A 57,671-nucleotide genomic window follows, 5' to 3' on the forward strand; every position below is an offset into this window, starting at 1 on the left:
GGCGGCCATGGCGAGAGGGAAACGCCCGGATCCATTCCGAACCCGGAAGCTAAGCCTCTCAGCGCCGATGGTACTGCCCCGGAGACGGGGTGGGAGAGTAGGACGCCGCCGGACAACCATTCAGGAACGGGGGTCGGAGCCATTGGCTCCGGCCCCCGTTTCGCGTGTCCGGCACACCATTCCGGTGCTCGAACGAGTGCCGCCCTTGCGACCGAGGTACTGACGACGACATGACTGCTCCTCGACGAGGCTCCGCCGGACGTGGCCGGCCCGACGGCCAGGACCCGCGCGGCGGTGCACGCTCGCGGCGGGACGACCGGGCGGGTGGCTCCTCCGGCAGGGGTGCGACCGGTCAGCGGGGGTCCGGCTCCGGCCGACAGAGCGCCCAGGGCCGCCGTGACGGTGCCGCCTCCGGTGAGCGCAGCGGTCGACCGCCGGCCGGTGGCCGCCGGATCGGAGGCCAGCAGGAGCCGCGCGCCGGTGGCGCCCGTGGTGACGCGGGGTGGCAGGACCGCCGTCCGGTCGCCGGTGGACGGTCGGAGGGTTCGTGGCGGGACCGTCGTCCTGCCGGCGACCGGGCCGAGCGCTCCTGGCAGGACCGCCGTCCCGGTGCGGATCGCAGCGAGCGGCCCGGTCAGGACCGCCGTCCGGGTGGGGATCGCACCGAGCGGACGTGGCAGGACCGCCGTCCCGGCGGTGACCGCCCGCAGCGGTCCTGGCAGGACCGGCGTCCCGGTGCCGACCGCACCGAGGGCTCCTGGCGTGATCGCCGGACCGGTGGCGGCGACCGGCCGGAGGGCGCGTGGCGGGACCGCCGCCCGTCCGGGGACCGTCCCGGCGGCGACCGTGGCCGGGACGGCCGCGGAGCCGGCCCCCAGGGCGGCGCCCGCTCCTGGGAGGACCGCCGCTCCGCCCGCCCGGCGGACCGGAGCGAGCGCCCTGCCGGCCGGGACCGGGACCAGGCCGCCGGCCGCCCGTCGGGTGCGGGACGTCCCGACCGCTCGGGTGGGGGCAACTGGCGCGAGCGCCGGCCGAGCGAGGACCGTCGCAGCCGCCCCGGTGGGCCGGCCCGGGTGGACCGCACGCCCCCGGCGCCCGCCGGCCCCCTGCTGCCCGACTGGGCCGACCCGCGAGACCTCGACCCCGCCGTCCGCGCCGGCCTCCGGGGGCTCGACTTCCGCAACGCCGAGACGGTCGCGCGGCACCTGGTGGTCGCCGGCACGCTCGTCGACGAGGACCCCGAGCAGGCGCTCGCGCACGCCCGGGCGGCGCGCGACCGGGCGTCCCGGATCGCCCTGGTGCGGGAGGCCGTGGGTGTCGCCGCCTACCACGCCGGTGACTACGCCGAGGCCTCGCGTGAGCTCCGCGCCTACCGGCGGATGAGCGGCGACCAGGGCTACCGGGCCGTGCTGGCCGACTGCGAGCGGGCGCAGGGACGTCCCGAGGTGGCGCTGCGGCTGGTCCGCGAGGCGCTGGCCGAACAGCCCGACCGCGACGAGACCGTGGAGCTGCGACTCGTCGAGGCGGGCGCCCGTCAGGACCTCGGTGAGGAGCCGGCGGCCCGGCTGGTGCTCGAGGGGGCGCTCGGCGGACGGCCCCGGCCCGACGGCGTGGACTGGGAGGACGAGCCCACCCGCCGGCTGGCCGTCGCCTACGCCGACCTCCTCACCGCCACCGACGACCCGGCCGCCGACGCCTGGCAGGAGGCCGTGGCCGCTGCCGCGCCCGAGGAGGACGACGTCGCGTTCGGCGAGGAGGAGCTGCCGGAGGTCCCCGACGTCGATCCGGCCGCGGACGACGACGCCGTGGCGGCGGACGGGGACGACGCCGACGCGGGGGACGACGAGCTGGACTTCGACGCGGACGTGGAGCGCGAGGTGGCCGAGCTGCTCGGTGAGGTCGAGCCGCCCGCCGAGGACGAGCCGGGGCACTGACCACCGACGATCGAGTCCCCGTCGTCCACACGGCGGCCGCCGGTCCACAGGCGCCCCGGGGCGCCTCCCGGGCGTCCGCGGCCGGGTGAGGCTGCCGCCATGAGCGTGGCAGTCATCGACCGGAACGACGTGGTGCTCCGCGGGCGGCTCTCGGCCCCCGCGGAGCTCAAGGCCCTCCCCAGCGGGGACACCCTGGTCACCTTCCGCCTGGTGGTGCGCCGCCCCGAGACCCGGGCCCGCGGGCAGTCGGTCGACGTGCTGACCTGCGTCACCTACGACCGCGCGCTGCAGCGGCGGGTGGCGGTCTGGGAGGCCGGGGACGTCGTCGAGGTCGAGGGCGCACTGCAGCGGCGGTTCTGGCGCACGCCGGGCGGCACGGCCTCGGTGTGCGAGGTCAACTGCCGGCGCGGTCGCAAGGTGCCGCGGAGCGGTGCCGGGGGGACGGTGCGGACGGCGTGACCGGCGGCGGGCCGGGCCGGCGCCGTCGGTCAGTCCCCGTGGGGGCGCAGGACCAGCCCGGTCCGCGGCTTGGGCACGAACAGCGTCGACTTGCGCGGCATCCGGGCGCCCGCCCGCGCCACCGCGGCGACGTCCGTGGGGGAGGGCGGCCGCAGCAGCAGCGCCACCCCGTGGCGCCGGTCGGCCAGACCCAGCGCCTCGGGGACGTCGTGGGCGACGAGCACCGACCCGGGGTCGTCGGGCCGGCCCCACAGGTGCCCGATCAGCCCGGTGGTGGCCAGCACGACGTCGAGTCCGCGCCAGGCCGGCGGCGCCTCGGCCGGCACGGTCGCCCGGACCTCGGCCGACGGCTCGGACAGGCGCAGCAGCCGGCGGCCGTCGCTGAGCAGGAACAGACCCCCGGCCGAGGCGTGCGCCCGCCGGACGGCGACCTCGAGGTCGTCGGGGTCAGGGCCGGCGGGGACCTCGGTGACGGTGAAGCCGCGGGCGGCGGCCTCCGCGGCCACGTCGAGGGAGAGGTCGGGCACGACGCGGTGGATCGCCTCGACCCGCAGCCCGCCGGCGCCCATCGGCGTCAGCAGCGCGAGCACCCGGCAGTCGCCGTCGGGACGGGCCCGGTGCAGCGCGCGTGCCGCGGCGAAGCGGTGGTGGCCGTCGGCGATCACCGCCCCGGTGCGGGCGAGGGCCCCGGACAGGCGGCGCAGCACCTCCCGGTCGGCGACCCGCCACAGGCGGTGCCGGACGCCGTCGGGATCGGTGACGTCCATCGTGGGCGGGCCGCCCGGCGCCGCCTGCGTCAGCGCGGCGACCTCCGGCTCCGGGTCGTGGGCCAGGACGATCGGCTCGAGGTCGGTGGCCGTGGCCGCGAGCAGCGCCCGGCGGCCCTCGACGGCGGCCGGGAAGGTGTCCTCGTGCGGCAGCACCGCGCGGCCACCCGCGGCGGCGACCGCGACCGCTCCCAGCCAGCCGACCGTGGCCGCGCCCTCGACCGGCTGCATCTCGTACAGCCACAGGGCCGCCTCGCCGTCCCGGACCAGCACCCCGGCGTCCTCCCACTCGCGCAGCGTGCGGGCCGCGCGGGCCGCGGTGCCCTCGCCGGTGCTGCCGCCGCAGGGGCCGGTGGCCCCGGCCGTGCCGGGTCCGGACGTGCCGCCGGGCAGGATGAGGCGGACGATGTTGTGCGGATCGGCGGCGGCCAGCCGCTCGCGGCCGTCCGGCGTCACCAGGTCGTAGGCTGGCGAGCTCACTCGGGCCAGGTGCCCGGGGTCGTGTCGCCGGTAGGTCAGGGCCCGGAACGGACGGACGTCCAGTCCCGCCACAGCGTGGGGCAGAGGGCCCGCCGACGACGAGTGCACGACGGGATCGTAGGAGCCGTCGGCCACGCACCGCCGCGGCAGCCGGGTCCCCGGTCCCTGCCGGGCCTCGCACCGGCCGGCGCGCACGCGAGCGGCAGGAGCGGGAGGACAGCGGTGTCGACAGCAGGCTCACCGGAGGACGACCTCCCGGGCGGGGGTGTGCCCGGGGGCGGGGTCTACGAGTGGTACCGGCGCGGCCTGGACCTGCTCAGCGGCGGCGACCCGGCGGCCGCGGCGACCCTGCTCGCCCGGGCGGCGGAGGCCGAGCCCGGCTCGCGCAGCATCCTCGAGGCGCTGGCCCGCGCGCAGTACGACGCCGGGCGCTACCGGGACGCCCTCGACAGCTTCGCCGAGCTCGCGGCGGTCAACCCCACCGACGACTACGCCCAGTTCGGCCTCGGCATGGCCGCCAGCCGCGCCGGCGAGCTGGGCCTGGCCGCCGAGCACCTCGCGCTGGCGGTCGCCATGCGCCCGGACCAGGCGCACTACGCCCGCGCCCTGCGCGGGGTGCGGGCGCGGCGGGCGTCGGGAGGGGGAACGGCGTGAGCGACCCGTCCGCGCGGCCGGCTCTCGCGGCCGGCAGCCCCCGGCCGCCGGCCGAGGTGCACGACGTCGCGCTGCTGGACCTCGACGGCGTCGTCTACGTCGGGCCGGACGCGGTGCCCGGCGTGCCGCAGGCCCTCGCCACCGCCCGCGAGCGGGGGATGCGGCTGGGCTTCGTCACCAACAACGCCGCCCGACCGCCGGAGGAGGTGGCCCGGCACCTGACCGACCTCGGCGTACCGGCGAGCGCGGACGAGGTCATCACCAGCTCCCAGGCGGCGGCGTCGGTCGTGGCCGGGATGCTCGGGCCGGGCGCGCGGGTGCTGCCCGTCGGCGGTCCCGGTGTCGCGGCGGCGCTGCGGGCGGCCGGGCTCACCGTCGTCGAGCGCGCCGAGGACGAGCCGGCCGCGGTGGTGCAGGGCTACGGCCGCGAGGTGGGCTGGGCGCAGCTGGCCGAGGCGGTGGTCGCCGTCCGCAACGGCGCCCGCCACGTGGCCACCAACGCCGACGCGACCATCCCCTCGCCGCGGGGTCCACTGCCCGGCAACGGGGCGATGGTCGGCGTGGTCCGCGACGTCACCGGCCGCGAGCCGCTGGTCACCGGCAAGCCGGACCCCGCCATGCACGCCGAGTGCGTCCGCCGCACCGGGGCGGAGCGCCCCCTGGTGGTCGGCGACCGGCTGGACACCGACGTCGAGGGCAGCCACCGGGCCGGCGCGGCCAGCCTGCTCGTCCTCAGCGGGGTCACCGTCCCCGCCACCCTGCTGGCCGCCGGCCCGCTGCACCGTCCCGACCTGCTGGCCGCCGACGCCGGCGGGCTGCTGGTGCCGCACCCGCCGGTCACCGCCGAGGACGGCGGGTGGCGCTGCGGAGGCTGGCTGGCCACCGCGGACGGCGACGGCCTGCTGGAGCTGCGCGTCGGGGAGGGCGCCGGCGACGGCCTGGACGGGCTCCGCGCCCTGTGCCTCGCCGCCTGGACGGGAACGCCCGGGGGCGGGCCGGCCAGGGTGCTCGCCGCGGACGGGGAGGCGCGCCGCGCGCTCACCGCGTGGGGGCTGGCGGAGCGGTGAGACAGCGCGCCGGCACGAGCGGCCGGGCGAGCCGACGGGGTGTCCGCAGTGTCCTCGGGCGGCCCGCGCCGTCGTCCCCGGCCGGTACCCTCGCGGGCCAGGGGCGCCGCACCGCGCCGCCCCGTGCCCGCCGTCCGGCGACCCCGTCCCCCCTCCCGTCCGAGAGGTCAGCGCCATGACCGAGCCGACCCGGCCGCGACCGGTCCCCGGCCCGCCGCGGCCCGGTCCCGCGGGCGTCCCGGCCCGGCCCGTCCCCGCGGGGCCGGTCGTCGACGCGACGGACGCCGACCAGGGCACCGACGTGCCCGAGCAGCCGGGGACACGGTTCGCCGACCTGGCGCAGCGCCCGGTGGGGGAGCACGTCGCCGTCTTCGAGGCCGAGCACGACCGGCTGAAGCGCGAGCTCGGCACGATCGACCAGCTCTGATGCCGCGCCGCAGCCGACTCGACGCCGAGCTGGTCCGCCGGGGCCTGGCCCGCTCCCGCGAGCACGCCGTCGAGCTGATCACCGAGGGGCGGGTCGCCGTCGCCGGGCGCGCCGCCACCAAGCCGGCCACCGGCGTGGAGGCCGGCACGCCCGTCGTCGTCCGCACCGACCCCGACGAGCACCGCTGGGTCTCCCGCGGCGCGCACAAGCTGATCGGCGCCCTGGACGCCTTCGCCGTGCCGGTCGAGGGCCGCCGCGCCCTGGACGCCGGCGCCTCCACCGGGGGCTTCACCGAGGTGCTGCTGAGCCGGGGTGCCCGCGAGGTGGTCGCCGTCGACGTCGGCTACGGCGAGCTGGCCTGGTCGCTGCGCACCGACGACCGGGTGCGGGTGCACGAGCGCACCAACGTCCGCACGCTGACGCCGCAGCAGATCGACGGCCCGGCCGACCTGGTGGTCGCCGACCTGTCGTTCATCTCGCTGCGGCTGGTGCTGCCCGCGCTCACCGCCTGCGCGACCGACGACGCCGACCTGCTGCCCATGGTCAAGCCGCAGTTCGAGGTCGGTCGCGAGCGGCTGGGCTCGGGCGGGGTGGTCCGGGACCCGGCGGCGCGCGCGGCGGCCGTGCTCGAGGTCGCCGAGGCCGCGGCCGCGCTGGGCTGGGGCACCGCCGGCGTGGTCGCCAGCCCGCTGCCCGGCCCGGCCGGCAACGTCGAGTTCTTCCTGCGGCTGCGCCGCGACGCCGGCGCGCCGGCCGAGGAGGACGTGCGCCGCGCCGTCGCGGAGGGACCACGGTGACGCGGGGGACCGGCCGGGCGGGCACGCCCGTCCGGGGGGACGCTGGGGACCGGCGGCGGACACCGCGGCACAGGGCACAGGCGGGCAGAGCAGCCCGGATCGAGGAGGACCGATGAGCGAGGCCGGCCAGGGCGGATGGCGCCCGGGAGGCGGGCGGCACGTGCTGCTGGCCGTGCACACCGGGCGGCAGGACATCACCGAGCTGGCCCGCAGCTCCGCCGCGCGGCTGGCACGCGCCGGCATCACCGTGCGCGTGCTCGACGACGAGGCCGAGGCGCTCGGCATCGAGGGCGCCGAGGTGGTCCCCGCCGACGCCGAGGCCGCCCGCGGCGCCGAGATCGTCATGGTCTTCGGCGGCGACGGCACCTTCCTGCGCGCCGCCGAGCTCGCCCGCTACAGCCACGCCGCGCTCATGGGCGTCAACCTCGGCCGCGTCGGCTTCCTCGCCGAGACCGAGCCGGAGGCGGTCGAGGAGACGCTGACGGCGATCGAGCAGTGCGCGTACGCGGTCGAGAAGCGGCTGGCCATCGAGGTCGACGTGCTCGACGCCGCCGGCAACGTCGTCGCCGGGACGTGGGGGCTCAACGAGGTGTCGGTGGAGAAGGCCGAGCGCTCGCGGGTGCTCGACGTGGTGGTCTCCATCGACGGGCGGCCGCTGACCAGCTTCGGCTGCGACGGCGTCCTGTTCGCCACCCCCACCGGCTCCACCGCCTACGCGTTCTCCGCCGGCGGCCCGGTGGTGTGGCCCGACGTCGAGGCGATGCTGCTGGTCCCCAGCAACGCGCACGCGCTGTTCTCCCGGCCGCTGGTCACCTCGCCCGACGCCGTGCTCTCGGTCGCGGTCCCGCCCGACGGCAACCGCGCCCGGGTCTCGGCCGACGGCCGGCGTGCGTTCGACGTCCCCGACGGCGGCCGCGTCGACGTGCGGCGCGCGGCCCGGCCGGTGCGCATCGCGCGGGTGCACACGACGACGTTCGGGGACCGGCTGGTCGCCAAGTTCGGGCTGCCGGTGCGCGGCTTCCGCGAGGTCCGCCGGCACGACCCCGGCCACGAGCTGCGGTCCTCACGGAACGTCCTCGCCCGCGACGTCGTGTCCTACCCGGGCAACGGCGACGGGGGCGTCCGGGAGGAGGTGCGCGGTGGCGCCGCGGACCCCGACGCGTGAGCGCACCGGCCGCGCGCGCACCGCGCCCGCCGCCGACCCCGCCGTCCCGGCCGACACCGACGGCGGCCGCCCGCCCGCCCGCCGCGAGGACGCTGCACCGCGCACCGCGCACGGCCTCGGCCGGCTGACCGAGCTGCGCATCCGCGGCCTGGGCGCCATCGACGACGTCACCCTCGAGCTCGGCCGCGGCCTCACCGTGGTCACCGGTGAGACCGGCGCCGGCAAGACGATGGTCGTCACCGGCCTGACCCTGCTGTTCGGCGGCCGCGCCGACCCCGGCCGGGTGCGCGCCACCGGGCGGGCCGGCGTCGAGGGCCGGCTCGAGCTGCCGCCGGACTCCCCGGTGTGGGAGCGGGCCGCCGACGCCGGCGCCGAGCCCGACGACGACGGCAGCCTGATCCTCGCCCGCACGGTCAACGCCGAGGGCCGCTCGCGGGCGCACCTGGGCGGGCGCAGCGTGCCGGTCGGCGTCGTCTCCGAGCTCGCCGAGGGCCTGCTGGCCGTGCACGGGCAGAGCGACCAGCTGCGGCTGTCCCGCCCGGCCGAGCAGCGGCACGCCCTCGACCGCTACGCCGGCCCGGCGCACCTGCAGCTGCTGGAGACCTACCGCGCCGCCTACGCGCGGTGGCGGGAGCTCGCCGCCGACCTCGACCGCCGCCGCGGCCAGGCCCGCGAGCTGGCCCAGGCCGCCGAGGTGCTGCGGCACGGCCTGGACGAGATCGAGGCGCTGGCGCCCGAGCCGGGCGAGGACGAGGCGCTCGACGCGCAGGCCAAGCGGCTGGGCGACGCCGACGCGCTGCGCGCCGCGGTCGACGAGGCGCGCACGGCGCTGGTCGGCGACGTCACCGGCGACCTCGGCGCCGAGGGGCTGCCGCAGGACGCCACCGCGGCGCTGGCCACCGCCGAGCGCGCGCTGGCCGGCACCGACGACCCCGCGCTGGTCCTGCTCGCCCGCGACCTCGCCGACGCCGTCGCGGTCGTGTCCGACGTGAGCGTGCAGCTGGCCGGCTACGTCGCCGACCTCGACGCCGACCCCGCCCGGCTGGCCGAGGTGCTCGACCGGCGCGCGGCGATCACCGCGGTGGTGCGCAAGTACGCCGACCCGGGCGAGGGGCTGGCCGGCGTCCTGCGCTGGGCCGAGGACGCGCGCGCCAAGCTCGACGCGCTCGACGTCTCCGACGAGGCCCTCGAGGCGCTGGAGGCCGCCCGCGACACCGCCCGCGCCGAGGTCGACGACCTCGCCGCCCGGGTGTCGGCCGGCCGCCGCGCCGCCGCCGACGGGTTCGCCGCCGAGGTGGGCCGGGAGCTCGCGGGCCTGGCGATGAAGAGCGCGCGGGTCTCCTTCTCGATCGACAGCCACCCCGACCAGCCGGGGCCCGACGGCGTCGACGAGGTCGCGCTGCTCATGGCCGCCCACCCCGGCGCCCCGCCACGGCCGGTGCACCGCGGCGCCTCCGGCGGTGAGCTGTCCCGGGTGATGCTCGCGATCGAGGTGGTCTTCGCCGGCGCCGACCCGGTGCCGGTGATGGTGTTCGACGAGGTCGACGCCGGCGTCGGCGGGCAGGCGGCCGGGGAGATCGGGCGGCGGCTGGCCCGGCTGGCCCGCGACCACCAGGTCGTCGTCGTCACCCACCTCGCGCAGGTGGCCGCCTTCGCCGACACCCACCTCGTGGTGGACAAGTCCCCGGACACCGCCGCGGGTGTCACCGCCACCGACATCCGGGCCGTCGACGGCGAGGACCGGGTGCGGGAGCTGGCGCGCATGCTCTCGGGCCTCGCCGACAGCGAGACCGGGCAGGCGCACGCCCGCGAGCTGCTCGCCGTCGCCGCCGCGGCGCGCACCGCGTAGGAGCCCGGCCGGTCGTACACGACCGGGTGGTGGGACGCAGGAGTGTCGATCGCGTGACGGGGGTAGGCGGGACCCGTGCGCGCCGACGTCCCGCTCCCGTCACCCCTCGCCGCGGCCTGCCCCGCCCGGACCGCCGGGGGTGACCGGTGAGCTGCTTCAGCTCCGCCGACGAGTCGGCGCACTACGGCTTCTCGGTCTGCATGCTGCTGCAGCAGTACCGCGAGCAGCTGGGGTGGGAGACCGCGCCGCTGGTCGAGCTGGGCACCGGTGACGCCTCGGCGATCGCCGACGTCGTGCAGGGCCTGCCCGGCCTGCGCGTCCGCAGCTACGACATCAGCGAGGACTCGGTGCGGAAGGCGCGGGCCAACATCGCCGAGCGCGGGGTCGCCGACCGCTACACCGTCGAGCTCGGCGACTTCTTCGACCAGGCCGACGCCGCCGGCGGCGAGCCGGTGACCACCGCGATCGCCAACCCGCCCTACATCCCGGCGCCCGACCGCGACATCCTCATGCCCGAGCTGTGGGGCGGCGTCCGCGGCAACGACCTCACCCTTCAGCTGCTCAAGGCCGGCTACGACCACGTGGTCACCGCGGTCGCCAGCTACGCCGATCCGGTCACCACCGTCAGCACCGCCGCCGACCTCGGCTACCGGGTGGTCAACTTCCTCGCCATGGGCCTGGACTACGGGCCCTACAGCAGCGAGCCGAAGGTGCGCGAGCAGATCCGCCGGATCGTCGCGGAGGGCCGCGGATGGGCCGGCGACGACGAGTACATGGTCGCCGTCGCGCTGTTCACGAAGGACCCGGACATCCCCGGCGACCGCGCCGACCAGCTACTGCGGGCGCTGCAGCTGCCGGCCTGAGCCGGGCGCTCAGCCCAGCGGCACGCACAGCGCCGTCGGGTGCCCGCCCGCGGGGCGCCGCCGTCCGCGGCGGTGAGCTCGACGGTCGCGGCGAGCCCTCGGCCGGCGCGGTCAGCGGCGCTTCGCGTAGCCCGCCAGGCCGAACTGCAGCAGCGACAGCCCGCGGCGGCCGGCGGTGCGCAGCTCCTCGGCCAGCTCGGGGCCGGTGACGCCGGCCAGCACCCGGTCGCGGGCCAGCTCCAGCAGCCGCCCGTAGAGCGCGGTGACCGCCGCGGCGGTGAGCTCGGGTTCGACCGCGCCGTCGCCGGCGCCGGTCTCCGCGCGGATCTGCGCCGCCAGCGCCGCGGTGAGCTCGCCGAGGATCTCCCGCTCGCGGGCCTGCAGCGTCCGCGAGCCCCGGACGACCTGGGCCATCGCGGCCACGCCCTCGGCGGCCTCGGGCGTGCCGAGCATGGACATCGCCCGGACGACGAACGTCCCCGCCGCCGCGGCCACCGACTCCCCGGCCGGGCGGGTGGCGACGGCGTCGAGCAGCGCGGCCCGCATCGGCGGGTCGGCGGCGAGGACCAGCCCCTCCTTGACCGGGAAGTGGTTGAAGACCGTCTTCTCCACCACGCCCGCGCGCTGGGCGATCTCCACGACGCTCACCGCGTCGAAGCCGCGCTCGGCGAACAGCTCGGCGGCGGCGTCGACGATCCGGTCGTGGGTCTCCCGCCGCCGGCGCTCCCGCACGCCCGAGCCGCGCCGCTCCCGCCGCCGGGCGGCCCGACGCTCCCCGGCCGGCGCGTCCCCGGGCCGCCCGGCGGGGGCGGGCGGCGGGCCGGGCACGGGGACCGGTGCGGGCGCCGGGCCCCCGGGCACAGCGCGGATGTGCGGGGGAGCCGTCGTCTCCGGCCCTTCCTCCGCGGCCCCGGGACGGGTCGCCGGGATGCTGGCAGCAGGAGCCCCACGTGTCACAGCGGGCAACGCTAGACAGCGCCGCTGGGAGATGGAGCGGTGCTGGTGGGACGTGCGTGCCGGGCGTGTCGCGTCGGCCGTGGTGTCGGACACCCTGCGTGACCAGGCCGTTGCAGTTGCGCGTCGGAGGAGAACCGCCGACGGCGTGCGTGGGACCATCGGCCAATGCGCATCGGCACCCTGCGACGGAGCCGGGCCCAGGAGGCGGCACCCGGGGTGAGCGGCACCGTCCGGCTGGACCGTCGCACGAAGAACCTCACCAAGCGCCTGCGGCCCGGCGACATCGCCGTCATCGACCACGTGGACATCGACCGGGTCAGCGCCGACTCCCTCGTCGCCGCCCGGGTCGGCGCCGTCGTCAACGCCGCGCCCAGCATCTCCGGGCGCTACCCGAACCTCGGCCCGGAGATCATCACCGCGGCCGGCATCCCCCTCGTCGACGGCGTCGGCAAGGACGTGTTCGCCGCGCTCAAGGAGGGCGCGCAGGTCCGCGTCGAGGGCGACACGCTCTACGGCCCCGACGGCACGGCCGTCGCGAAGGGCACCGAGCAGACGCCGGAGACCGTCGCGACCGCGATGGCCGAGGCCAAGGCCGGGCTGTCCACGCAGTTGGAGGCGTTCGCCACCAACACGATGGAGTACATGAAGCGCGAGCGCGCGCTGCTGCTCGACGGCGTCGGCGTGCCCGACGTGCAGACGGCCATCGAGGGCCGGCACGTGCTCGTCGTCGTCCGCGGCTACGACTACAAGGAGGACCTGCAGGCGCTGCGGTCCTACATCCGGGACTACCGGCCGGTCCTCATCGGCGTCGACGGCGGCGCGGACGCGCTCATCGAGGCCGGCTACTCGCCGGACATGATCATCGGCGACATGGACTCGGTCAGCGACCACGTCCTCAAGAGCGGCGCCGAGGTCGTCGTGCACGCCTACGTCGACGGCCGCGCCCCCGGCCTCAAGCGGGTGCAGGACCTCGGCGTCGACGCGATCACCTTCCCGGCCGCGGCGACCAGCGAGGACATCGCGATGCTGCTGGCCGACGAGAAGGGCGCCAAGCTCATCGTCGCCGTCGGCACGCACGCCACGCTGGTGGAGTTCCTCGACAAGGGGCGCGGCGGCATGGCCTCGACCTTCCTCACCCGGCTGCGGCTGGGCGGCAAGCTGGTCGACGCCAAGGGCGTGAGCCGGCTCTACCGCAGCCGCATCTCGACCGCCGCGCTGGTCGTGCTCGTGCTCGCCGCGCTGGTCGCCATCGTCGCCGCCCTGGCCGTCACCACCGCCGGGCGGATCTACTTCGACCTGCTGGTCGACCAGTGGGACAGCTTCGTGTTCTGGTTGGAGAACCTCTTCTCGTGATCGACTTCCGGTACCACCTGGTCTCCCTGATCGCGGTGTTCCTCGCGATCGCCCTGGGGCTGGTGATCGGCGCGACCCAGCTGTCGGGCCCGCTGCTGGACAACCTGCAGGGCCAGGTCACCTCGCTGCAGGACGACAAGCGCGCGCTGGAGGACACCACCCAGGACCTGCAGACGCAGGTCGACAGCAGCCAGGCCTTCGAGTCCGCCGTCGCCCCGGCCCTGGTGCAGGGCGCGCTGACCGGCCGCAGCGTGCTGCTGGTGCAGGCCTCCGAGGAGGTCACCACCGACACCGTCGAGGAGGTCACCGCGCTGGTCACCGAGGCCGGCGGGACGATCTCCGGGCAGGTCTCGCTGGCGCCGGAGTACAGCGACCCGGCCAGCGAGGCGGGCCTGCAGAGCTACGTGACCGGCCCCGGCCGCCCGGCCGGCGTCGTGCTGCCCGAGACCGACGACACGGGCCAGCTGGTCGGCGCGCTGCTCGCCCAGGTCCTCATGGTCCCGGCCGACGGCACCCCGGCCCCCGACACCGCCGCGGTGTCCACCGTGCTGGCCGGGCTGTCGGCGCTGGAGGTCCTCTCCCAGGACTCCGCGTCGGTCACCCCGGCCGACTTCGCCGTGGTGCTCACCGCCGGGGCGCCGACCGGCGAGGACGCCGCCGACCGCAACGACGTGCTGCTGGACCTGGTCACCGCCCTCGACGCCGAGGGCTCGGGCGCGGTCGTGGCCGGCGACGCCGACTCGGCGGGGGAGACCGGCCTGGTGGGCGTCGTGCGCGCCGACCCCGCGGTCTCCGCGGCGGTCTCCTCGGTGGACAACGTGACCAGCCCCTCGGGCCAGATCAGCACCGTGCTGGCGCTGGGCCGCGAGCGCGAGGGCACCTCCGGCAAGTACGGCACCGGGGAGGACACCCAGCCGGTCCCGCCGGTGCCCGCCACCACCCCGTGACCGGCCGCCGGCTCCCGCGCCGCACGACCGGCCGCCGGTTCCTGCTCGCCGCCGCCGGCGCGGCCGCCGCCCGGGCGGGTCTCGCCGCCGCGGCCGCGCTCGACGCCCGCCCCGTCGGCGCCCCGTGGCGGCGCACCAACTACGCCGGGCGGCCGGTGACCCTGCTCGGCGGGCCGGCGCTGGCCGCGGCCGCCACCGCCGGCGCCGTGCTCGGCGCCCCGGCCGGCACCCGCGCCGCCGCCGCCGTCGCCGGGGCGGTGTCCGGGCTGGTCGGCGGCTACGACGACCTCGCCGGTGCCCGCCCCGAGCAGGCGCGGGACAAGGGCCTCGCCGGGCACCTCGCCGCGCTGCGGGCCGGCCGGGTGTCGGCCGGCGCGGTCAAGGTCGCCGGGATCGGCGCGGCCGCCGCGGTCGCGGCGCTGCTCTCGGCAGGCGGGCATGGGGCCCGAGGCAGGCGGGGGATCGCCGACGCCGTCCTCACCACCGGCCTGGTCGCCGGCACCGCCAACCTGGTCAACCTGCTCGACCTGCGCCCCGGCCGCGCGGCCAAGGCCGGCGCGCTCGCCGCCGCGGCGGGCCTGCGCGGCCCGGCCGGCGGCCTGGCCGCCGGTCCGCTCGGCGCGGCGCTGGCGGTGCTGCCCGCCGACCTCGGCGAGCGGGTGATGCTCGGCGACGCCGGCGCCAACGCCCTCGGCGCGGTGCTCGGCCTCCGGGCCGCCGCCGTCCCCTCGCGCCCGGCGCGCGCGGGCCTGCTGGCCGCGGTCACCGCGCTCACCCTCGCCAGCGAGCGGGTCAGCTTCACCCGGGTCATCGAGGCCACGCCGGGCCTGCGGGAGCTCGACCGGCTCGGCCGCCGCCCGGCGTGAGCGCCGGACCGGCGGTGCGCCCGCCCGGCCGCCGCGTCGCACAGGGGGTCGCCGGCGCCGCCGCGCTGATCGCCGTCCTCACCGTGCTGGCCCGCCTCGCCGGCTTCGGGCGCACGCTGGTCTTCACCAACGCCGTCGGCGCGGACAGCACCGGCGACACCTACACCGCGGCCAACGCCGTCCCGAACATCGTCTTCGAGGTGGTGGCGGGCGGGGCGCTGGCCTCCCTCGTCGTGCCGATGCTGGCCGCCGGCATCGCCGCCGGGGACCGCGAGCAGGTCCGCCGGACCGCCTCGGCGCTGCTGGGCTGGACGCTGCTGGTGCTCGCGCCGCTGGCCGCGCTGCTCGCCGTCCTCGCGCACCCGGTCGCCGAGCTGCTGCTCGGCGGCGGCACGCCCGCCGAGGTCGACCTGGCCGCCCGCTTCCTCGTCGTGTTCGCGCCGCAGGTGGTGCTCTACGGCCTCGCCGTCGTCGCCACCGGCGTGCTGCAGGCCCACCGCCGCTTCGCCTGGCCGGCCCTGGCGCCGCTGCTGTCCAGCGTCGTCGTCGCCGCCGCGTACGCCGCCTTCGCGTGGACGGGCGGCGGCCGGGAGGTCCGGGACCTGACGACGACGGGCGAGCTGGTCCTCGGCGTCGGGACGACGCTCGGCGTGCTGGCCCTGGCGCTGGCGGTGCTGCTGCCGGTGCGGGGGCTGCACCTGGGGCTGCGGCCCGCGCTGCGGTTCCCGGTGGGCGCGGCGCCTCAGGTGCGCCGGCTGGCGGTCGCCGGGGTGCTCACCCTCGCCGGGCAGCAGCTGGTGGCCGCGGTCGCCATCCGGCTGGCCGGCGACGGGCCCGACGGCACCCAGGTCGCCTACACCGCCGGGCTCACGCTGTTCCTCGTGCCGTGGGCGGCGGTCGCGGTGCCGCTGGCCACCTCCGCCTACCCGCTCATGGCCGAGCGCGCCGCGGTCGGGGACCTGCCCGGCTACCGCCGCGCGCTGGCGCCGGTCACCGCGCTGGTCGTGGCCGCCAGCGCCGGGGCCGCCGCGGTGCTGGCCGCCGTCGCCGGGCCGATGGCGCGGGTGTTCCTCGTCGACGGGGAGGCCGACCGGGTCGCCGCGCTGCGCGACGCCGTCGTCGCCTTCGCCCCGGGCCTGGTCGGCTACGGCCTGGTCGCCGTCCTCACCCGGGCGCTCTACGCCCGCGGGCTGTGGCGGGCGCCGACGGCGTGCGTGCTCGGCGGGTGGCTGCTCGCCGTGGCCGCCGACGTCGTCCTGTCCACCGCGCTGCCGGTCGCGGACCGGGCGCTGGCGCTGGCCGCCGGGCACAGCGCCGGGGTGACCGCCGCGGGCCTCGGCCTGCTCGTCGTCACGGCGCGGACGGCCGGGCCCACGGGGCTGGCCGGGCTGGCCCGCCTGGGGCTGCCGGCGCTGCTCGCCGCCGGGGCGGGCGCGGCCGCGGGCCTCGCGGTCGCCCGCGCACTGGGCGCCGACCCGGTGCCCGGCGGCTCGCTGCTCGCGACGGCGGGGGCGGGGCTGCTGGCGGCGGCGACCGTGACCGCGGTGGCGGCGGCGGTCATGATGGGGACGGCGCGCCGCCCCCTGACCGCGGCGGCGCGCGCGCTGCGGACGCCCGGGGGGACGGAGGTGCACGGTGGCTGAGGCCCGACCGCTGGCCGGCCGCCGGGTGGCCGAGGTGCTCGCCACCAGCACCGGCGGCGTCGGCACCCACCTGCGCTCGGTGCTGCCCGCGCTGGCCGGCGCGGGCGCCGGGGTCACCGTCTGCGGGCCCGCGGCCACCGACGCGCTGTTCGGCTTCTCCGCCGCGGCCGGCTTCACCCCGGTGGAGATCTCCGCCGGGCTCGACCCGCTCGCCGACACCCGCGCGGTGCTCGCGCTGCGCCGCGCCGCCGCCGGGGCCGACCTCGTGCACGCCCACGGGCTGCGGGCCGGCCTGGTCGCCGCCGCCGCGGTGCGCGGCGGCACCCGCCGCCCGCTGGTGGTCACCCTGCACAACGCGCTGCCCGAGCGCTCCGGCCCGCTCCGCCGGGTGCTGGCCGCCGCCGAACGGGCCACCGTCCGCGCCGCCGACGTCGTGCTGGCCGCCTCCGGCGACCTCGCCGACAACGCCCGCCGCCTCGGCGCCCGCGACGTCCGGGTGGCGCCGGTGTCGGCGCCGGCGCTGCCGCCGGCCCGCCGGTCCCGCGACGAGGTCCGCGCCGGCCTGGGGCTGGCCGACGGCCGCCCGCTGGTGCTCGCCGTCGGGCGGCTGCACCCCCAGAAGGGCTACGACGTCCTCCTCGACGCCGCCGCGACCCTGGCCCGTGGCGCGGCCGGTGACCGCGCGCCGCTGGTCGCGATCGCCGGTGACGGGCCGCTGGAGGCCGAGCTGTCCGCCCGGATCGCCGCGCAGCGGCTGCCGGTGACCCTGCTCGGCCGCCGCGACGACGTCGCCGACCTGCTGGCCGCCGCCGACCTGGTCGTGCTGCCCTCCCGCTGGGAGGCGCGCTCGCTCACCGCCCAGGAGGCGCTGCGGGCCGGCACGCCGCTGGTCGCCACCCGCACCGGCGGGCTGCCGGAGCTGCTCGGCGACGGCGCGCTGCTCGTGCCCCCCGGCGACGCCGCCGCGCTGGCCGGCGCGGTCGCCGACCTGCTGGCCGACCCCGCCCGCGCCGCCGCGCTGGCCGAGGTCGGGCGGGCGCGGGCGGCGGGCTGGCCGGACGAGGCCGCCACCGCCCGCACCCTGGTCGCCGTCTACCGCGAGCTGCTGGGGCCCCCGCGGTGAGGCGCGCCGCCGTCCTGCTGTCCGTGCTGCTGGCGCTGCTCGCCCTCGGGCTGCCCGGATCGGCGGCGGCGGACGACGGCCGGCGCGCCGACCGGGTGCTCGTCGTCGGCGTGCCCGGGCTGGTGTGGGACGACGTCGACCCCGGGCGGACGCCGGCCCTGTGGGAGCTGGCCGACACCTCGCCGGTCGGGGCGGTGTCGGTGCGCGCGGCCCGCTCCACCACCTGCCTGCTCGACGGCTGGGCCACCCTCGGCGCGGGCAACCGGGCCCGCTTCCCGGCGCCGGACGAGATGCTGCCGATGGTCCCGCTGCCCACCGTGCCGCTGCCGGGGGAGACACCGGACGCCCCCGGCGGGTCCGGCGCGGCCCCCTCGCAGGAGCCGGTGCCGGCCGGGCCGCCGGCCAGCCCCGAGCTGTCGCACTGCGGGCTGCAGGAGCGGCTGGCGGAGGCGGGGCTGGCCGATCCGCTCAGCGCCGTCCGCGCGGTCGCCGAGGACGACGCCAGCGCCCGCTTCGGCGCCGAGCCGGGGGCCCTCGGCGCCGCGGTCGGCTGCGCGACGGTCGTCGGCCGGGCGGCGGCGCTGGCCGTGGCCGCGCCCGGGGTCGGGCTGACCCGCGAGGACGCGCTGCCGGCCGACCCGGCGGCGCTGGCCGCGCTGCTGGAGCCCTGCCCGCTCACGCTGGTCTCCCTCGACGGCCTGGTCGACGCCGGCGTCCCCGCGCCCGAGGGCAGCGAGACCGGCACCGACCCGGTCTCCCGCGAGGCCGCGCTGGCCGCCGTCGACGAGCAGGTGGCCCGGCTGCGCGCCGCCGTGGACACGCTGCCCGGCGAGACGCTGCTGCTGGTGCAGGGCGTCTCGGAGGTCAACGACGGCCGCCCGCAGCTGCACGTGGGCATCGCCTCGGGTCCCGGGTTCCCCGGACCGGGGTGGCTGACGTCGGCCAGCACCGGCCGGGCGCCGTTCACCCAGCTCATCGACGTCGCCCCGACCGTGCTGCGCGCGCTGGACCTCGAGCAGCCGGCGTCGGTCAACGGCCAGCCGCTCACCGTGGCCGGGGGCCGTCCGGCCACCGCGGAGGCGGTCGCGGAGCTGGAGCGGGCCAACACCGCCGCGGTCACCCACCACCGCAGCACCGGCACGTTCTTCACGGCGCTGGTGGCGGTGCAGGCCGCCGTCGTCGTCCTCGGCGTGCTCGTGCTCGGCCTCACCCGCGGCGCGCGGCCGCGCGCCCGGCTGCGGCCGGTGCTGGAGCTCGCGGCCCTGGCGGCCGCGGCGCTGCCGGTGGCCACCTACCTGGCCGGGCTGCTGCCCTGGGAGCGCGCCGGCTCGCCGCGGTGGGCGCTGGCCGGGGCGCTGCTGGTGGCCGACGCCGCGGTGGTCGCGGTCGCCGTCCTGGGGCCGTGGCGCCGCCGCCGGGGCGGGCCGCCGCTGGCCGTCCTCGCGGTCACCGTCGGCACGCTGGTCGCCGACGTGCTCACCGGCTCGTCGCTGGAGCTGGACGGGCTGCTCGGCTACGACGCGATCGTCGCCGGGCGGTTCACCGGCTACGGCAACCTCACCTCCGGCCTGCTGGCGGCGGCCGCGCTGGTCGGCACCGCCGTCGTCGCCACCGCGGCGGGCCGCCGCGCCGGGCGGGACGACGGCGGGCGGCGGGCGCGGCGGGTCACCGGCGCCGTCGTCCTGGGCGCCGGGCTGGCCACCGTGGTGCTGGTCGGCGCGCCGGGGCTCGGCCGCGACTTCGGCGGCGTGCTCGCGGTGCTGCCCGGCTTCCTGCTGCTGGCGATGCTGCTCACCGGCGTGCGCGTGACCGCGGTGCGGCTGGCCGCGGTGCTCGGCGCCGGGGTGGTCGCCGTCGGCACGCTGGCGTTCCTGGACTGGCTGCGGCCGGCCGCCGAGCGCAGCCACCTCGGCCGGTTCGTCGAGCAGCTGCTCACCGGCGAGGCGTGGACGGTGGTGAGCCGCAAGGCCTCGGCCAACGTCGGCATCCTGCTCGGCAGCGCGCTGGCCTGGATGCTGCCGGTGGCGCTCGTGGCCGCCGTCTGGCTGGTGCGCGGCCGCCGGCCCGCGCTGCTGCGCGGTCCCGGCCTGCTCCGCGACGGCGGCTCGGGCCTGCGCCCGGCCGACGCGGCCGTGCTGCGCGCCGGGCTGGTCGCCGCGGCGCTGAGCCTGGCCCTGGGCGCCGCGGTCAACGACTCCGGCGTCGCGCTGCCCGCGACCGCCGCCGCGCTGCTCGTGCCGCTGCTGGTGACGCTGGCCACGACGGCGCCGGGCCGGCGGGGCGTGCCCGCGGACAGCCGGGACGAGGACCCGGACCGTGTTACGGTGGGTTCCCGTGGGTCGACCTGGAATGCGTGATCGCGGGCTCCTCCACAACTCCCAGCCGACGAAGTTCGTCTTCGTCACCGGTGGAGTTGTCTCCTCTCTCGGCAAGGGCCTGACGGCCAGTTCCCTCGGCGCTCTGCTGTCCGCCCGCGGCCTGCGGGTGACCATGCAGAAGCTGGACCCGTACCTCAACGTGGACCCCGGGACGATGAACCCGTTCCAGCACGGCGAGGTCTTCGTCACCGAGGACGGCGCCGAGACCGACCTCGACGTCGGCCACTACGAGCGGTTCCTCGACACCGACCTCGGCCGGCGCTCGAACGTCACCACGGGGCAGGTCTACTCCGACGTGATCGCCAAGGAGCGGCGCGGGGAGTACCTCGGTGACACCGTGCAGGTCATCCCGCACATCACCAACGAGATCAAGTCCCGCATCCTCGCCGCCGCGGAGTCCGGCACCGAGGACGACGAGGGCGTGGACGTCGTCATCACCGAGATCGGCGGCACCGTCGGCGACATCGAGTCGCTGCCCTTCCTCGAGGCCGCCCGGCAGGTGCGCCACGAGATCGGCCGGGACAACTGCTTCTTCCTGCACATCTCGCTGGTGCCCTACATCGCGCCGTCGGGCGAGCTGAAGACCAAGCCGACGCAGCACTCGGTCGCCGCGCTGCGCAACATCGGCATCCAGCCCGACGCGGTGGTCTGCCGCGCCGACCGCGAGATCGGCACCGGCCTCAAGCGCAAGATCAGCCTGATGTGCGACGTCGACGCCGAGGGCGTGATCTCCTGCCCCGACGCGCCGTCGATCTACGACATCCCCAAGGTGCTGCACCGCGAGGGCCTGGACGCCTACGTCGTCCGCCGGCTGGGCCTGCCCTTCCGCGACGTCGACTGGACCGTGTGGGGCGACCTGCTCGAGCGGGTGCACCGCCCGAAGCAGACGGTGACGATCGCGCTGGTCGGCAAGTACGTCGACCTGCCCGACGCCTACCTGTCGGTCAGCGAGGCGCTGCGCGCGGGCGGGTTCGCCCACCGCGCCCGGGTGCAGATCCGCTGGGTGCCCTCCGACGACTGCCAGACCCCCGAGGGGGCGGCGGCCGCGCTGTCCGACGTCGACGGCGTGTGCATCCCCGGCGGGTTCGGCGTCCGCGGCATCGAGGGCAAGCTCGGCGCGATCCGCTACACCCGCACCAACGGCATCCCGACCCTGGGGCTGTGCCTGGGCCTGCAGTGCATGGTCATCGAGTACGCCCGCAACGTGGCCGGGCTCGAGCAGGCCAACTCCGCCGAGTTCGACCCCGACACCCCCGACGCGGTCATCGCCACCATGGCCAGCCAGGTCGACGTCATCGCCGGCGAGCGCGGGCTGGGCGGCACCATGCGGCTGGGCAGCTACCCGGCGCACCTGCTCAAGGGCTCGCAGGCCGCGGCCGCCTACGGCTCGACCGAGATCACCGAGCGGCACCGGCACCGCTACGAGGTGGCCAACGCCTACCGCGACCGGCTCTCCGACGCCGGCCTGGTGTTCAGCGGCACCTCGCCCGACGGCCTGCTGGTCGAGTTCGCCGAGCTGCCGCGCGAGGTGCACCCGTTCTTCGTCGGCACCCAGGCCCACCCGGAGCTCAAGAGCCGCCCCACCCGCCCGCACCCGCTGTTCGCGGCGTTCGTCGACGCGGCCATCGACCGCGCCGAGTCCGCCCGGCTGCCGGTGCCGGTGGAGGCCGAGGCGGAGAAGGTCGGGATCTGAGGTGACCGAGCCGGCCGCCGACGGCGACTACCGCGTCCTCGACAGCGAGACGGTCTACGAGGGGCGGGTCATCTCGCTGGTCAAGGACACCGTCGCCATGCCCGGCGGCGGCGACAGCGTGCGCGAGGTGGTCCGCCACCCGGGCGCGGTCGCCGTCGTCGCGCTGGGCGACGACGGGCAGGTCGTGCTGCTCCGGCAGTACCGGCACCCGGTCGGCGGCTACCTGTGGGAGCTGCCCGCCGGCCTGCGCGACGCCGACGGCGAGCCGCCGCTGGAGACCGCGAAGCGGGAGCTGGCCGAGGAGGTGCGCATGGCCGCCGAGCGGTGGTCGCTGCTCACCACCAGCTTCAGCACCCCGGGCTTCTGCGACGAGCTGGTGCTGGTCTACCTCGCCGAGGGCCTGTCCGACGTCGACCGGCCCGAGGGCTTCACCGTGGAGCACGAGGAGCTCGACATGACCGTCGAGCGGGTGCCGCTGGACGACGCCGTGCAGTGGGTGTTCGACGGGCGGATCCGCAACGCCGCCGCCGTCATCGGCCTGCTCGCCGCCGCCCAGCACCGCGCCGCCGGCCCACGCCTGCGCCCCGTCGACGCCACCTGACGGACCCTCTCGCCCCCACCGCTCGCGCGCTCGCGGCGGGACCCTGCAAGGGGGCCGTCACGCGATGACGACGGGGCTGGACCAGCCGACCTGCTCGTACTCGGTGACCTGCGTGCCGGCGTCGAGGACGAGCTCCTCGAGCCAGAAGACGTAGGGGACGCCGCTGGTCAGCCCGCCGATGCCCGCGGTCACCTCGCCGCAGTCGCCACGCTGCCCGACGGTCACCTGCGGCGGCGCCGGCTGCGGGCCGGGGACCAGCTGCTGGCCGACCGCCGTCACCCGGTAGCCCTGCACCGACTCCCGGCCGTCGGCCTGCCAGCTCACCGTCGCCGACCCCACCCCCGGGACGACGCCCGGCGGCACCTGGCGCAGGCCGCCGTAGCCGCCGCACTGCGCGGGCGGCGGCGTGGTCTGCAGCGGCTCGCCGCGCGGGACCAGCGGGCTCGGCACCTCGACGTGCAGCCGGCGCGGCACCGGCAGCGCGAGCACCGGGGCGTCGACCACCGGCCCGGGCGCCGCCGCGACCGGCTGCGGCGCGTCGGCCACGCGGGCGGGCTCCGGGCCGTCGGCGGCGCCCGCGTCGCGGAACGGCGCCCAGGACGCGGTCACCTGCGCGGCGAGGTCCGTGGCCGGTGCCGACAGCACGACCAGCCCCACCGCCGCCACGGCGGCCACCCGCCCGGCGATCCCGCCGGCTGACGGGCCCCGCCGCCGTCTCGCTCGTCCCACGGTCACCTCCCGGCTCGGGAGGTGACATCGGCACCGGTGGCCGCGTCCTCAACCCGAGAGCGGCGGCGCGGTGGCGCCGGAGCCCGCCGCGTCCGGGACGGGCAGCCGCAGCCCCAGCCGCCCGGCCTCCAGCGCGGCCAGCGCCCGCACCGCGGCGGGGTCGCCGGCCCGCCAGGCCGCGCCGGTCCCCGGCGGCAGCGCGGCCAGCCGGGGGAGCGGGGCGGTGGCGACGGCGCGGGCGGCGAGCAGGTGCAGGTCCGGGTCGAGGCCGCCGACCAGCCGCTCCACCGCCGTCGCCTCCTGCACCCAGCGCAGCCGCCACGGCAGCCAGCGCAGCAGCAGCCAGCCCACCGGCAGCACCACGAGGACGACGGCGAGGAGCAGCGCGAGCGTGCCGACGGCGTCCTGCGCCGCCTGCCCGGCGCCCCGCACGGAGCCCGCGGCGTCGCCGAGCGCGTCGAACGGGGAGGACAGCTCGTCGCCGACCACCGGCACGTCCTGCGCGGCGTCGGCGGCCGCGCCCATGCTGTCGGCGACCGACGTCCCGAGGTCCTCCACCGCCCGGCCGGGCGCCGCCAGCGCCAGCACCGCCCCGTGCACCGCGCGCGCCACCAGCACCCACAGCACGGCCCAAGCCAGCAGTCCGGCGTCGGCCGCCACCTGGCGCAGGCGGGCGTCGGGTCGGGCGGCGTACAGGCGCATCAGCGGGTCCTCCCGGGGGTTCGGCGACGCGTTCCGGCCCCCGCCATCGTCGGCGCTGCGCGCGGTCCCGGCAGCGCGGGAGCGGCCAGGCTCTAGGGTCCGGAGTGAGCTCCCTCACCCGGAGCGGACGGCAGGCGCGGGCCGACGACCTCGGCCCGGTCGAACATCCAGGAGTGGTCATGCGCGTCGGGGTGCCCCGCGAGGTCAAGAACAGGGAGTACCGGGTGGCGTTGACCCCGGCCGGGGTCACGGAGCTGACCCGGGCCGGGCACACGGTGCTCGTCGAGCAGGGCGCGGGGGAGGGCAGCTCCATCCCCGACGCCGACTACACCGCCGCCGGCGCGCGGATCGTCGCGAGCGCCGACGACGTGTGGGCCGACGCCGACCTGCTGCTCAAGGTCAAGGAGCCCGTCGAGGAGGAGTACGGGCGGCTGCGCGCCGGGCAGACGCTGTTCACCTACCTCCACCTGGCCGCCTCGCGGGCGTGCACCGAGGCGCTGGTCGCCTCCGGCACCACCGCGATCGCCTACGAGACCGTGCAGACGGCCGGCGGCGCGCTGCCGCTGCTCGCGCCGATGAGCGAGGTCGCCGGGCGGATGGCGCCGCAGGTCGGCGCGCACAGCCTCGAGCGCGCGCACGGCGGCCGCGGGGTCCTGCTCGGCGGGGTGTCGGGCGTCTACGCGGCCAAGGTCGTCGTCATCGGCGCCGGGGTGTCGGGCATGAACGCCGCGACCATCGCCCTGGGCATGCAAGCCGAGGTCGTCGTCCTCGACCGCGACGTCGACAAGCTGCGCGCAGCCGACCGGGTCTACCGCGGCCACCTGCAGACGGTGACCTCCAACGCCTACGAGGTCGAGCGCGCCGTCCTCGACGCCGACCTGGTGATCGGCGCGGTGCTGGTCCCCGGCGCCAAGGCGCCCACGCTGGTGAGCAACGAGCTGGTCAGCCGGATGAAGCCGGGGTCGGTGCTCGTCGACATCGCCGTCGACCAGGGCGGGTGCTTCGAGGACTCCCGTCCCACGACACACGACGACCCGACCTTCCGGGTGCACGAGTCGGTGTTCTACTGCGTGGCGAACATGCCCGGCGCCGTCCCGAACACCTCCACGCACGCGCTCACCAACGTGACGCTGCCCTACGTCATGGCCCTGGCCGAGCAGGGGACGCGGGCGGCCGTCGCCGCGGACCCGGCGCTGGCGCACGGCGTCAACGTCGTCGCCGGGCAGGTGACCCTGTCCGAGGTGGCCGAGGCGCACGGGATGACCGCCGTGCCCTGGGAGGAGGTCCTGTCCTGACGACAGCGACGGGAGCGCCGCAGCGGGGGGCGAGCGAGGAGCGGACCGGCGCGCGGGGCCTGGCCGGGGGACGGGGCCCGACGACGACGCCGGGTGCCGGTCCCGACGTCGAGCGCGTGGTCGGCGGCTACCTCGACCACCTCGCCGTCGAGCGCGGCCTGGCCGCCAACACCATCGCCTCCTACCGGCGCGACCTGCGCCGGTACGCGCGGTTCCTCGCCGACGCCGGGGTGCGGGGCCTCGGGGAGGTCGCGGAGAGCGACGTCTCCGGGTTCCTCGCGGCGCTGCGGGCCGGCGACGACGAGCACCCGCCGCTGTCGGCCACCTCGGCCGCGCGCGCCGTCGTCGCCGTCCGCGGGCTGCACCGCTTCGCGCTGCTCGACGGGCTGGTGCCCGGCGACGTCGCCGCGGAGGTCCGGCCGCCCGCGCCGGCGCGGCGGCTGCCCAAGGCCATCCCGGTCGAGGCGGTGGTGACGCTGATCGAGGCCGCGGGGTCGGTGGAGGGCCCGCGCGGGCTGCGGGACCGGGCGCTGCTCGAGGTGCTCTACGGCACCGGCGCGCGCATCTCCGAGGCGGTCGGCCTCGCCGTCGACGACCTCGACCGCGGCCAGGCCGTGGTGCGGCTGGCCGGCAAGGGCGGCAAGGAGCGGATCGTCCCGGTGGGCAGCTACGCGCTGCGCGCCGTCGAGGACTACCTGGTGCGCGCCCGCCCGGCGCTGGCCGCGGCGGGGAGGGGCGGCGTCCGGGGCGGGCGGCTGTTCCTCAACGCCCGCGGCGGGCCGCTGTCGCGGCAGAGCGCCTGGGCGATCCTGCGGTCGGCGGCCGAGCGGGCCGGGCTGGACCCCGACCACGTCTCGCCGCACACGCTGCGGCACTCGTTCGCCACCCACCTGCTCGACGGCGGCGCCGACGTCCGCGTCGTGCAGGAGCTGCTCGGCCACGCGTCGGTGACGACGACCCAGGTCTACACGCTGGTCACCGTCGACAAGCTGCGCGAGGTGTACGTCAGCAGCCACCCGAGGGCCCTGTCCTGACGAGGGCGGGGGCGCCCGTCTGGCAGGTCCTGCCCACGGCTACCCGCCGGTACTCCGGAACCTGGGCGACATCCGCCAGCAACCGGCGTGTCCCGTGGATCGTTCGTGGTGATCTCCCTACCGTCGGGGAGGACCCGAGCGGACCGGGCCGGCCGAGACCGCGGCCGGCTCCGCCGGGGAGCACGGAGGAGTGGCACTCATGGCGATCCGAGGGGACGTGGCCGGGCAGGCCCTCGCACTCCCGGCCGACGGCGGGGAGATGGGTGCGGCCGCCTCGAAGCTGGACCCCGCCCGCGCGCGGCAGCGCAAGCTGCCCGAGCCGCCGCCGCTGACCCAGCACGGCCCGGCGCGGGTCATCGCGATGTGCAACCAGAAGGGCGGCGTCGGCAAGACGACGTCGACGATCAACCTGGGTGCCGCGCTGGTCGAGTACGGCCGCAAGGTGCTGCTGGTCGACCTGGACCCGCAGGGTGCGCTGTCGGTCGGCCTGGGTGTCCCCTCCCAGCAGCTGGACCGCACGATCTACAACGCCCTCATGGAGCAGCGGACCACGCTGGCCGACGTCCGCGTGCCCACCGACGTCCCGGGCCTGGACCTGGTGCCGAGCAACATCGACCTCTCCGCCGCCGAGGTGCAGCTGGTCAGCGAGGTCGCCCGCGAGCAGACGCTGCTGCGCAAGCTGGCCGACGTCCGCGACGAGTACGACTACGTCCTCATCGACTGCCAGCCGTCGCTGGGCCTGCTCACGGTCAACGCCCTGACCGCGGCGCACGGCGTGGTCATCCCGCTGGAGTGCGAGTTCTTCTCGCTGCGCGGCGTGGCGCTGCTGGTCGACACGATCGACAAGGTGCGCGAGCGGCTCAACCCCGAGCTGGAGATCTCCGGGATCCTCGCCACGATGTACGACACCCGGACCGTGCACTGCCGGGAGGTGTTCAGCCGGGTGGTCGAGGCCTTCGGCGACACCGTGTTCCAGACGGTCATCCAGCGCACCGTGCGCTTCCCGGAGACGACCGTCGCCGGCCAGCCGATCACCACCTGGGCGCCGACCTCGTCGGGTGCGGCCGCCTACCGCGACCTGGCCAAGGAGGTCATCGCCCTGTGACGCGTCGCCCCGTCCTCCCCGGCGCGGCCGAGCTGTTCCGCCGCACCGACGTGCCGCAGGCGGAGGTCACCGAGCTGCCGAGCGTGAGCTCGGCGGTCAGCTCCCCGGCGCTGCGGGGTTCCCGCCGCGCGGCGGAGACGGCCCCCGACGACGAGTCGCCCGCCCCGCTCACACTGGTCCCCGGCGGCGCGCCGGCCGACGCGCTGGCCGCCTTCCGCGCGCCGGCGCCGGCTCCCGCCCCCGGCGCCCGCACCCGGGGCAAGCCCGCCCGGGCGGCGGGCAACGGCCGCACCCGGCACGACGAGAAGATCACCGTCTACCTCTCCGCCGAGGAGCTGCTGGCGCTGGAGAGCGCCCGGCTCACGCTGCGCGCCCAGCACGGCGTGGCCGCCGACCGCGGCCGCATCGTGCGCGAGGCGATCGCGGTGCTGCTCGCCGACCTCGAGGAGCAGGGCGAGGACTCGGTGCTCGTCCGCCGCCTGCGCGGCTGACGGAGGCGCCCCGTGCCCCCCGCCGCGCACACGCTCGTGGCGGGCCCCTGCACGGAGGCCAGGGCGCATACGCTTGCTCCCCGTGAGCGGTGAGGTGCAGGCGGTGGCGGAGCGCCCGGCGGAGCCGGCGCGCTTCACCGTGCGGCTCACCAACTTCGAGGGCCCGTTCGACCTGCTGCTGCAGCTGATCGGCAAGCACCAGCTCGACGTCACCGAGATCGCCCTGTCGGTGGTCACCGACGAGTTCATCGCTCACCTGCGGGCGCTCGGCGACGAGCTCGACCTCGACCAGGCCAGCGAGTTCCTCGTCGTCGCCTCCACCCTGCTCGACCTCAAGGCCGCGCGGCTGCTGCCCGCCGCCGAGATCGAGGACGAGGAGGACCTCGAGCTGCTCGAGGCCCGCGACCTGCTGTTCGCCCGGCTGCTGCAGTACCGCGCCTACAAGCAGGCCGCCGCGTTCCTCCGCGAGCGCGAGACCGTCGCCGCCGGCCGGTACCCCCGCGAGGCGCCGCTGGAGCCGCGGTTCGCCGAGCTGCTGCCCGAGGTGCTGCTCGGCGTCACCCCCGAGCGGTTCGCCGCGCTCGCCGCGAAGGCGCTCACGCCGAGGGAGCCGCCGACCGTCGGCGTCTCGCACCTGCACGCGCCGCCGGTGAGCGTGGCCGAGCAGCTGCTCGCCGTGCGCACCGCGCTCATCGGTGCCGGGACGCTCACCTTCCGCGCGCTGACCGCCGAGTGCGGCTCGACCCTGGAGGTCGTCGCCCGCTTCCTCGCGCTGCTGGAGCTCTACCGCCAGCAGCGGGTCACCTTCACCCAGCTGGCGCCGCTGGGGGAGCTGCACGTGCGGTGGACCGGCCCGGTGCCCTCCGGTCCCGCCGACCCGGCCGCGGAGGACCCCGCCGACGACGTCGCGACGGAGGACCTGCCGTGAGCGACCGGCCGGAGGAGCAGGAGCCGGACGGGCGGGGGGTGGAGGGGCGGGGCCCGATCTCCTGGGAGACCCTGGCCGCCGAGCTCGAGGCCACCCGCGAGCGGGACCCCGACCGCCCCGACGCGGCCGACCCCGCGGTGTGGGACGCCGTCGCCGCGGAGCTCGCCGCCCGCGTCGCCGAGCGGCCGGCGCCGGGTCACGACGACGTCCCGCCGGTCCCCGAGGAGCCGCTGGTCCTCCCGGGGATGCCGGAGCCGGCGCCGGCACCCGAGCCGGAGCCGGAGGTGGCGCTCGACCCGGCGGAGCTGCGCGGCGGGCTGGAGGCGCTGCTGTTCGTGGCCGACGGGCCGGTCGACGAGGCGACGCTGGCCGGCGCGCTCCGCTGCCCGGTCGCCCGGGTGCGCACCGCGCTGGCCGACCTCGCCGCCGACCACGACGCCCGCCGGTCCGGCATCACGCTGCGCCGGGTGGGGGAGGGCTGGCGGTTCTACACCCGCGAGGAGTTCGCCCCCGTCGTCGAGCGGCACCTCGCGGAGGGGCAGCGGACCCGGCTGACCCAGGCGGCGCTGGAGACCCTCGCCGTCATCGCCTACCGGCAGCCGGTGACCCGCGCGCGGGTGTCGGCGATCCGCGGGGTCGGCGTCGACGGCGTCATGCGCACCCTGCTCGCCCGCGGCCTGGTCGCCGAGGTCGGCACCGACCCCGACAGCGGCGGCGGCCTCTACGGCACGACGCCGCTGTTCCTCGAGCGGCTCGGGCTCACCGGCCTCGACGAGCTCCCGCCGCTGGCGCCGTTGCTGCCCGACCCCACCGCGCTGGCCCGGGAGGAGGACCCGGACCGGTGAGCGTCCTCCCGCACCGACCGGCTCCCGCCGCGGGGGTGGGAGACTGGGCGCGACATGGACACCGCACCGCACAGCGACGAGTACACCGACCCGGACGAGACCCCCGGCACACCCGGCGGTGAGGGCTGGTCGGAGGACATGGAGCTCGCCCCGGCCCACCCCGGCGACCGCGAGCCGTCCGCCGCGCCGGAGGAGCGCGAGGGGGAGCGGCTGCAGAAGGTGCTCGCCCGCGCCGGCGTCGGCTCCCGCCGCGTCTGCGAGGAGATGATCGACCGCGGCCGGATCAGCGTGAACGGCCGCGTCGTCACCGTGCAGGGCATGCGGGTCGACCCGCACACCGACAAGATCGCCGTCGACGGCCGGCGGATCGAGCTGCGCGACGACCGGGTCACCTACGCGCTGAACAAGCCGGCGGGCGTCATCACCGCGATGAGCGACGACCGGGACCGGCCCACCGTCGGCGACATGATCGGCGACCTCGCGCCCGGGCTGGTGCACGTCGGCCGGCTCGACCAGGACACCGAGGGCCTGCTGCTGGTCACCAACGACGGCGAGCTGGCGCACCGGCTGGCGCACCCCTCCTACGAGGTGAGGAAGACCTACCTGGCGCAGGTGTCCGGGTCGATCCCGCGCGACCTGCACCGCCGGCTGCGCGCCGGGATCGAGCTCGACGACGGCCCGGTGAAGGTGGACGCCTTCCACGTCGTGGACACCCACGCCGGCCAGTCGGTCGTCGAGGTCGTGCTGCACGAGGGGCGCAAGCACATCGTCCGGCGGCTGCTGGCCGCGGTGGACCTGCCGGTGTCCCGGCTGACCCGCACCGCGATCGGGCCGATCTCGCTGCAGCGGATGCGCAGCGGCTCGATCCGCCGGCTCACCCGCCAGGAGGTCGGCGCGCTCGAGGAGCTCGTCGGCCTCTAGCCGGCCGCGGCCCGCCCCCCGGGGCGGGGGGACGGGCCGCGGGCGGTCAGAGCGCGGTGATCTCGACCGGGGTGGACAGCACCCGGTCCGGCCCGACGACCCGGTCCGGCCCGGTGAGCCGCACCGTCGCCCGCAGCCGCAGGTCCTCGCTGGAGGCGCCGACGGCGAGCTGCACCTCCCCGGCCTCGACCACGCGGCGCAGGTCCCGCCCGGTGAACGACGCCCGGTCGGCGTGCAGGCGGAACGTCACCCGCGCCGCGGCGCCGGCGTCGAGCTCCACCCGGGCGAAGCCGACCAGCCGGCGCAGCGGCTGCACCACGCTGGCCACCGGGTCGGACAGGTACAGCTGCACCACCTCCGCACCCGCGCGGGCGCCGGTGTTGCGGACCGTGCAGGAGACGGTCAGCTCGCCGTCGGTGGCCCACTCCTCGCCGGACACCGCGAGGTCGGACCAGTCGGCGGTCGTGTAGCCCAGCCCGTGGCCGAACGGGAACAGCGGCGTCGGGTCGGCCGAGCTGATCCCGCCGGCGCGGCCGAGGGTGGGCGCCAGGTAGGTGGCCGGCGACCCGCCCGGCCCGCGCGGCACCGACACCGGCAGCCGGCCCGAGGGGTTGACCCGGCCGCTGAGCACGCCCGCGACCGCGCCGGCGCCCTCCTCGCCGGGGAAGAACGCCTGCACGACGGCCGCGGCCCGGCCGGCGACGTCGCCGAGGGCGTAGGGCCGGCCGGTGAGCAGCACGACGACGACCGGGGTGCCCGACTCCAGCAGCGCGTCGAGCAGCTCGCCCTGCACGCCCGGCAGCCGCAGGTCGGCGGCGTCGCAGCCCTCGCCGGAGGTGCCGCGGCCGAACAGGCCCGAGCTGTCGCCGACCACGGCCACGCACACGTCGGCGTCGCGGGCCGCGGCCACGGCGGCGTCGAAGCCGCTGCGGTCGGGCTCCTGCACCGGGCAGCCCGGGGCGGTGGTGACCTCGGCGCCGGTGAACTCGGCGCGGACGGCGTCGAGCAGCGTGGGCACCTCCAGGCCCACCGGCACGTCGGGGTGCTGCGGGCCGACGTGGTTGGGGAAGGCGTAGCAGCCCATGAGGGACAGCACGGAGTCCGCGCACGGGCCGACGACGGCGATCCGCCGCGGCGCCGCCAGCGGCAGGGAGCCGCCGGGGTTGTCCAGCAGCACCACCGACCGCTCGGCGAGCACGCGGGCGATCTCGCGCAGGTGCGGCGGGTCGAAGTCCAGCGGCTCGCCGCTGCGCAGCGCCTCCGGCTCGGGGTCCCAGCCGGCGTCGAGCAGGCCGAGCTCGCCCTTCTGCCGCAGCACCCGCTCCACCGCGCGGTCGACCAGCGCCTCGGGCACCTCGCCCGACCGCACCCGCTCCAGCAGCGGCGCGCCGTAGCAGCGGACCGTCGGCAGCTCGACGTCGACACCGGCGGCCAGCGCCTGCGCGGCGGCCTCGCCGGGGGAGCCGGCGACGTGCTGGGTGGTCTCCAGGAACGAGACGCCGAAGTAGTCGGCGACCACGACGCCGTCGAAGCCGAGGGTCCCGCGCAGCAGGTCGGTGAGCAGCGCCGGGTCGGCGGCGGGCGGGACGCCGTCGACGGCGGCGTAGGAGTGCATCACCGAGCGGGCGCCGCCCTCGCGCAGCGCCGTCTCGAACGGCGGCAGCAGCAGGTCGGCGAACTCGCGCGGGCCCAGCCGCACCGGGGCGTGGTTGCGCCCTGCGCCCGAGGCGGAGTAGCCGGCGAAGTGCTTGAGGGTGGCGACGACGCCGGTGTCCTCCAGGCCGCGGACGTAGGCGGTGCCCAGCGCGGCGACGAGGTACGGGTCCTCGCCGATCGTCTCCTCGGTGCGGCCCCAGCGGGCGTCGACGGTCACGTCGAGGACCGGCGCGAGCCCCTGGTGCACGCCGATGCGGCGCATGAGCCCGCCGATGCCGGCCGCCATCGCGTGCACGGTCACGGGGTCGAAGGAGGCCCCCCAGGCCAGCGGCGTCGGGAACACGGTCGCCTGCCAGGCGGCGAGCCCGGTCAGGCACTCCTCGTGCGCGACGGCCGGGATGCCCAGCCGCGAGCCCTCGACGATGCCGCGCTGGGTGCTGGCCAGGACGCGGGCGCCGGTGAGCGGCTCGACCGGCACGGTGCCGAACACGCGGGTCAGCTGCCCGAGGCCGGGCCGGGTGAGCTCCTCCCACGGCGGGAGCGGCTCGGAGAACTCGTGCTGGTTGGGGGCGACGTCCTCACCCTCGCCGATCGTCGTCCACACGCCGTAGAGCTGGGCGACCTTCTCCTCGAGGGTCATCTGGGCCATCAGCTCGCGCACCCGCACGTCCAGCGGCCGGGACGGGTCCCGCCAGTCGCCGGTGGCGGGTGCGTCGAGCAGGGATCGGTCGGTCACGGGGCGGCTCCAGACGTGCGGGGAGGAGCCGGACGGCGCGGGCCGCCCGGCCGGTGTGCGGGGACGGGGTCAGGGACGGCGGGCCGTGGAGGCGCGCGGGACGAGCGAGGTGGCCAGCTCCACCCGCTGGCTGGTCAGCTCCCGGCCGCTGACCAGGTCGAGCAGCATGCGCCCGGCCATCCGGCCCATGTCGGCCAGCGGCTGGCGCACGGTGGTCAGGGGAGGGGAGGACCAGCGGGCCATCGGCAGGTCGTCGAAGCCGACGACGGACAGGTCCCCCGGCACCGACAGGCCCGCCTGGCGGGCGGCCTCGAGGACGCCGAAGGCCTGCTCGTCGCTCCCGGCGAAGACCGCCGTCGGCGGGTCGGGCAGCTCGAGCAGCTCGCGGGCCCGCTCGTAGCCGCCGTCGTGGTGGAAGTTGCCGTGGCGCACCAGCGCCGGATCGGCCGGGATGCCGGCGCGGTCGAGCGCGGCGCGGTAGCCGTCGATGCGCGCCCGGCTGCACAGGTAGTCCTCGGGACCGCCGATGACCGCGATCCGCCGGTGCCCCAGCTCGACCAGGTGCTCGGTCGCGGCCATGCCGCCGGACCAGTTGGTGGCCCCGACGCTGGGCACGTCGGGCCCGGGCATGTCGACCGGGTCGATGACGACGACCGGGAGGTGGGAGCGGCCCAGCCGGCGCTGGTCGGCGGCGGTGATGCGCGAGGTGACGACGATGGCGCCGCGGCGGCCACCGGCGATCAGCGAGCGGACCCAGTCGCCGTCCTGCGGCCGCGCCGCGAGCGAGTCGACGACGATCTCCAGGCCGCTCTCGGTGACGCCGCGCAGCAGCTCGACCGCCCAGGGGCTGTCCAGCGCGGTGAACACGACGTCGACCAGCGGGCTCTCCGGCTCGGGGACCGCGCGGCGGGTGACCGGCACGTAGTCGTACTGGTCGAGGAGGGCCAGCACCCGCTGGCGGGTGGCGGGGGCGACGTCGGTCTTGCCGTTGACGACCTTCGACACGGTGGGCAGCGACACGCCTGCCGCCGCGGCGATGCTCGCCAGGGTCGGGCGGCCTGCCGTCTGCTCGGACACGCGGGGTCCTCCTGGGTCGCCGGTCGCCGGCGGCCGGTGTGCCCGCCGGGGTGCCGTCCAGCCTGGCGTCCCGGGGTGGGCCGGAGGAGGGCCCCGGCGGCGGTGCCGGACGAATGTGAGCGGGAACGCTATCGAAACATCTCCGAAACCGCCAGCCCCGCTCATCCCTGCTGGTCAGTCCGCGCGTGCGTCGGGACGCCCCTGGAGGGCGGGAAGATCGCCCGCGGCGCGTCTGTGGCGGGCGCGTTGACAGCGCCGGTGACGTGGCTTACGTTCTCGCACCACTCCGAAACTTTCGGTTTTCAACGTCGAAACAGAAAGGCGGCGATGGGATGTCATCCCGGCGTCTGACCCGCGGAGCCGCGTCTGCCGGCGCGCTCCTCCTCGCAACGAGCCTGGCCGCCTGCGGCTCCTCCGGCCCCGGCGGAGGCGGTGGCGGCGGCGACACCGCGCAGGTGTGGGCCCTGCAGGACACCGTCCTGAACCCGATCGAGGAGTCCTCGGTCTCCCGGTTCAACGAGACCAGTGAGGCGGGTGACGCCGAGCTGACGACGTTCGGCAACGACCCGTACAAGCAGCGGCTGCGCGTGGCCCTGGGCTCGCCCGAGGCCCCCGACGTCTTCTTCAACTGGGGCGGCGGCAACCTCAAGGAGTACGTCGACGCCGGCGCGGTGGAGGACCTCACCCCGCTGCTGGAGGAGGACACCGAGCTCCGCGACTCGTTCATCCCGAGCGTCCTCGAGGCCGCCCAGCTCGACGGCAAGTACTACGGGATCCCGATGCGCGGCGTGCAGCCGGTCGCGCTCTTCTACAACAAGCAGGTCCTCGACGCCGCCGGCGTCCAGGTCCCGCAGACCTGGGACCAGCTGCTGGCCGCCGTCGACGCCCTCAAGGCCAGCGGGGTCACCCCGATCGCGCTGGCCGGCTCGCAGTCCTGGACCGAGCTGATGTGGATCGAGTACCTGCTCGACCGCGTCGGCGGCCCGGAGGTCTTCCAGGCCATCCGCGACGGCGAGGACGGCGCGTGGGAGAACCCGGCCGTCCTGCAGTCCCTGCAGATGGTCACCGACCTGGTCGACCGCGGCGCCTTCGGCGACGACTTCGCCTCCGTCGGCTACGACGTCGGCGGCGCGTCGACGATCCTCGCCCAGGGCGACGCCGGCTTCCACCTCATGGGGTCCTGGGAGTACGTCAACCAGCTCGGCCAGAGCCCCGAGTTCGTCGAGGCGGGCGACCTGGGCTGGGCACCGTTCCCGGCCGTCGAGGGCGGCGCCGGTGACCCGGCCAACGTCGTCGGCAACCCGACCAACTTCTACTCGGTGGCCGCGGACTCCGACCAGAAGGACACCGCGCTGGAGTACGTGTCGACCGCGCTCAACGACGAGCAGTACGTCGAGGACCTCGTGGCGGCCGGCGACGTGCCGGCGGTGACCGGCGTCCGCGAGCAGCTGGAGGCCGGGGACAACGCCGACTACACGACCTGGATCTACGACCTGGTCGAGGGCGCGCCGAACTTCCAGCTGTCCTGGGACCAGGACCTGCCCGCCGAGCAGTCCACGGAGATGCTGACCGAGCTGCAGCGCCTCTTCCTCGGTGAGCAGACCCCCGAGGGCTTCGTCGCCGCGATGTCCGCGGCCTGACGGTCCGACACCACCGCACCACCGCTCCACCACACGGCAGGGGAACCGGCATGGCAGGAAGCACCCTCGTGACTCCCGCGGAGAACCCGGCGCCGCCGGCGCCGCGGGGGCGGTCCACCGGGACGCGGGAGCGTCCCTCGGGCTGGTACCTGGCACCCGCGCTGGCCTTCTTCGGGTTCTTCGCGGTCCTGCCGATGCTCCTGGTCGTCTACCTCAGCTTCACCGACTGGGACGGCTTCGGGTTCCCGCAGCCGTCCGGGGCGGCGAACTGGGAGCGCCTGGTCGCCGACGGCGAGGCGCGCGACGCCCTGCTGCTCACCCTGCTGTTCATGGTGGCCTCCTGGGCCGTCCAGACCCCGATCGCTCTCCTGATCGGGGTCTGGGCGGCCGGGCGGCAGCGCAACCGCGCCGTGCTCAGCTCGCTGTTCTTCCTGCCCCTGCTCCTGTCGACGGCGGCCATCGCGCTGCTGTGGGCCTCGGTGCTCGACCCGAACTTCGGGGTCACCCAGGCGCTGCCGTTCCTCGACCGGTTCAACTTCCTCGGCGACACCGAGATCGTCATCTACACCGTGGTCTGGGTCGTCTCCTGGCAGTACGTCCCGTTCCACACGCTGCTCTACCAAGGCGCGGCGCGGCAGATCCCGCACAGCCTCTACGAGGCGGCCACCATCGACGGCGCCGGCCGCTTCCGCCAGTTCTTCACGATCACGCTGCCGCTGCTGAAGTACACGGTGATCACCTCCAGCGTGCTCATGCTGGTCGGCTCGTTCACCACCTTCGACACGATCCTCATCCTCACCGGGGGCGGTCCCGGGACGACGACCCGCATCGCGCCGCTGTACATGTACATCACCGGCTTCAGCGGCTTCGAGTTCGGCTACGCCAGCGCGATCGCGGTGCTGCTGCTGGTGCTCGGCGCCGGCCTGTCCCTCTTCGTCACCCGCATCACCGGCTTCCGGGCCATGCAGAGCCAGCAGGAGGGCCTGTGACCGCCACCGCGCTGCCCACCACCGGCGCGGCCCCCGCGCCCGCCCGCCCGCGCCGCCGGGGCCGCCGGGGCCGCCGGGAGCGCCCCAACGTCCTGGCCGGCGTCCTGTCCCTGGTCTGGCTGGTGCTGGTCGCCGTCCCGCTGTACTACCTGGTCTCGGGGAGCCTGCGGACCCGGCAGGACTACCTGTCGGACAACCCGCTGGTCCCGCCGTCGAACCCGACGCTGGACAACTACCGGACCGTCTTCGAGGGCGGGTTCACGACCTACCTGCTCAACACGGTCGTCGTGACGATCGCGACGGTGGCGATCGTCGTCGGGCTGACCCTGCCGGCGGCCTACGCGGTGGCCCGCAACGCCGGCCGGTTCGTGCAGCGCGGCTTCTCGCTCATGCTCGTCGGCCTGGCCATCCCGGCGCAGGCGGCGATCATCCCCGTGTACCTGATGATCACGCAGATGCGCCTGTACGACACCCTGCTGGCGATCATCCTGCCGACGGCGGCCTTCGCCATGCCGGTGGCGCTGCTGGTGATGGTCAACAGCCTGCGCGACATCCCCGGCGAGCTGTACGAGGCGCAGACCCTCGACGGCGCCGGTCCGTTCGCCGTGCTGCGCCACCTGGTGCTGCCGCTGGCCAAGCCGGCGATCACCACGGTGTCGGTGTTCACCTCGCTCACCGCCTGGAACGGCTTCCTGTTCCCGCTGGTGCTCACCCAGTCCGAGGACAACCGGGTGCTCACCCTGGGCCTGTGGGACTTCCAGGGCCAGTTCGGCACCAACGTGCCCGGACTGCTCGCGGCCGTGACCCTGTCGGTGGTGCCGATCTTCGTGCTCTACCTGGTCGGCCGCCGGTACCTGCTCAGCGGCCTCACCGCCGGCTTCGGCAAGTAGCTCAGTGCGGTCGCAGCCAGCGCGCGGGGTCGGCGACCACGCCGGCCAGCGCGCGCAGCGCCGCCCCGGTCGCCCCGGCGGCCGGGGCGGCGAGCGCGGCCTCCACCCGCGGCCGGCGCCAGCGGGCCGACAGCACCCGCCGGCCCAGCGTCTCCTCGAGTGCCGGGCACAGCTGTGCGGCCAGCTCGCCGAGGTGGCCGCCGAGCACGACGGTCGGCACGTCGAGCACGTTGAGCACGCCGGCCAGCGCCACGCCCAGCGCCCGGGCGGCGCCGTCGACGGCCGCGCGGGCCGCGGGGTCGCCGTTGGCGGCGCGGCGGGCCAGCTCGCCGGGGCCGGTGTCGCGGGGCAGCCCGGCGGCGGCCAGCAGCGCGTCGCGGCCGGCGTACTGCTCCAGGCAGCCGGTGGACCCGCAGCGGCAGGCCGGCCCCGCGGGGTCGACGCACACGTGGCCCATCTCGCCGGCCCAGCCGGAGCTGCCGCTCACCACCCGGCCGTCCATGACGGTCGCGCCGCCGACGCCGATCTGCCCGGACAGGTAGACGAAGTCCCGGTGCGGCCCCGGCCGGCCGGGCGCGGTCTCGGCGACCGTGCGCGCGGCCAGGTCGGCCTCGTTGCCCAGGACCAGCTCCGCGGGCAGCGGCGGGCCGAGCAGCTCGGCCGGGCGCAGGTCGGACCAGCCGAGGTTGGGCGCGCGCAGCAGCACGCCGGCGTCGACGTCGACGATGCCGGGCAGCGCGAGGCCGGCGCCGGCGACCCGGGCGCCGTCGGGCAGCCCGTCGAGCAGGCCGGCGGCGAGCCGGCCGAGCCGGGCGAGGGTGGGGCCGGGGTCGCTGCCGCGGAAGTCGCCGGGCTCGACCCGCTCGCCCACCACCCGGCCGCGCAGGTCCAGCACCCGGCCGGCGAGCAGGCCGGCGTCGGCCTGCAGGCCGAGGGCCACGACCCGCGCGCCGGGGGCCAGCGGCGTGGCCGGGCGGCCGCGGCGGCCCGACGGCGCGGCCTCGACCTCGTCGAGCAGGCCGCCGGCCACGAGGTCGTCGGCCAGCCGGGCGGCGGTCGCGCGGGTCATCCCGGTGGCCGCCGCGACGTCGGCGCGCGAGGGTGGGGTGGTGGCGGAGCACACCGTCCGCAGCACCAGCGCGAGGTTCGCCGGCCGGGCGGTCGAGGGCCGCGCGCGAACCGTCTCGGGGCTCGTCACGGGCTCGGACACGGGGTTGAGGTTAGCTGTGACGTGCATTATGTTCTAGTCCGAAACAAAATCAGCGCCGCTCCGCCGGCCACCGGCCTGTGCGCATCCCCGCACGGCCTCCCCGTCGAGTTCCCGGGAGGAACCCCATGACGCAGCCCACCCGTGAGGACAGGTTCTCGTTCGGCCTCTGGACGGTCGGCTGGACGGCGCGCGACCCGTTCGGCGAGGCCACCCGGCCCGAGCTGGACCCGGTCGAGAGCGTCCACAAGCTCGCCGAGCTCGGCGCCTACGGCGTCACCTTCCACGACGACGACCTGATCCCCTTCGGCAGCGACGACGCCGCCCGCACCCAGCGGATCGACGCGTTCAAGAAGGCGCTGGCCGACACCGGCCTGGTCGTGCCGATGGTGACCACCAACCTGTTCACCCACCCGGTGTTCAAGGAGGGCGGGCTCACCGCCAACGACCGCGGCGTCCGCCGGTTCGCGATGCGCAAGGTCATGCGCAACATGGACCTCGCCGCCGAGCTCGGCGCGCAGACCTACGTGCTGTGGGGCGGCCGCGAGGGCGCCGAGGTCGACAGCGCCAAGGACCTCAAGGCCGCGCTCGACCGCTACCGCGAGGGCATCGACACCCTGGCCCAGTACTCCGAGGACCGCGGCTACGGCCTGCGCTTCGCCCTGGAGCCCAAGCCCAACGAGCCCCGCGGCGACATCTTCCTGCCGACCATCGGCCACGCCATCGCCTTCATCAACACCCTCGAGCACGCCGACCTGGTGGGCGTGAACCCCGAGGTCGGGCACGAGCAGATGGCCGGCCTGAACTACACGCACGGCATCGCCCAGGCGCTGTGGCAGGGCAAGCTCTTCCACATCGACCTCAACGGGCAGAAGGGCCCGCGCTACGACCAGGACCTCGTCTTCGGTCACGGCGACCTGCTCTCCGCCTTCGCCACCGTCGACCTGCTGGAGAACGGCTTCCCGTCCGGCGGCGCCCGCTACGAGGGCCCCCGCCACTTCGACTACAAGCCGCTGCGCACCGAGGACGGCAAGGGCGTCTGGGAGTCGGCCGCCGCCAACATGCGCACCTACCTGCTGCTCAAGGAGCGGGCCGCCGCGTTCCGCGCCGACCCGGAGGTGCAGGAGGCCCTCGCCGACGCCGCCGTGCCCGAGCTCGCCCAGCCGACCCTCGGCGACGGCGAGACCTACGAGCAGCTGCTGGCCGACCGCTCGGCGTTCGAGGACTTCGACGCCGCGGCCGCCGGCGCCCGCCGCGGCGGTCAGGTCCGCCTGTCGCAGCTGGCCCTCGAGCACCTGCTCGGCGCCCGCTGATGGCCCTGGTCGCGGGGGTCGACACCTCGACCCAGGCCTGCAAGGTCGTCGTCCGGGACGCGGCGTCCGGTGCCCTTGTGCGCGAGGGCCGGGCGCCGCACCCCGAGGGCACCGAGGTGGCCCCCGCGGCCTGGGCGGCCGCGCTGGAGCAGGCGGTGGCGCAGGCCGGCGGGCTCGACGACGTCGCCGCCGTCGCCGTCGGCGGCCAGCAGCACGGCATGGTCTGCCTCGACGGTGACGGCAGGGTCGTGCGCGACGCCCTGCTCTGGAACGACACCCGCTCCGCCGGCGCGGCCGCCGACCTCACCCGTGAGCTCGGCGGCCCGCAGGCGTGGGCCGACGCCGTCGGCCTGGTGCCGGTGGCGTCGTTCACCGTCACCAAGCTGCGCTGGCTGGCCGAGCACGAGCCGGCCAACGCCGAGCGCACCGCCGCGGTCTGCCTGCCGCACGACTGGCTCACCTGGGTGCTCGCCGGGCAGCCGGGTCTGGGCGCGCTGGTCACCGACCGCGGCGACGCCAGCGGTACCGGCTACTGGTCGGCCGCGACGGGGGAGTACCGGCCCGACCTGCTGGAGCGCGCCTTCGGCAGCACCCCGGTGCTGCCGCGGGTGCTCGGCCCGGCCGAGGCGGCCGGGACGGTGGCGTGGGCGGGCACCACCGGCGCCGTGCTCGGCCCGGGCACCGGCGACAACGCCGCCGCGGCGCTGGGCCTGGCGGCCGAGCCCGGCGACGTCGTCTGCTCGATCGGCACCTCCGGCGTCGTCTCGATCGTCTCCACGACCCCGGCCGCCGACCCCAGCGGCGCCGTCGCCGGGTTCGCCGACGCCACCGGCAACTACCTGCCGCTGGTGGCCACGCTCAACGCCGCCCGCGTCCTCGACGCCACGGCGCGGCTGCTCGGCGTCGACCACGCCGAGCTGTCCCGGCTGGCGCTGTCGGCCCCGGCCGGCGCCGGCGGCCTGGTCCTCGTGCCCTACCTGGAGGGCGAGCGGACGCCGGACCGCCCCGACTCGACCGGCGCGCTGCACGGCCTGACCCTGGCCACCTCCACCCCGGCCTCGCTCGCCCGCGCCGCCGTGGAGGGGTTGCTGTGCGGCCTCGCCGACGGCCTCGACGCCGTCCGCGCCACCGGCGCGGAGGTGCGGCGGGTGTTCCTCGTCGGCGGCGGCGCCCGCTCGGAGGCGGTCCGCCGGATCGCCCCCGCCGTCCTCGGCGTGCCGGTGCTCGTGCCGCCGCCGGGGGAGTACGTGGCCGACGGCGCCGCCCGCCAGGCCGCCTGGGTGCTGTCCGGCGCGGCCGCTGCACCCGAGTGGCCGCGGCCGGGCACCGAGGTGCACGAGGCCGACCCGACCCCCGCCGTCCGCGAGCGCTACGCCGAGGTCCGCGACCTCACCGCGAACCGGATCTGATCCACCCCGAACCACCGGCACCGTCGCCGTACCCCCGAGGAGCACCCCCATGGCCACCGTCACCTACGACTCCGCGACCCGGATCTACGCCGGGGCGGACCGGCCGGCCGTCGACGCGCTGGACCTGCAGGTCGAGGACGGCGAGTTCCTCGTCCTGGTCGGCCCGTCCGGCTGCGGCAAGTCCACGTCGCTGCGGATGCTCGCCGGCCTCGAGGACGTCGACTCCGGCCGCATCCTCATCGGCGACCGCGACGTCACCGACCTGCCGGCCAAGGCCCGCGACATCGCGATGGTCTTCCAGAACTACGCGCTCTACCCGCACATGACCGTGGCCGACAACATGGGCTTCGCGCTCAAGATGGCCAAGATCGGCAAGGCCGAGATCGGCGAGCGGGTGCGCGAGGCGGCCAAGCTGCTCGACCTCGAGCAGTACCTGGACCGCAAGCCGCGCGCGCTGTCCGGCGGCCAGCGCCAGCGGGTGGCCATGGGCCGGGCGATCGTCCGCAAGCCGCAGGTCTTCCTCATGGACGAGCCGCTGTCCAACCTCGACGCGAAGCTGCGCGTGCAGACCCGCACCCAGATCGCCCAGCTGCAGCGGCGCCTGGGGATCACCACGGTCTACGTCACCCACGACCAGACCGAGGCGATGACCATGGGCGACCGCGTGGCGGTGCTCAAGGACGGCCTGCTCATGCAGGCGGGCAAGCCGCGCGAGCTCTACGACCGGCCGCGCAACGTCTTCGTCGCGGGCTTCATCGGCTCCCCGGCGATGAACCTCGTCGAGCTGCCGGTGGCCGACGGCGGCGTCCGGTTCGGCGACACCGTCCACCCCGTCGAGCGCGAGGTGCTCGGCCGGGCGGCCGCCGACCGGGTGGTGCTCGGCGTCCGGCCCGAGGACCTCGAGGTCGGCGAGCACGGCATCCCGGTGGAGGTCGACGTCGTCGAGGAGCTCGGCGCCGACGCCTACGTGTACGGCCATGCCCTCCTGGACGGGGCGGACCTCGACGGGACCCGGCACACCGTCACCGTCCGGGTCGACGGGCGCCGCCCGCCGCTCAAGGGCGACCGGGTGCACGTCACGCCGCGCGCCGGGCACGTGCACCTGTTCTCCACCGTCGACGGCGAGCGGCTCGGGTGAGCCTCCCGCCCACCGGCGAGCAGCACGTCCTCCGCCGCGGGGACGCCGAGGCCGTCGTCGTCGAGGTCGGCGGCGGCCTGCGCACCTACCGGGCCGGCGGCCGCGACGTCGTCGACGGCTACGACGTGGCCGAGATGGCCGCGGACGTGCGCGGGCACGTGCTCGCGCCCTGGCCCAACCGGCTGCGCGACGGCGTCTGGTCCTGGGACGGCGTCCGGCACGTCACCCCGGTGACCGAGCCGGAGCGGGGGACGGCGATCCACGGCCTGGTGCGGCACGTGCTCTGGCGGGTGCTCGACCGGGCCGAGGACCGGGTGGTCCTCGGGTACGTGCTGCACCCGCAGCCGGGCTACCCGTTCACCCTGCGGCTGCAGGTGGCGTGGGAGCTCACCGACGACGGCCTGCGGGTGACCACCACCGCCACCAACGAGGGCGGCACCGACCTGCCCTACGGCGAGGGCCACCACCCCTACCTCGCCGCCGGCCCGGGGCTGCGGGTCGACGACTGCACCCTCACCCTCCCCGCGGCCACCCGGCTGCTGACCGACGACCGGCTGCTGCCGGTCGGCCGCGAGCCGGTGGAGGGGACGCCGTTCGACCTGCGCGCCGGACGGCGGGTCGGCGACCTGGTGGTCGACGACTGCTTCACCGACCTCGCCCGCGACGCCGACGGCCTCGCCGAGGTGCGGCTGGTCCGCCCGGACGGCAGCGGCGCCGCGGTCTGGATGGACGCCTCCTACGGGCACCTGCAGGTGTTCACCGGCGACGTCGTCGAGCCGCCGTCGCGCCGCCGGCACGGGCTCGCCGTCGAGCCGATGACCTGCCCGCCGGACGCGTTCCGCTCCGGCGAGGCGGTGCGGCGGCTGGCGCCGGGGGAGTCCACGACCGGCACCTGGGGCATCCGCCCGCTCTGACCGCCGGGGCGCGGGTCAGGCCGTCAGCGCGAGGCAGATCCAGCACAGCGGATCGCCGGCGTCGTCCCGGTCCTCGGGCCAGGACCACACCGCCGGGTCGAGCAGCGTCACCGGGGCCAGGCACACCGACCGGCCGACCAGCAGGCCGTCGCCGCCCACCGCGTGCAGGCGGCCCATCGGCAGGTCCAGCGACTCCCCGCCGCACTCGAGGGGGCGCACCGCGTCCGCGCCCATCGTCCAGTGCTCGTGGCGCCGCGTCTCCGCGCTCACCGGAGGACGAGGCGCTCGCCGGCGGGCATCCGGCGGGCGAGGTCGGCGAGCAGCGCCCGGGCGTCGTCGGCGACGGTGGCCGCGTCGAGTCGCACGACGACCTGCCGGTGGCCCAGCCGCCGGAGCCCGGTCACGGTCCGGCACAGCGCCTCGGCGCCGATCCGGTCGAGCCGGCCGCGGACGCTGATGACGCCGGTGGTCCGGTCGGTGCGCGCGGTGGACAGCGGGGGCAGCGGCCGGGCCCCGGGCTCGGGTGCCCGCTGGGTCGCAGGCGGTCCCGAGGGGACGCGCCGTCGGCAGGGACGGGTGCGGCGGTGGGCCTCTTCTCGACTCACCCCCCGACCGTGACGAATCCGTCCGAAACGTCCCAGGGCCCTAGGTCCCTGGGGCAGGCGTGTCCGCCGTGGGCCGACACGCAAGGGGCGCGGCCCGTCACGGTCCGCTGTGGGGGCGGGCCGGGCGGCGGGGTCAGGCAGTGCGCGGACGCGGCGGCGGCACCGGGCTCGGCGGGACGTTCTGGTTGAGGTGGAACAGGTTGTCCGGGTCGTAGCGGCGCTTGACCTCGGTCAGCCGGGCGTGGTTCGCGCCGAGGTCCTCGGCCGCACGGGGCGCGTCGTCCGCCGAGGCGAAGTTGGTGTAGCCCCCCGGCTCGGTGTACGGCCGCAGCGCGGCGAAGTAGTCGCGGACCCAGCGGATCATGCGCTCGTCGTCCGCGGGGTCGGCCCACATGCCGGCGATGTTGGCCACGTAGCGGGCGTCCCGGTGCCCGAAGGCGGTCGCGTCGCTCGCCACCTCCCGCGGCGCGCCGTCGAGCGTGTACAGGTGCATCGTCCCGGTGACCACCGGCAGGCGGGCCCCGTGCTCGACGTGCACCGCGATCGCCTCGTCGGGCAGCTCGGTGACGAAGGCGTTCTTCCAGTAGCTCCGCGTGCCCGGTGGGAGCAGCGGGTCGAACAGCGCGTTGACGGCCGGGTAGGGCATCGGGGCCACCATCTCCGCGGCCGGCGGCGCGACACCGCGGATCCCGGCGATGAACCGCTCGCCGTCGGCCGGGTCCCCCGTCCAGCAGGAGACGACGACCGCGAAGGGCTCGCCGACGCGGTCCTCCGGGATGAACGGCAGCGGGGGCGCCAGGTGCATGGCGGGATAGCCGCCGTACTCGCGCGGTGCGGCGGAGATCGTGTCCCGGAAGTGCGCGAACACCGCCGGTCCGTCGGTGAGCTCGAAGAACTGCAGGCCGACCAGGACGATCTCCGGGATGGCGTGCAGCCGGTACGTGAACTCGGTGACGACGCCGAAGTTGCCGCCGCCGCCGCGCAGCGCCCAGAACAGGTCCGGGTGCTCGTCCTCGCTGGCGGTGAGCTGCTCGCCGGCGGCGGTGACCACGCGGGCGGAGAGCAGGTTGTCGCAGGTGAGCCCGTGCGCGCGGTTCAGGTAGCCGATCCCGCCGCCGAGCGTGAGGCCCCCGATCCCCGTGGTCGAGATGATCCCGCCGGGCGTGGCCGTGCCGTGGGCCGCGGTGACGTCGTTGAGCCGTCCCCAGGTCGTGCCGCCCCCGGCCCGGGCGGTGGCCGCCGCGTCGTCGACGTCGACGTGCTGCATCGGGGACAGGTCCGCCACGATCGCGCCGTCCCGCGTCCCGAACCCGGCCACGCTGTGGCCGCCGCCGCGGACGGCGAGCTCCATCCGCTGGTCCTGCGCGAGCCGGACGACGGCGACGACGTCGTCGGCGGTCGCGCAGCGGACGACCGCTGCGGGGTGCGCGTCGATCGCCCCGTTCCACACCCGCCGGGCCTCGTCGTACCCCGCGTCCCCGGGCCGGATCACCTGCCCGGTCACCCGGTCGGCCAGTGTCGTCAGTGCCTGGGTCATGGCTGCTCCTCGAGGACTCGAGTCGCACGCGCCGCGGGCTGAGCACGCGCCGGTCGCGGCGGCGACCCTAGTCCCGTGCGCCGCCGTCCGGGGGCCTGGAGGAGCGCCCCGGGAGGGGCACCGTCCGGGGCGGCGTGCCCTCCCCGCCCGTCGCCGCGCGGCCACCGCCGGTCCTCTCCGGGGTCGCCGTCATCACCGGCTCCCGGAGGAGCCGAGCGGGCCGCGGCGCCCCGGGCGACGTCGGGTGCGGTCACCGGCGACCGGGAGGTGGCGCGGGGTACCTAGACTCGACCGGGCACCCCTGATCCGGGAGCCGGGACCGAACGAGGAGGGTGCACGTGGCCGTACGGGCCATCCGGGGCGCGACACAGGTGGACGCCGACGAGCGCGAACAGGTCCTCGAGGCCACCCGGGAGCTGGTGAGCACCGTGGTCGAGCGCAACGGCCTCCACCACGACGACATCATCAGCATCCTGTTCACCGCGACCCCGGACCTGGTCTCGGAGTTCCCGGCGCTGGCCGCGCGCGAGCTCGGGATGGGCGACGTGCCGCTGATGTGCGCCACCGAGATCGGCGTGCCGCACGCGCTGCCGCGGGTGCTGCGGCTCATGGCGCACGTGGAGACCGAGCGGCCGCGCGGGGACATCCAGCACGTGTACCTGCGGGGTGCCGTGGCGCTGCGACGGGACATCGCGCAGTGAGCGAGCGTCAGCGAGCGGAGACCACTGCGCGGAGCGACAGCGCAGTGAGCGAGCGTCAGCGAGCGGAGACCACTGCGCGGAGCGACAGCGCAGTGAGCGAGCGTCAGCGAGCGGAGACCACTGCGCGGAGCGACAGCGCAGTGAGCGCGCGGGGGTTCCGGGGGCAGGTGACCCTCGACGGGCCGTCGGGCACGGGCAAGTCCAGCGTCGCGCGCGCGGCGGCGACCCGGCTGGGCGCGGCCTACCTCGACACCGGTGCGATGTACCGGGCCGCGACCGTGGCCGTCCTCGACGCCGGCGTCGACCCCGAGGACGCCGACGCGGTGGCCCGCGTGGTCGCCGGCGCGCGCATCGAGGTGGGGACCGCGGCGGACACCGAGCGGGTGGAGGTCGACGGCACCGACGTCGCGGTGCGGATCCGCGGCGCCGAGGTGACCCGCAACGTCTCGGCGGTCTCGGCGGTGCCCGCAGTGCGCCGGCAGCTGGTCGACCAGCAGCGCGCCCTGGTGGCCGCCGCCGACGCCGTCGTCGTCGAGGGCCGGGACATCGGCACCGTGGTGCTGCCGGACGCGACCGTGAAGGTCTACCTGACCGCCGCGCCGGAGGCGCGCGCGCAGCGGCGGGCCGCGCAGCTGGGGCTGACCACCCCGGACGAGATCGCCGGCCTGGCCGCCGACCTGCGCCGCCGGGACGAGTACGACAGCAGCCGCGCGGACAGCCCGCTGCGGCCGGCCGCCGACGCGGTGGTCGTGGACAGCACCGACCTGGACCGGGAGGGCGTCGTCGACCGCATCGTCGAGCTGGCGCTCTCGGCGGTCGGTGCGGGGGAGAGGGCATGAGCGAGGAGGGCACCGGCGGCCCGCTGCCGGTGGTGGCGATCGTCGGCCGGCCCAACGTGGGCAAGTCGACGCTGGTCAACCGCGTCCTGGGCCGGCGCGCCGCGGTGGTGCAGGACGTCCCCGGGGTCACCCGGGACCGCATCTCCTACGAGGCGCTGTGGAACGGCCGGCGGTTCACCGTCACCGACACCGGCGGCTGGGACCCGAAGGCCGAGGGGCTGGGCGCGTCGATCAGCCGGCAGGCCGAGCACGCCATGCGCACCGCGGACGTCATCGTGTTCGTCGTCGACAGCCAGGTGGGCGCCACCGACACCGACCTGGCCGCCGCGCGCATCCTGCGGCGCAGCGACCGGCCGGTGATCGTCGTCGCCAACAAGGTCGACGACGAGCGCAGCGAGGCCAACGCCGCCGAGCTGTGGTCGCTGGGCCTGGGCGAGCCGCAGCCGGTCAGCGCGCTGCACGGGCGGGGGAGCGGTGACCTGCTCGACCTGGTGCTCGACGCCCTGCCCGAGGCGCCGCGCGAGCAGCCCGAGGAGGGCGGCCCGCGGCGGGTGGCGCTGGTCGGGCGGCCCAACGTGGGCAAGTCCAGCCTGCTCAACCGGCTGGCCAGGGAGGAGCGCTCGGTCGTCGACTCGGTCGCCGGCACCACCGTGGACCCGGTCGACTCGATCATCACCCTCGGCGGTGAGGAGTGGCGGTTCGTCGACACCGCGGGGCTGCGCCGCAAGGTGAACACCGCCAGCGGCACCGAGTACTACGCCAGCCTGCGCACCGAGGCCGCCATCCAGGCCGCCGAGGTCGCCGTCGTGCTGCTGGCCGCCGACGAGGTGATCAGCGAGCAGGACCAGCGGGTCATCACCCAGGTCATCGAGGCCGGGCGCGCGCTGGTCATCGCGTTCAACAAGTGGGACACCCTCGACGAGGACCGGCACGCCCAGCTCGAGCGCGAGATCGAGCGAGACCTCGCCCGCGTCAGGTGGGCCAGTCGGGTCAACATCTCGGCTGCCACCGGCCGCGGGATCGGCAAGCTGCCCGACCACCTGCACGCCGCGCTCGCCTCGTGGGAGACCCGGGTGCCGACGGCGGAGCTCAACGCCTACGTCCGGCAGCTGGTGCAGGAGACGCCGCCGCCGGCCCGCGGCGGTCGCGCACCGAAGATCAAGTACGTGACGCAGGCCGACGTCCGGCCGCCGCGGTTCGTCGTCTTCTCCACCGGGTTCCTCGAGGCCGGCTACCGCCGGTTCCTCGAGCGCAAGCTGCGCGAGCGGTGGGGCTTCCAGGGGACGCCGCTGGACATCTCGGTGAAGGTCCGCGAGGGCCGGGGGAACGACCGGCGCGGCTGACCGCGTCAGCCCGCCGGGGCCGGGTCGTCGTCGAAGCGCAGCGGCTCGGTCCGGCGCGGCATGGCCAGCACCGCCAGCGCGATGACGACGGCGGTCACGGCAGTGGCGACGAACACGCCGTGCGAGGCCGCGTGCAGGCTCTCCCGCGCGAACTCCGCGACGGCGCCGCCCTGCGACAGCGCCGCGGTGGTGCTGTCGACGTCGGTGGGGACCTCGCCGTCCAGGCCCGGCGGAGGTGAGGCGAACCGGGCGGCCAGCGTGGTGTTGGCGATCGCGCCGAACACCGCCGCGCCGACCGCGGACCCCATCGACCGGGCGAACATGTTGGTGGCGGTGACGACGCCGCGCCGGTCCCAGCCGACCACCGACTGCACCGCGACGATGAGCGGCGACGACGACAGCCCGAGGCCCGCGCCGGTGACGAACATCCACGCGCCGACCTGCCACAGCCGGGCGTCCGCGCCGAGCAGCGCCGTCCCGGCGGTCCCGGCGACGGCGAGCGCGACGCCGAGCAGCGCGGTGTTCCGGAAGCCGATCCGCAGGTAGAGCCGGCCGGCGAGGCTCGCCGCGACCGGCCACCCGAGGGTCAGCGCGGCGAGCGCGAAGCCCGCCTCGAGCGCGCCGGCGCCGAGGACGCCCTGCGCCCAGGTCGGCAGGTAGGAGCTCAGCCCGATCAGCAGCGCGCCGAGGCCGAGCGCGGCCACGTTGCCGGACAGCAGGATGCGGCGGCGCAGCACCCACGGCGGCAGCACCGGCTCCGCGGCCCGCCGCTCGACGAACGCGAAGGCCGCGAGCAGCACGACCGCCGTCGCGAGGACCGCGATCGAGGTCCCCGACGTCCACGCCCACGCGCTGCCGCCCTGCAGCAGCCCGAGGATGAGCAGCGCGAAACCGGCCGACAGCAGCACGGCGCCGGCGACGTCGAAGCGGTGGGTGCGGCGCTCGACGCGCTCGTTCCACCGGCGCAGCAGCGCGACGAACGCCAGCGCGCCCAGCGGCAGGTTGACCAGGAAGATCCAGCGCCAGGACAGGTAGTCGCTGAAGACGCCGCCCAGGGTGGGCCCGAGCACCGAGGAGACGCCCCACACCGAGGCGAGGTAGCCCTGGACCCGGGCGCGCTCCTCGACGGTGTAGATGTCGCCGATGACGGTCATGCCGATCGGCTGGACGGCGCCGGCGCCGATGCCCTGCAGCGCCCGCCCGACGATCAGCGCCGGCATCGACCAGGCCAGGCCGCAGAACAGCGAGGCGGCGACGAACACCGCGATGCCGAACAGCAGCACCGGCTTGCGCCCGAGGACGTCGGCGAGCTTGCCGTAGACCGGCACGGTCACCGCCTGGGTGAGCAGGTAGACGCTGAACAGCCAGGGGAACTGGCTGAACCCGCCGAGGTCGTCGACGACGGCGGGGACGGCGGTGGCGATGATCGTGCTGTCGAGGGCGATCAGCGCGGTGCTGAGCATGACGGCGCCGAGCACGGGGCCGCGCTCGGAACGGAGCCCGACGGAGGCGCGGGTCACGGTTGTCACGGACAACCACCAACGCGGGCCGGCGCGGGGCATTCCCGCGGGGCCCGGCCCGGGCGCCACCACTCGCCGTCCGTGGTGCAGGTCACAGAGTTGCGTGCAACCCTGAGGCCCGGGAGCCCGGCCCGCGCCAGCCCGGCGCGCTTCCCCACCGGGCCCCGACCGAGGTGGTGTCCGCGTGGACGTGGTCGAGCTCTCGCGCTTCCAGTTCGCCTCGACCAGCATCTTCCACTTCTTCTTCGTCTCGCTGACCGTCGGTCTCGCCTTCCTCATCGCGGTCATGGAGACGATCGCCTACGCGCGCCGGGACCGGCGCGAGGTCTACGGGAAGATGACCAAATTCTTCGGTCACCTCTTCCTGATCAACTTCGCCGTCGGCGTGGTGACCGGGATCGTGCAGGAGTTCCAGTTCGGGATGAACTGGAGCGAGTACTCGGACTTCGTCGGCAACATCTTCGGCGTCCCGCTGGCGCTCGAGGTGCTCATGGCGTTCTTCCTCGAGAGCACCTTCATCGGGCTGTGGTGGTTCGGGAAGGACCGGCTGCGGCCCTGGATGCGGCTGGCCAGCATCTGGCTGGTCGCGATCGGCACCCAGATCAGCGCGTTCTGGATCGTGCTGGCCAACGCCTGGATGCACCACCCCGTCGGCTACGAGGTCGTCGACGGCCAGGCCCGCCTGACCGACTTCGGCGCCGTCGTCTTCAACTACAAGGCCTGGCTGTACTTCGCCCACGTCCAGGGCAGCGCCTGGGTCGTCGCCGCGTTCTTCGTGCTGGGCATCAGCGCCTTCCACCTGCTGCGCCGGCAGGACACCGACGTCTACTCCCGGTCGCTGCGCATCGGACTGGTCTTCGCCGCCGTCGGCACCGTGTTCTCCGTGGTCAGCGGGCACACCGAGGCCCAGGTCGCCCGCGAGGACCAGCCGATGAAGTTCGCGGCCATGGAGGCCCAGTGGGAGACCTCGGACTCGCCGGCCCCGTGGTCGTTGTTCGCGGTCATCGACCAGGGGCGGCGGGAGAACCCGTTCAACGTCGAGATCCCCTACGTCGGCTCGATCCTGGCCTACAACAGCCTCGAGGGCCGCTACGACGGGATCAACCAGATCGAGGAGCAGTACGACGAGGCCTACGGGGAGGACGACTACACCCCGCCGGTGGCCTGGGTGTACTGGTCGTTCCGGATCATGGTCGCGATCGGCTCGCTGCTGCTGGCCACCGCGTTCCTCGGGCTGTTCCTCTGGTGGCGGCGCAAGCGCGGACTGGACACCACCCGCTGGTTCCTCCGGGCGCTGGTCCTGTTCATCCCGCTGCCCTGGATCGCCAACTTCACCGGGTGGATGGTCACCGAGATGGGCCGCCAGCCGTTCATGGTCTACGGCGAGCTCACCGTCACCGAGGGCGTCAGCCCCAACACCGCCGGGGAGGTGCTGGCCGGACTCGTCGGCCTGTGGGTGGTGTACCTGGCCCTCATCGGCCTGGACGTCTACCTGCTCAGCGTCACCGCCCGGGCGGGCATCCACCGCAGGCCGGAGGCGCAGCTGGTGGCCGCGCCGGCGCCGGACTACGAGGGTGCCGGCTTCCAGGGGTACGAGAAGAGGGACTGACGGTGGACCTGGTCACGCTGTGGTTCTGGCTGATCGCGCTGACGTTCACGCTCTACTTCTTCCTCGAGGGCTTCGACTTCGGCGTCGACATCCTGCGGCCGACGCTGGCCCGGACCGAGGCCGAGGAGCGGGCGCTCACCGGCACGATCGGGCCGTTCTGGGACGGCAACGAGGTGTGGGTCATCGCCGCGGCCGGGCTCATGTTCTCGACGTTCCCGGTCTGGTACGGCGCGGTCTTCAGCGGCATGTACCCGCTGTTCGTGCTCATCCTGCTGGCGCTGCTGCTGCGCGGCGTCTCCTTCGAGTACCGCAACCAGGTCGACAGCGAGCGGTGGCGGGCGTTCTGGGACTGGATGTCCTTCGGCGGCAGCGTCGTCCCGTCGTTCCTGTGGGGCGTCATCATGGCCAAGCTCATCGAGGGCCTGCCGGTGAACGCCGACGCGCGGGTCGAGGGCGGGTTCGCGGCGATGTTCACCCCGTTCTCCCTGGTCGGTGGGGTCACCACGCTGCTGCTGTTCACGCTGCACGGCGCGAACTTCCTGCTGCTGCGCCTGCACACCGACACCGTCCTCTACAACCGCGCGCGCAAGGCCGCGCTGCGGTGGGGGGCGCTGGCCACGGCGGCGATCGTGGCGTTCGTCGTCATGGGCTACGTGACCGAGGACCTGTTCGAGGACTTCGGCGTCGTGCCGTGGGCGTTCCCGATCGCCGCGTTCCTGACCCTGGCCAGCATCTGGCTGGCCCTCGTCCGCCGCCGGGACACCCTGGCCTTCACGATGAGCGGCCTGACGGTCCTCTTCGCCACCGTGACGGTCTTCATCGCGCTGTACACCCGCGGCGAGGTGCTGCCCTCCACCCTCGACCCGGACTTCGGCCTGACGCTGGAGGAGACGGCCAGCCAGCAGTACACGCTGGTGCTGATGACCTGGGTGGGCGGGATCTTCCTGCCGCTGATCATCGGCTACCAGATCTGGAACTACTACGTCTTCCGCGAACGCGTCCGCCCCGACGAGGGCGCCCTGAACCACGGCTACTGACCGTGCGGGGACCCACCGGGCGCCTGCTCGCGCTGTCCGGGCCACGCCGGCTGGTGCTGCTCTGCGCCCTGCTCGGGGTGCTCACCTGGGCGCTGCTGGTGGTGCAGTGGTCGCTCGTCGCGGCCTTCGTCGCCGCGGTCGTCGGCGGTGGGGACCCGGCCGGGCACGCCGGTGTCCTCGCCGGCGTGGTCGCCGCCTGGGGAGCGCGCGCCGCCGTGGCCGCCCTCCGCGACCGGGCGGCGCGGCTGGCCTCGGCGCGGGTGCGGCGGACACTGCGCGCGGCGCTGCTCCGGAAGCTGCTCGACCTCGGTCCCGCGCGCACCGCCGGGGAGCGGGCCGGGGAACTGGTCACCACGGTGACCGAGGGGGTCGCGAAGCTCGACGGCGTGGTCGGCCGGCTGCTGCCCGGGGCGGCGACGGCGGCCGTCGTCCCGCCGCTGGTGGCCGCCACGGTCCTGGTGCTCGACCCGGCCAGCGGCGCGATCCTGCTGCTGACCGGCCCGCTGGTGCTCGTCTTCCTGTGGCTGACCGGTGCCCTCGCCGCGCGGTCGGCCCGCGCCTCCTGGGAGGCGCTGGGCCGGCTAGGGGCGTCGCTGGTCGACACCCTGCGGGTGCTGCCGACCCTGGTCGCGTTCGGTCGGGCGCGCAGCACCGCCCGCTGGCTGACCGACGTCAGCGAGGCCCACCGCGTGAGCACGATGCGGCTGCTGCGGGTCGCCTTCCTGTCCGGCTTCGTCCTCGAGTTCGGCGCGGTGCTGTGCACGGCGCTGGTGGCGGTGACCGTGGGTGTGCGGCTGTTCCAGGGCGGGATGGACCTGGAGCGGGCGCTGCTCGTGCTGCTGCTCACGCCGGAGTTCTTCGCGCCGCTGCGCGCGCTGGGGGCCGACCGGCACGCGAGCCTGGAGGGCCGGCCGGCCGCCGAGCGGGTGTTCGCGCTGCTCGACGCCCCCGGGCTGCCGCGCGGCACCCGGCCGGTCCCGGACGGGGTCCCCTCGGTCGCGCTGCGCGGGGTGACGCTGCGGTACGGCGGGCGCACCGCGCTCGCGGACGTCGACCTCGAGCTGCCGCCGCGGTCCAGGACCGCGCTGGTCGGCCCGAGCGGGGCGGGCAAGAGCACGCTCGCCCGGCTGCTGCTCGGCCTCGCCGCCCCGGACGAGGGCGCCGTGCTGGTCGGGGGCGTGCCGCTGACCGAGCTCGACCCCGACGCCTGGCGGGCCCGCGTGGCCTACGTGCCGGAGCGGCCGTGGCTGCTGCCCGGCACCGTCGCCGACAACGTGCGGCTCGGGCGCCCGGCCGCCACCGACGCCGAGGTCGAGGAGGCGCTCGCGCGCGCCGGGCTCCTCGACGTCGTCCGCGGGCTCCCCGACGGCGCCGCGACGCGGCTGGGGGAGGACGCCGCCCGGCTCTCCGGCGGGGAGCGGCTGCGGCTGGCCCTGGCCCGCGCCTTCGTCAAGGACGCGCCGCTGCTGGTCCTCGACGAACCCACCGGGCAGCTCGACGAGGCGACCGAGCGGCAGGTGCTGGCCGCCCTGGACGGGCTCGCCCGCGGCCGCACCGTCGTCACGGTCACCCACCGGCCCGGTCCACTGGCGCTGCACGACCGGGTCGTGGACCTCGACGCCGGACGGCTGCGGGCGCCGGAGGCCGCGCGGTGAGGGAGCTGCTGGCGCTGGTCCGGGGTCCGCGGACGGCGCTCGCCGTGGTCCTGGGATCGCTCACGGTGCTGTGCGGCGCGGCGCTGCTGGCCACCGCCGGGGCGCTGATCACCGGCGCGGCGCAGCGGCCCTCGACGCTGCTGGTCCTCATGCCGCTGATCACGGGGGTGCGGCTGTTCGGCGTGTCCCGCGCCGCGGTGCGCTACGCCGAGCGGCTGGTCACCCACGACGTCACGCTGCGCCTGGTGGCGCGGGTCCGCGCCCGGCTGCTCGAGCGGCTCACCCCGCTCGCGCCGGCCGCGCTCACCGGCGCCCGCGGCGGCGAGCTGCTGTCCCGGGTGCGCACCGACGTCGACGAGCTCCAGGGCGTGGTCGCCCGGCTGGTCGTGCCCACGGGCGTGGCCGTCCTCGCCGGCGGGGTCGCGGTGGTCCTCACCGCCCTGGTGTCGCCGGCCACGGCCGTCGTCCTGGCCGCCCTGCTGGTGGTGCTGGGGGTGGCCGTCCCGGCCGCGGCGGCCCGGGCGGGGAGGGCGGCCGCGCTCGCCGCGGCCCGGGCCGACGCCGACCTCGCCGCCGACTCCCTGGACCTGGTGCGCGGCCTGGCCGACGTGCTCAGCGGGGACGGCGGCGCGACCGCCCTGCGCACGCTGGGCGCCTCCCTCGACCGGCAGGAGGAGGCCGAGCGGGCGGCCGCGCGGCTGACGGCGGTGACCACGCTGGCCCGGGAGGGCGTGCCCGGGGTGGGCCTGGTGGCGGCCCTGTGGCTGGTGGGGACCGGCGTCGCCGCCGGCACCACGTCGCCGCTGCTGCTGGCCGCCTGCGCGCTGGGGGTGCTCGGCGCGTTCGAGGCCGTCGCCGGGTCGGGAGCGGCCTGGAGCGTCGCCGGCGGCATCCGCGCCGCCGCGGAGCGGGTGCGGGCGCTGGGGGAGCAGCGGCCCGCGGTGACCGAGCCGGGCGACCCGCAGCCGCTCCCGGCCGGCTCCGCGCTGCGCCTCGAGGGCGTGACGCTGCGGTACCCCGGTGCCGCCGCGCCCGCCCTCACCGGCCTCGACCTCGCCGTCGCCGACGGGGAGAAGGTGGCCCTGACCGGGCGCAGCGGCGCAGGCAAGAGCAGCGTCCTCGCGCTGGCGGTGCGGGCGCGCGACCCCGACGCCGGCCGGGTCACCCTCGGCGGCACGGACCTGCGCCGGCTCCCGCTCGACGGCGTCCGGTCGCGGCTGGCCTGGGCGGCGCAGGCGCCCCAGGTGCTCGGCGGCACGCTGGCCACCAACCTCCGCCTGGGCCGGCACGACGCCACCGACGACGACCTGCTCGCCGTCCTGGTCGACGTCGGGCTGGCGGACGTCGCCGCCACGCTCGGGCTGCACGGCTGGGTGGGGGAGGGCGGCGAGCGGCTGTCGGCGGGGGAGCGGGCCCGGCTGGCCCTGGCGCGGGCCCTGCTCAGCCGTGCCGACGTGCTGCTGCTCGACGAGCCCACCGCCCACCTCGACCCCGCACTCGCCGCGTCCGTCCTCGACCTGCTCGGTCGCGACCCGCGGACCGTCCTGCTCGTCACGCACCACGGCGCTGCGCTGGACGGACGGTGGCGGGTGGTCGACCTCGACGCCGCGGTCCCGGCGCGCGGGTGACCACCGGGCCGGAGTGGCGAGCGGGTGCGGTAACCTGCTCCACGCAGCGATCGGGCGGTGCGAGCCGCCCGGCGCACGGGCTGTAGCGCAGCTTGGTAGCGCACTTGACTGGGGGTCAAGGGGTCGCAGGTTCAAATCCTGTCAGCCCGACAGTGCAGGTCAGGGGCCGTCCCGGAGTGATCCGGAACGGCCCCTGACTGCTTCCTGGGGCGGTTGACCACCTCATCGACCACCACCGGGCCACCCTCGCTCGCCCAAGGCGCCGCCCAGGACGTCCATCGCCTCGCGCGCGACGCCAGGGGCGACGTGCCCAGAGACGTCGCGGGCGGTGGCGACCGACGCGCGGCCGAGGATCCCCGACACCTCGTCGAGGGCACTCCGGGATCGTCGTGGCCCCCATGGTCACGGGGTACAGCCCCCGGCCCGGCGGCCGGCTGACCTCCGCGTCCACCGCCCACCCCACGCCCTACGGGCGCGCGGCGGTCGCCTGGCGTCGGGAGGGCGGCCGGCTCACCGTCGACGTCACCGTCCCGACCGGGACCACCGCCGTCATCACCCTGCCGCAGGAGGGGGCGCGGCCGGAGCGGGTCGGGCCGGCACGGCACCGGTTCGAGTGGGCCCTCCGGGCGCCCCGGTGGCGAGAGCCGCCCTCGGTGCCACTGGCGCCGAGACCTTCCTCGGCGAGTGATACCCGTGTTTGACTTCGGGTGCGGGGACGCGGCCGGAGGTCGATGTGCTTCCCACGGGAACGGTCACCTTTCTCTTCACGGACATCGCCGGGTCGACGAGGCTGCTGCGCGAGGACGCGCTGGGCTATGCGGATGCGCTCGCGGAGTACCGATCTCTGCTCCGGGCAGCCTTCACCGCGCACGGTGGCCATGAGGTGGACACCCAGGGAGATGCGTTCTTCGTCGCCTTCCCCACGGCCGGACAGGCAGCGGCGGCGGCGGCTCAGGGCCAACGGTCGCTCGCGGCGCACCGTTGGCCTGATCGCCAACGCGTCCTGGTGCGGATGGGGCTGCACACCGGCGAGGTCATGGCCACCGAGGACGGATACGTGGGCCTTTCCGTGCACCAGGCGGCGCGGATCGCGGCGGCCGCCTCGGGCGGACAGGTGGTGCTGTCGGAGGCAACCGCGGCTCTTCTGGCCCGGGCGCTTCCCGGAGGCAGCGCCCTGCGCCGGCTCGGCGACTACCGGTTGAAGGACTTCCCTCAGCCAGAGGTGCTGTACCAACTCGACATCGCCGGGCTACCCACCGACTTCCCGCCGCTGCACACCCTGGAGGTAGGTCAGCGGCTGCCGTCCCCGACCGGAACGCTGCTGGGCCGCGGTCGTGAACTCGCGGCCCTCACGTCCCTGCTGACCGACGTCGAGACCCGGCTCGTGACCCTCACCGGCCCAGGAGGCATCGGCAAGACACGACTGGCGCTCGAGGCATCCTCCGACGTCGTCGCCGCCTTCCGTGACGGCGTGGTCTTCGTGGACCTGAGCGTGGAGCACGAACCGGAACAGGTCTTCGCCGCCATCGTCCGGACCGTGTCGCTTCCCGGCGTGACCGAGGACGAACCGCTGGAGGCGCTCCGACGCGGTCTGCGCACCGCCCGGATGTTGTTGGTGCTGGACAACTTCGAGCAGGTGGCCGAGGCGGCCACCGGTCTCAGTGACCTGCTCCAGCACTGTCCGCACCTCACGGCGCTGGTCACGAGCAGGGAGTCGCTGCGGGTGCGCGGTGAGGCCCTCTTCGCGGTCCCTCCTCTGTCGCTACCGGAGCGAGAGACGGTGACGGTCGGGGAGGCGGAGGCATCCGAGGCCGTGCGCCTGTTCGTCCAGCGAGCTGCTGCCGTGGTCACGGGGTTCGGACTGACCGACGAGAACGCCACCGACGTGGCGGCCATCTGCCGGCTGCTGGACGGCCTGCCTCTGGCCATCGAGCTCGCCGCGGCGCGAGTGAGGCTCTTCGCGGTCGACGAGTTGCGCGCACGCCTCGAGCTGCGGCTGGACGAGCTCCGGGGCGGGCCGCGCGACCTCCCGGAGCGCCAGCAAACGCTTCGTCGCGCCATCGAGTGGAGCACCGAGCTGCTCCGCGATGCGGACCGTGCCGTGCTGAGCGTGCTGTCGGTGTTCGCTGGGGCCCGCCTGGCCGATGTGGAGGCG

General features: G+C 76.4%; 51 protein-coding genes, 1 tRNA gene and 1 rRNA gene (1 of these 53 running past the window's edge). 42 read left to right on the forward strand and 11 right to left on the reverse strand.

Features of this window, described 5'->3' with window-relative positions:
• From rrf to ACI79Z_RS08725, 3 genes are all read left to right on the forward strand, one after another.
• Positions 1-114, forward strand: a 5S ribosomal RNA gene (rrf, locus tag ACI79Z_RS08715); the annotation flags it as partial.
• A gap of 959 nt (positions 115-1,073) precedes the next feature.
• Entirely contained in the window at positions 1,074-1,934 is an 861-nt protein-coding gene (locus ACI79Z_RS08720) for a tetratricopeptide repeat protein (protein ID WP_456902366.1), read from the forward strand.
• Positions 1,935-2,033: 99 nt separating this feature from the next.
• Positions 2,034-2,393 (forward strand): single-stranded DNA-binding protein, encoded by a 360-nt coding sequence (locus ACI79Z_RS08725; RefSeq protein ID WP_456902367.1) that lies wholly within the window; start codon positions 2,034-2,036, stop codon positions 2,391-2,393.
• A gap of 29 nt (positions 2,394-2,422) precedes the next feature.
• Here ACI79Z_RS08725 and ACI79Z_RS08730 read toward each other — a convergent pair whose 3' ends face one another.
• The gene (locus ACI79Z_RS08730) at positions 2,423-3,775 is read right to left on the reverse strand and encodes a DUF1015 family protein (protein WP_456902368.1); all 1,353 of its coding nucleotides are present in this window, start codon (positions 3,773-3,775) and stop codon (positions 2,423-2,425) included.
• An 87-nt stretch (positions 3,776-3,862) separates the two neighbouring features.
• Between ACI79Z_RS08730 and ACI79Z_RS08735 the strand changes: the two genes are divergently transcribed.
• From ACI79Z_RS08735 to ACI79Z_RS08765, 7 genes are all read left to right on the forward strand, one after another.
• Positions 3,863-4,294 carry a tetratricopeptide repeat protein gene (locus tag ACI79Z_RS08735; RefSeq protein ID WP_387994417.1) on the forward strand — a complete coding sequence of 144 codons (432 nt, stop codon included), beginning with the start codon at positions 3,863-3,865 and terminating at the stop codon, positions 4,292-4,294.
• A complete protein-coding gene (locus ACI79Z_RS08740; protein WP_456902369.1) occupies positions 4,291-5,361 on the forward strand; it encodes an HAD-IIA family hydrolase in 1,071 nt (356 codons plus the stop codon). The genes ACI79Z_RS08735 and ACI79Z_RS08740 overlap by 4 nt, the downstream gene beginning before the upstream one ends.
• A 175-nt stretch (positions 5,362-5,536) precedes the next feature.
• Positions 5,537-5,788, forward strand: a complete 252-nt coding sequence (locus tag ACI79Z_RS08745; RefSeq protein WP_456902370.1) for a hypothetical protein — start codon at positions 5,537-5,539, stop codon at positions 5,786-5,788.
• Positions 5,788-6,585 (forward strand): TlyA family RNA methyltransferase, encoded by a 798-nt coding sequence (locus tag ACI79Z_RS08750; protein WP_387994410.1) that lies wholly within the window; start codon positions 5,788-5,790, stop codon positions 6,583-6,585. The genes ACI79Z_RS08745 and ACI79Z_RS08750 overlap by 1 nt, the downstream gene beginning before the upstream one ends.
• 112 nt (positions 6,586-6,697) lie before the next feature.
• A complete protein-coding gene (locus tag ACI79Z_RS08755) occupies positions 6,698-7,750 on the forward strand; it encodes an NAD kinase (protein WP_387994407.1) in 1,053 nt (350 codons plus the stop codon).
• The gene (gene recN, locus ACI79Z_RS08760) at positions 7,725-9,599 is read left to right on the forward strand and encodes a DNA repair protein RecN (RefSeq protein WP_387994404.1); all 1,875 of its coding nucleotides are present in this window, start codon (positions 7,725-7,727) and stop codon (positions 9,597-9,599) included. The genes ACI79Z_RS08755 and recN overlap by 26 nt, the downstream gene beginning before the upstream one ends.
• 146 nt (positions 9,600-9,745) lie before the next feature.
• Positions 9,746-10,462 carry a methylase gene (locus tag ACI79Z_RS08765; RefSeq protein ID WP_456902371.1) on the forward strand — a complete coding sequence of 239 codons (717 nt, stop codon included), beginning with the start codon at positions 9,746-9,748 and terminating at the stop codon, positions 10,460-10,462.
• Positions 10,463-10,573: 111 nt separating this feature from the next.
• On the opposite strand, the gene ACI79Z_RS08770 is transcribed toward ACI79Z_RS08765, so the two are convergent.
• Positions 10,574-11,194, reverse strand: coding sequence for a TetR/AcrR family transcriptional regulator (locus ACI79Z_RS08770; protein ID WP_456902372.1), 621 nt, complete (start codon positions 11,192-11,194; stop codon positions 10,574-10,576).
• Between the two features lie 441 nt (positions 11,195-11,635).
• Here ACI79Z_RS08770 and steA point away from each other — a divergent pair, with 441 nt between their 5' ends.
• From steA to ACI79Z_RS08810, 8 genes are read left to right on the forward strand one after another with little or no spacing between them, the layout of a single operon-like run.
• Positions 11,636-12,772 (forward strand): putative cytokinetic ring protein SteA, encoded by a 1,137-nt coding sequence (gene steA, locus ACI79Z_RS08775; RefSeq protein WP_387994397.1) that lies wholly within the window; start codon positions 11,636-11,638, stop codon positions 12,770-12,772.
• A complete protein-coding gene (locus ACI79Z_RS08780) occupies positions 12,769-13,719 on the forward strand; it encodes a copper transporter (RefSeq protein ID WP_387994394.1) in 951 nt (316 codons plus the stop codon). The genes steA and ACI79Z_RS08780 overlap by 4 nt, the downstream gene beginning before the upstream one ends.
• Entirely contained in the window at positions 13,716-14,585 is an 870-nt protein-coding gene (locus ACI79Z_RS08785; RefSeq protein WP_456902373.1) for a hypothetical protein, read from the forward strand. Before ACI79Z_RS08780 ends, ACI79Z_RS08785 begins: the two co-directional genes overlap by 4 nt.
• Positions 14,582-16,228 (forward strand): murein biosynthesis integral membrane protein MurJ, encoded by a 1,647-nt coding sequence (murJ, locus tag ACI79Z_RS08790; protein ID WP_456902374.1) that lies wholly within the window; start codon positions 14,582-14,584, stop codon positions 16,226-16,228. Before ACI79Z_RS08785 ends, murJ begins: the two co-directional genes overlap by 4 nt.
• Positions 16,221-17,351, forward strand: coding sequence for a glycosyltransferase family 4 protein (locus ACI79Z_RS08795; RefSeq protein ID WP_456902375.1), 1,131 nt, complete (start codon positions 16,221-16,223; stop codon positions 17,349-17,351). Before murJ ends, ACI79Z_RS08795 begins: the two co-directional genes overlap by 8 nt.
• Entirely contained in the window at positions 17,348-19,708 is a 2,361-nt protein-coding gene (locus tag ACI79Z_RS08800) for a hypothetical protein (RefSeq protein WP_456902376.1), read from the forward strand. Before ACI79Z_RS08795 ends, ACI79Z_RS08800 begins: the two co-directional genes overlap by 4 nt.
• Positions 19,686-21,422 carry a CTP synthase gene (locus tag ACI79Z_RS08805; protein WP_456902377.1) on the forward strand — a complete coding sequence of 579 codons (1,737 nt, stop codon included), beginning with the start codon at positions 19,686-19,688 and terminating at the stop codon, positions 21,420-21,422. Before ACI79Z_RS08800 ends, ACI79Z_RS08805 begins: the two co-directional genes overlap by 23 nt.
• Position 21,423: 1 nt before the next feature.
• The gene (locus ACI79Z_RS08810; protein ID WP_387988046.1) at positions 21,424-22,023 is read left to right on the forward strand and encodes an NUDIX domain-containing protein; all 600 of its coding nucleotides are present in this window, start codon (positions 21,424-21,426) and stop codon (positions 22,021-22,023) included.
• 57 nt (positions 22,024-22,080) lie between these two features.
• Here ACI79Z_RS08810 and ACI79Z_RS08815 read toward each other — a convergent pair whose 3' ends face one another.
• Entirely contained in the window at positions 22,081-22,752 is a 672-nt protein-coding gene (locus tag ACI79Z_RS08815; RefSeq protein WP_456902378.1) for a hypothetical protein, read from the reverse strand.
• Positions 22,753-22,800: 48 nt separating this feature from the next.
• Complete coding sequence (locus ACI79Z_RS08820) at positions 22,801-23,454, reverse strand: hypothetical protein (RefSeq protein ID WP_456902379.1); 654 nt, start codon at positions 23,452-23,454, stop codon at positions 22,801-22,803.
• Positions 23,455-23,633: 179 nt separating this feature from the next.
• Between ACI79Z_RS08820 and ald the strand changes: the two genes are divergently transcribed.
• The 7 genes from ald to ACI79Z_RS08855 all read left to right on the forward strand — a co-directional run bounded on the left by ald (position 23,634) and on the right by ACI79Z_RS08855 (position 30,073).
• Positions 23,634-24,749: an alanine dehydrogenase gene (gene ald, locus ACI79Z_RS08825; protein WP_456902380.1), complete on the forward strand. Its 1,116-nt coding sequence runs from the start codon at positions 23,634-23,636 to the stop codon at positions 24,747-24,749.
• Between the two features lie 116 nt (positions 24,750-24,865).
• A complete protein-coding gene (locus tag ACI79Z_RS08830) occupies positions 24,866-25,783 on the forward strand; it encodes a site-specific tyrosine recombinase XerD (protein WP_456902381.1) in 918 nt (305 codons plus the stop codon).
• A 199-nt stretch (positions 25,784-25,982) separates the two neighbouring features.
• Entirely contained in the window at positions 25,983-26,888 is a 906-nt protein-coding gene (locus tag ACI79Z_RS08835) for a ParA family protein (RefSeq protein WP_456902382.1), read from the forward strand.
• Entirely contained in the window at positions 26,885-27,379 is a 495-nt protein-coding gene (locus ACI79Z_RS08840) for a hypothetical protein (protein WP_387988051.1), read from the forward strand. The genes ACI79Z_RS08835 and ACI79Z_RS08840 overlap by 4 nt, the downstream gene beginning before the upstream one ends.
• An 82-nt stretch (positions 27,380-27,461) precedes the next feature.
• Positions 27,462-28,307 carry a segregation and condensation protein A gene (locus ACI79Z_RS08845; RefSeq protein WP_387988052.1) on the forward strand — a complete coding sequence of 282 codons (846 nt, stop codon included), beginning with the start codon at positions 27,462-27,464 and terminating at the stop codon, positions 28,305-28,307.
• Positions 28,304-29,152, forward strand: coding sequence for an SMC-Scp complex subunit ScpB (gene scpB, locus ACI79Z_RS08850; RefSeq protein ID WP_456902383.1), 849 nt, complete (start codon positions 28,304-28,306; stop codon positions 29,150-29,152). Before ACI79Z_RS08845 ends, scpB begins: the two co-directional genes overlap by 4 nt.
• A 54-nt stretch (positions 29,153-29,206) precedes the next feature.
• Positions 29,207-30,073, forward strand: coding sequence for a pseudouridine synthase (locus ACI79Z_RS08855; protein ID WP_387988054.1), 867 nt, complete (start codon positions 29,207-29,209; stop codon positions 30,071-30,073).
• A 46-nt stretch (positions 30,074-30,119) separates the two neighbouring features.
• Here ACI79Z_RS08855 and ACI79Z_RS08860 read toward each other — a convergent pair whose 3' ends face one another.
• Both ACI79Z_RS08860 and ACI79Z_RS08865 read right to left on the reverse strand, forming a co-directional pair.
• On the reverse strand, positions 30,120-32,465 hold the full coding sequence (locus tag ACI79Z_RS08860) for a beta-xylosidase/alpha-l-arabinosidase (RefSeq protein WP_456902384.1): 2,346 nt from the start codon (positions 32,463-32,465) through the stop codon (positions 30,120-30,122).
• A 69-nt stretch (positions 32,466-32,534) separates the two neighbouring features.
• Entirely contained in the window at positions 32,535-33,542 is a 1,008-nt protein-coding gene (locus ACI79Z_RS08865; protein ID WP_456902385.1) for a LacI family DNA-binding transcriptional regulator, read from the reverse strand.
• A 455-nt stretch (positions 33,543-33,997) separates the two neighbouring features.
• On the opposite strand from ACI79Z_RS08865, the gene ACI79Z_RS08870 reads away from it, so the two are divergent.
• The 3 genes from ACI79Z_RS08870 to ACI79Z_RS08880 are packed head-to-tail and all read left to right on the forward strand — an operon-like array spanning position 33,998 to position 37,061.
• The gene (locus tag ACI79Z_RS08870) at positions 33,998-35,182 is read left to right on the forward strand and encodes an extracellular solute-binding protein (protein ID WP_387988057.1); all 1,185 of its coding nucleotides are present in this window, start codon (positions 33,998-34,000) and stop codon (positions 35,180-35,182) included.
• Between the two features lie 50 nt (positions 35,183-35,232).
• Positions 35,233-36,171 (forward strand): carbohydrate ABC transporter permease, encoded by a 939-nt coding sequence (locus tag ACI79Z_RS08875; protein ID WP_387988058.1) that lies wholly within the window; start codon positions 35,233-35,235, stop codon positions 36,169-36,171.
• The gene (locus ACI79Z_RS08880) at positions 36,168-37,061 is read left to right on the forward strand and encodes a carbohydrate ABC transporter permease (RefSeq protein WP_456902386.1); all 894 of its coding nucleotides are present in this window, start codon (positions 36,168-36,170) and stop codon (positions 37,059-37,061) included. Before ACI79Z_RS08875 ends, ACI79Z_RS08880 begins: the two co-directional genes overlap by 4 nt.
• Before the next feature lies 1 nt (position 37,062).
• Here ACI79Z_RS08880 and ACI79Z_RS08885 read toward each other — a convergent pair whose 3' ends face one another.
• On the reverse strand, positions 37,063-38,271 hold the full coding sequence (locus tag ACI79Z_RS08885; RefSeq protein WP_456902387.1) for an ROK family protein: 1,209 nt from the start codon (positions 38,269-38,271) through the stop codon (positions 37,063-37,065).
• 125 nt (positions 38,272-38,396) lie between these two features.
• Between ACI79Z_RS08885 and xylA the strand changes: the two genes are divergently transcribed.
• From xylA to ACI79Z_RS08905, 4 genes are read left to right on the forward strand one after another with little or no spacing between them, the layout of a single operon-like run.
• Positions 38,397-39,581 (forward strand): xylose isomerase, encoded by a 1,185-nt coding sequence (gene xylA / locus ACI79Z_RS08890; protein WP_387988061.1) that lies wholly within the window; start codon positions 38,397-38,399, stop codon positions 39,579-39,581.
• A complete protein-coding gene (gene xylB / locus ACI79Z_RS08895; protein ID WP_387988062.1) occupies positions 39,581-40,990 on the forward strand; it encodes a xylulokinase in 1,410 nt (469 codons plus the stop codon). The genes xylA and xylB overlap by 1 nt, the downstream gene beginning before the upstream one ends.
• 49 nt (positions 40,991-41,039) lie before the next feature.
• Complete coding sequence (locus tag ACI79Z_RS08900; protein WP_387988063.1) at positions 41,040-42,128, forward strand: ABC transporter ATP-binding protein; 1,089 nt, start codon at positions 41,040-41,042, stop codon at positions 42,126-42,128.
• On the forward strand, positions 42,125-43,042 hold the full coding sequence (locus tag ACI79Z_RS08905; RefSeq protein WP_456902388.1) for an aldose 1-epimerase family protein: 918 nt from the start codon (positions 42,125-42,127) through the stop codon (positions 43,040-43,042). The genes ACI79Z_RS08900 and ACI79Z_RS08905 overlap by 4 nt, the downstream gene beginning before the upstream one ends.
• Before the next feature lie 15 nt (positions 43,043-43,057).
• On the opposite strand, the gene ACI79Z_RS08910 is transcribed toward ACI79Z_RS08905, so the two are convergent.
• The 3 genes from ACI79Z_RS08910 to ACI79Z_RS08920 form a co-directional block, all read right to left on the reverse strand.
• Positions 43,058-43,312, reverse strand: coding sequence for a hypothetical protein (locus tag ACI79Z_RS08910; protein ID WP_456902389.1), 255 nt, complete (start codon positions 43,310-43,312; stop codon positions 43,058-43,060).
• Complete coding sequence (locus ACI79Z_RS08915) at positions 43,309-43,647, reverse strand: hypothetical protein (RefSeq protein ID WP_456902390.1); 339 nt, start codon at positions 43,645-43,647, stop codon at positions 43,309-43,311. Before ACI79Z_RS08915 ends, ACI79Z_RS08910 begins: the two co-directional genes overlap by 4 nt.
• A gap of 133 nt (positions 43,648-43,780) precedes the next feature.
• Positions 43,781-45,184, reverse strand: coding sequence for an FAD-binding oxidoreductase (locus ACI79Z_RS08920; protein WP_456902391.1), 1,404 nt, complete (start codon positions 45,182-45,184; stop codon positions 43,781-43,783).
• 338 nt (positions 45,185-45,522) lie between these two features.
• Here ACI79Z_RS08920 and aroH point away from each other — a divergent pair, with 338 nt between their 5' ends.
• The 3 genes from aroH to der all read left to right on the forward strand — a co-directional run bounded on the left by aroH (position 45,523) and on the right by der (position 48,067).
• Complete coding sequence (aroH, locus tag ACI79Z_RS08925; RefSeq protein WP_456902392.1) at positions 45,523-45,885, forward strand: chorismate mutase; 363 nt, start codon at positions 45,523-45,525, stop codon at positions 45,883-45,885.
• A gap of 140 nt (positions 45,886-46,025) precedes the next feature.
• Entirely contained in the window at positions 46,026-46,724 is a 699-nt protein-coding gene (gene cmk / locus ACI79Z_RS08930) for a (d)CMP kinase (protein ID WP_456902393.1), read from the forward strand.
• The gene (gene der / locus ACI79Z_RS08935) at positions 46,721-48,067 is read left to right on the forward strand and encodes a ribosome biogenesis GTPase Der (protein ID WP_387988070.1); all 1,347 of its coding nucleotides are present in this window, start codon (positions 46,721-46,723) and stop codon (positions 48,065-48,067) included. The genes cmk and der overlap by 4 nt, the downstream gene beginning before the upstream one ends.
• A gap of 5 nt (positions 48,068-48,072) precedes the next feature.
• On the opposite strand, the gene ACI79Z_RS08940 is transcribed toward der, so the two are convergent.
• On the reverse strand, positions 48,073-49,596 hold the full coding sequence (locus tag ACI79Z_RS08940; protein ID WP_387988071.1) for an MDR family MFS transporter: 1,524 nt from the start codon (positions 49,594-49,596) through the stop codon (positions 48,073-48,075).
• Between the two features lie 175 nt (positions 49,597-49,771).
• Here ACI79Z_RS08940 and ACI79Z_RS08945 point away from each other — a divergent pair, with 175 nt between their 5' ends.
• The 7 genes from ACI79Z_RS08945 to ACI79Z_RS08975 form a co-directional block, all read left to right on the forward strand.
• Positions 49,772-51,196, forward strand: coding sequence for a cytochrome ubiquinol oxidase subunit I (locus ACI79Z_RS08945; protein WP_456902394.1), 1,425 nt, complete (start codon positions 49,772-49,774; stop codon positions 51,194-51,196).
• 2 nt (positions 51,197-51,198) lie between these two features.
• On the forward strand, positions 51,199-52,233 hold the full coding sequence (gene cydB, locus ACI79Z_RS08950; RefSeq protein WP_387988073.1) for a cytochrome d ubiquinol oxidase subunit II: 1,035 nt from the start codon (positions 51,199-51,201) through the stop codon (positions 52,231-52,233).
• Positions 52,234-52,235: 2 nt separating this feature from the next.
• Positions 52,236-53,888, forward strand: coding sequence for a thiol reductant ABC exporter subunit CydD (gene cydD, locus ACI79Z_RS08955; protein WP_456902395.1), 1,653 nt, complete (start codon positions 52,236-52,238; stop codon positions 53,886-53,888).
• On the forward strand, positions 53,885-55,516 hold the full coding sequence (cydC, locus tag ACI79Z_RS08960; protein WP_456902396.1) for a thiol reductant ABC exporter subunit CydC: 1,632 nt from the start codon (positions 53,885-53,887) through the stop codon (positions 55,514-55,516). Before cydD ends, cydC begins: the two co-directional genes overlap by 4 nt.
• Before the next feature lie 76 nt (positions 55,517-55,592).
• Positions 55,593-55,666, forward strand: a tRNA-Pro gene (locus tag ACI79Z_RS08965).
• A gap of 248 nt (positions 55,667-55,914) precedes the next feature.
• The gene (locus ACI79Z_RS08970) at positions 55,915-56,217 is read left to right on the forward strand and encodes an alpha-L-rhamnosidase C-terminal domain-containing protein (RefSeq protein WP_456902397.1); all 303 of its coding nucleotides are present in this window, start codon (positions 55,915-55,917) and stop codon (positions 56,215-56,217) included.
• A gap of 32 nt (positions 56,218-56,249) precedes the next feature.
• Positions 56,250-57,671 carry the start of an ATP-binding protein gene (locus ACI79Z_RS08975; RefSeq protein WP_456902398.1) on the forward strand. It continues 1,617 nt past the right edge of the window, so 1,422 of the gene's 3,039 nt are visible here — the first part of the coding sequence; the start codon lies at positions 56,250-56,252; its stop codon lies beyond the right edge, outside the window.

The organism is Geodermatophilus sp. SYSU D00663 (assembly GCF_054050655.1).

Bases quoted from the DNA above. Each gene is read 5' to 3' on its own strand.
- ACI79Z_RS08725 (WP_456902367.1), top strand. From the start codon at position 2,034: ATGAGCGTGGCAGTCATCGACCGGAACGACGTGGTGCTCCGCGGGCGG.
- ACI79Z_RS08745 (WP_456902370.1), top strand. From the start codon at position 5,537: ATGACCGAGCCGACCCGGCCGCGACCGGTCCCCGGCCCGCCGCGGCCC.
- ACI79Z_RS08750 (WP_387994410.1), top strand. From the start codon at position 5,788: ATGCCGCGCCGCAGCCGACTCGACGCCGAGCTGGTCCGCCGGGGCCTG.
- ACI79Z_RS08755 (WP_387994407.1), top strand. From the start codon at position 6,698: ATGAGCGAGGCCGGCCAGGGCGGATGGCGCCCGGGAGGCGGGCGGCAC.
- ACI79Z_RS08820 (WP_456902379.1), bottom strand. From the start codon at position 23,454: ATGCGCCTGTACGCCGCCCGACCCGACGCCCGCCTGCGCCAGGTGGCG.
- ald (WP_456902380.1), top strand. From the start codon at position 23,634: ATGCGCGTCGGGGTGCCCCGCGAGGTCAAGAACAGGGAGTACCGGGTG.
- ACI79Z_RS08835 (WP_456902382.1), top strand. From the start codon at position 25,983: ATGGCGATCCGAGGGGACGTGGCCGGGCAGGCCCTCGCACTCCCGGCC.
- ACI79Z_RS08855 (WP_387988054.1), top strand. From the start codon at position 29,207: ATGGACACCGCACCGCACAGCGACGAGTACACCGACCCGGACGAGACC.
- ACI79Z_RS08875 (WP_387988058.1), top strand. From the start codon at position 35,233: ATGGCAGGAAGCACCCTCGTGACTCCCGCGGAGAACCCGGCGCCGCCG.
- xylA (WP_387988061.1), top strand. From the start codon at position 38,397: ATGACGCAGCCCACCCGTGAGGACAGGTTCTCGTTCGGCCTCTGGACG.
- xylB (WP_387988062.1), top strand. From the start codon at position 39,581: ATGGCCCTGGTCGCGGGGGTCGACACCTCGACCCAGGCCTGCAAGGTC.
- ACI79Z_RS08900 (WP_387988063.1), top strand. From the start codon at position 41,040: ATGGCCACCGTCACCTACGACTCCGCGACCCGGATCTACGCCGGGGCG.
- ACI79Z_RS08920 (WP_456902391.1), bottom strand. From the start codon at position 45,184: ATGACCCAGGCACTGACGACACTGGCCGACCGGGTGACCGGGCAGGTG.
- der (WP_387988070.1), top strand. From the start codon at position 46,721: ATGAGCGAGGAGGGCACCGGCGGCCCGCTGCCGGTGGTGGCGATCGTC.
- ACI79Z_RS08970 (WP_456902397.1), top strand. From the start codon at position 55,915: ATGGTCACGGGGTACAGCCCCCGGCCCGGCGGCCGGCTGACCTCCGCG.